Below are 57,671 nucleotides of genomic sequence, written 5' to 3'. Positions count from 1 at the left end.
TTTTCCTTTTTTGTTTTAAATATGATATCAGGAAGATCAACTCTAATAACAGGTTTGTTTGTTGGTATAACAATGACGTCAAGTTTATAAATCTCCCAGAATTCTTGAGCTTCTGTTATAGCTGTTCCAGTCATTCCGGCAAGTTTCTCATACATTCTGAAATAATTTTGAAGTGTAATTGTTGCAAGTGTTTGAGTTTCCCTTTGTATTTCAACCCCCTCTTTTGCTTCAACTGCCTCATGTAACCCATCTGACCATCTTCTTCCAGGCATCAATCTTCCTGTAAATTCGTCAACGATGATTACTTTTCCATCCATAACTACATAATCTACATCTTTTTCAAAAAGGGAGTAAGCTTTCAAAAGTTGCTTTATAGCATGAATTTTTTCAGATTTTTCTGAATATTCTCTTATTACTTTTTCCTTTTCATAAAATTTTTCTCTTGGTGAAAGAGTTTCATCCTTTTCAATTTTTGTTAATTCAATTGAAAGATCAGGTAAAACAAATAAATCTTTATCTATGGTCAAAAATTCTTTTCTTCCTTTTTCTGTTAAATCTACATTATGAGATTTTTCATCTATCACGTAAAAAAGTTCGCTTTCAAATTCTCTTATTTTCTTTTCTTTTAAAAGTTCAAGTTCAATTTTTTCTGTAAGTTTTAATATATCTGGTTCTTGTAAGAGTTTAAAAAGTTTTCTTGATTTGGGAGCACCTTTTTTAGCAAGAAGTATTTTTTCAGCTGCTTCTTCTTTTTTCCCCTGGCTTAAATCTTTTTCTGCTTCATTTAAAATTTGATTAACAAGTAGCATCTGTTTTTTAACAACTCTTTCTACATGGGGTTTAGCTTCTTTATATAAATAATTGCTTGTTCTTTCTATTGGTCCAGATATTATAAGCGGAGTTCTTGCTTCATCTATTAAAATGGAGTCAATTTCATCAACTATTGCGTATATATGACCTCTTTGGACTTTGTCTTCTTTTCTGTAAACCATATTGTCTCTTAAATAATCAAATCCGAATTCATTATTTGTTCCATAGGTTATATCTTTGTTATATTCGGGTTTTCTTTCCTCTGGTTCCATACCACTCTGAATTACCCCAACTTCAAGTCCAAGCATCTCATAAACAGGTCCCATCCATTCTCTATCTCTCCTTGCAAGATAATCATTTACTGTAACAAGGTGGTTTATTCCCCTTGGTGAGCCATTAACTAAAAATCTTTTATCACCTTTTAATCCTCTTGCTCTTCCAATAAGTGAATTAAGGTAAAGTGGCATTGTGGCAACGAGGGTTTTACCTTCACCTGTTGCCATTTCTGCTATTTTACCTTGATGCAAAACTATAGCACCAAGAATCTGAACATCAAAGGGAATCATATCCCATTCATAATCCTGGCCAGTTATTTTCCACTTTTTTCCAACAAGTCTTCTGCAAGCTTCTTTAACAAGGGCAAAAGCTTCAGGTAGAATTTCCATATCACTTTCACCATCTTTTAGTCTCTGGACAAATTCTTCAGTTTTTTTAATCAGGTCTTCATCAGTAAGATGATGGTAAGTTTCGTATATTTCGTTTACCTTTTTAACTATAGGCCATAATTTCCTTATAACTCTTTCATTTCTTGAGACGAATATTTTTTTTAAAATTTTTTTAATCATTTTCTATTTCACCTCCTAAAAATACAGATTTTTTTAATTTAGAATGATAGGGTGACCATCTTTCACCCTCTTGTGCCATTTTTATTGCTTCATCAAATTTATAAATCTCAGCATCAAGCATATCAGCCATATAAAGGATATAGGCTTCTTTTGTCATTGGGAGAGTTAAAGCTCCCTGACTTTTTGTTCCATGATGTGATGCTATAAGGTGCAAAAGATTGAGCCTCAAATCTTCTGGAAATTTTGATTTAAATATTCCCCCAGATTCTCTTTCTTTGTTGAATTTTTCAATTTCCTCATCAATTTTTTTCATTCCAAGATATATATGGTCAAGAAGCCTTCCTTCATCTGTCATACTTGATTTAAAATCTATTTTGTATGATAAAACTTTTCCTAAGTCATGTAAAAGAGCACCTGCTATAAGTAAATCCCTGTTTATAGAATTATAACATTCAGAAATGGCTTTTACTATTTTTACTACATTAAGTGTATGTTCAGCAAGCCCTCCTGAGTAAGCATGGTGGTATTTAACAGCAGCTGGTGCTTCAAGGAAATTTTCAAGAAATTCTCCTTTAAAAATTTTTGAAAGTAATTCCTTTAAAAAGATGTTATTAAGAGAATCTATTTCTTTTAAGATTTCCTTTTTAAGAATTTCCTTTGGAATCGGTGATGCAGGGATAAATTCCTCTTTTATTGATTCAACCTCTTCAACTTTTTCAGCTTCTTTTATTATTACTCTTTTTTCCTCCTTATATACTCCTATTTCTCCCTTTACTTTATATATTCCTTCCTCCAAATTAACATTTATATCAAAAAGATAAGCTTTTAATTCTCCTGTTTTATCAGAGATTAAGAGTTCAATATAGTCTCCCTTTTTACCTGACGAGTTTTTAAGAGAATGCAAATAAAATATATCTTCAAAACTTCCTTCTGATTTTATTAAATCTTTTACATAAATTTTTTTCATTATTTTAAGATAATAAAAAATAAAGATTTTTTTCTAAAAATTCAAGTTGACAAATTAAAATTTTTGCTATATAATAAAATACTTTAAAAATGGTTCAAACCCTTTTGAAAAAATGGAGGAAATTGTGAAGAGGATTTTAGTCCTCCTTATGACTATTATGTTTTTTTATTCATGTAAAGAAAGAGAAGGGATTTATCTTTTAAGGGTTTCGGTTTCCAGTTATAGTCTTGGAATTGATATTGTTTCTTTCAATGAACAGGATTCAACTTATTTTTTCCCTTATGATACTCTTTCAGCCACTTTTACCTTCGATGCTCATAATACAAGTGAAGAAGGTTATTCTCCGATTTTAAGTATTGATAGTTTTAATATTGAATTTTATGATATGTCCCAATCACCCCCAAAAAAGATTTCATTTAATGTTGCTCCTCCTTACCAAGGTAATGTTTCTATTCCGACTTATTCACATTTGAAATATGTCTTACCTGTAGAATTAAAAAAGAACTCTCCAGTTACCCTTACTTTACCTCTTCTTCCTTCCTATATAAAGGAAATGTATAACCCTTTTTATAATGTTTGGAAAAATAGGAATCCTGAGGTTTTATATTTAAAGGCAAGATATACTTTTTATTCTCATGAATATTATTCAGGTAAAATTCTTGATCCAGTTAGTATTGAAATAACCTTGGAAGTTTCTGATTTTGCTGATCAAGGATAAAAGGAGGTTTTAAATGTATAAATTTATTTTAAATTTAATTTTTGTATTTTCTTTATTTGCTCAAATAAGTGATATAAGAATACAGGGTGAGGGGACAAATACCATAGTTACTATACTTGTTCCAGAAGATGTTTCTTATACAGTATTTAAACCAACTTCAAATGTTATAGCTCTTGATGTTCATACTAATAAAACAATGATTGCACCTGGATCCTATGTAATAAATAGGGCAGGAATCGAAAAAATTACACTTGAAACCTTTCAACGTGTTGCTTTAACAAGAATTTTTTTATATACCACTTCTACCTTTGAAAGTTATGATGTAAGAACAGCTGAGGGAATTTCTTTTTATCTATTAAATACAGGTGGTTCTGAAGGTATTTATACTTTAAAAGAAGGAAAACCTGAATTCACGACTGAAATTGAAGAAAAACCCCCTGTTTCTACTGGACCTTCAACCGTTAAACCAGGTGAACCGAGAATTTCACTTAATCTTGAAAATGCAGATATAGTTACTGTTATTAATGGTATTGCTGAATATGTTGGTTTGAATGTGGTTTACACAACTGATGTAAAAGGGAAGGTTACTGTTATGGTTAACAATATACCATGGAGGACTGCTCTTGAACTTGTTTTGAAAACAGTTGGATTATCTTATATTGAAGAAAACGGTGTTTTGAGAATTGCTCCTCCTGATAAGCTAAAAAGGGAAGAGATAGAGAGAAGGAAGGCTGAACAGGAGGCACAGCTTTTAAAACCTCTTGTAACAAGAATTTATAAGCTTGAATTTACAAAACCTGATGAGGTTTCAACATCACTTCAAAAACTTTTAACAGAGAGAGGTAGAATAGAAAAAGATGAACATACAAATTCAGTTATTGTAACTGATATTGAGGATATACAGCAAAAAGTGGAGCAGATTATTAAATCCCTTGATGTAAAAACACCACAAGTAGCAATAGAAGCAAGGATTGTTGAAATCAACACAAGAAAGTTAAAAGAACTGGGAATAAAATGGGGAGGAAGATATACTGGAATAGTCCAGGGAATCCCTTCACAGCAGGTTTATATTGGTAGGAATCCAAGTGAATCTCCTTCTGAACCTGGACCAGAAGGAACCGGTTTTTCTGAAGCTGGAGCTGTAACTTTACCCGCAGCTCCTGGTTTAAGATTTACTGTTGGTTATCTATCACCTCAAACTGACCTTTTTACAATACTTGCTACTCTTGAGTCTGAAGAATTTGCAAGAGTTATATCTTCTCCTAAAATTACTGTTACTGATAACAAACAAGCAAAAATAATTGGTGGAGTTAAAATACCCTTTATAACTACTGATGTTGGTGGTAACCCAATAACAAGACTTGTAGATGTTGGTATAAAACTTGAAGTCACACCACATGTAAATTCCCAGAACCAGGTAACTCTTGACTTAAAGACTGAGGTATCTCAGGCAGGTGAGCCAACTCCTACAGGACAGCTTACAATTCTTACAAATGAGGCTGAGACAAGGGTTTTGCTTGGTAACGGTGAAACAGCCGTTATAGGTGGTCTTGTAAGTACTAAAAGATCAAGAGCCTCAAGTGGTATCCCTATATTGAAAAATATACCTCTGATTGGAGCTCTTTTTGGAGGAAGAACAGGTTCTGTTGAAGAAAGGGAAATTGTGATATTTATAACACCGAATATAATAACAGAGTAATAGAGAGCCTTTTTATTTTCAATCACGCCTCCTTACATAGGAGAAATAGGGAACAATTCTTTTACTTAAGAAAATATATAAAAAATATTAAAATTTTTGTTCCCTATACATGGAGGGGTGATCTTGGTGAAAAACCTTTATTGAGAAAAAAAATAGTTGAAGAAGGTGTTGAGATTATACCTTTAAATTGGTTTTTTTTAAAAAATATTCAATTTCAATTCTTTTTTTCCTTTTATTTAAAAGAGATAAAGTTAGAAAAACCTGATTTTGTTATTTTTCTTGAAGAAAGTTATTCAACTTCTACCTTTGAATTTTCTCTTTTTTTTAAAAAAGTGCCCTTTGTATTTTTCAGTGCTCAGAATATTTATAAAAATTTTCCAATTCCAATTAGAAAAATGCAAAATTATGTTTTTAAGAGATCAAAAGGGGCACTTGCAGTTTCAAAGGAGGCAGAAGTAGTTTTAAGAAAATGGGGTTACAATAAAAAAATTTTTAGATTTTACCTTGGAGTAGACCCTTTTAAATTTAATGAATCTAAAAAAATTGAAATTTTAGAAACCTTAGAAAAACCAATATTTGCCTATATTGGGAGACTCACAAAAATTAAAGGTGTTTATGTTCTGATAGATGCCTTTGAAAAATTCTATAAAAAATATAAAAAGGGTACACTTCTTTTAGTTGGTGAGGGTAAAGAGAGGGTAAATATTAAAAATCTATTAATATCAAAGAAAGTTAATTTTTACATGTTACCTTATATATCTCATGAAGAGGTCTATTCAGTTTATAAATCAATTGATTTTCTTATTCTTCCTTCTCTTACAGGAAAAGGGTGGAAGGAGCAGTTTGGTAGAGTTTTAGTAGAAGGAATGGCTGGAGGTGTTCCAGTTATTGGTTCTGATTCAGGTGCGATTCCTGAAGTGATAGGGGATGCAGGGCTTTTGTTTAAAGAAGGTAATTCAGAGGAACTTTTTAGATGTATGGAAAGGTTATATCTTGACAAAACCCTGAGAGATGAGCTCATAAGAAAGGGTTTTAAAAGGGTTAAGGAGAATTTTACCTATGAGGTAATTGCAGAAAAACTTTATAATTTTTTAAAATCTTTAATTTAAAAATGAGAATAAAATTTGAAGTAAAAAGATGTTTTCTTGATAACGGTTTAAAGATTTTACTTATACCCATGAGAAGAGAAATTGTGAGTTTCTATATTGTTTATAAAGTAGGTTCAAGGGATGAAATTGAAGGGAAAAGAGGTATATCCCATCTTTTAGAACATATGATGTTTAAAGGAACAAAGAAATTAAAACCAGAAGAATTTTCAAAAATAATTCAAAAGATGGGTGGAATTGATAATGCCTTTACAACAGAAGATTTTACCTTTTATTATGAAACTGTTCCAAAGGATGCTATTTTCAAAGTTATTGAAATGGAAGCAGATAGAATGGTAAATTTAAATCTTGAAGAGTTTGAGTCAGAAAAAAATGTTGTTATTGAGGAAAGAAAAGAAAGGATAGAAAATTCACCCTTTGGCAAGTTTTGGGAAAATTTTTCCCTTCTTTCTTATACAATTCACCCTTACAGATACCCGGTAATTGGTTTTGAACAGGATATCCTAAATATTACAAAGAGGGATTTAGAAAAATGGTATGATAAATTTTATTCACCTTCAAATGCTTTTATTGTTATTACAGGTGGATTTGAAGAAAAGGAAGTTTTAAAATCCTTAAAAAGAAATTTTGCAAAAATTGAGAAGAAGAATAAAATTGAAAGAAAGATATTTTATGAACCGGAACAGAATTTTGAAAGAAAGATGGTGATAAGGGAAAAGGATTTCTTAAAAATACTCGGTATAAGTTTCCATTCAGTTTCCTTCAGTCATCCAGATTTTATCAAATTAAGCTTATTTTCAGCTTTACTTGGTGGAATGGAGAGTTCAAGACTTGAAAAAATTTTAGTTCTTGAAAAAAATCTATGTAATGAAATTTCTACCTTCTGTGAAGAGAAACTTGATATAGGTCTTTTTATATTTTACGCAATACTAAACAAAGATGCTGACTTTGATAATGTTATAGAAATTTTCTGGAAGGAGATAGAGAAAATGCTGGAGGGAGATATTAAAGATGAAGAAGTCCAGAAAGTTAAAAATATGTTATCTTCAGAATTTTTGTATAGAATGCAGAGTACATCAGGTAGGGGTCAGATTGTATCCCATTTCGAGCTGAATGATATGTTTGACAGGATTTTTACCTATCTTGATGAAGTAGAACAAATTAACAAGGATGAAATAATTGAGACAGCAAGAAAATATATTAAAAAAGAAAAGGCGAATTATTTAATTTTATGTTAGAGAAAGTTTACAAAGGTGAAATTTCAAATAAAATAAAAGTTTATTATGTAAAAAATGATGAGTTACCTTTAATTTCTTTTGCGATAGGATTCTGTTCAGGAAGTTATTTAGATCCAAAAGGTAAAGAAGGTTTATTTTATCTTACTTCAAGTCTTATTGACAAGGGTCATGATACACTTTCTACTTTTAAGATAAGGGAATTTTTTGATAATATTGGGGCTAAGTTTAACATTACAAGTTCAAAAAATATGCTCTCTATAAAAATCCTTTCAGAAGATAAATTTTTTGAAAGAATAGTTGATTTTATAAGGGAATTAATTTTTTATCCTCCTTTTAAAGAAGAAGAAATTGAAAAAGAAAAAAATAGAATAATTTCAGAAATTTTACAAGATGAAGAAGATCCTGAAACTGTAATATCAAAAAAATTTTATGAAGTTTTATACGAAAATACACCCCTATCACATCCCCTTGAAGGTTACGTAGAGAGTATTAATTCAATAGAAAAAAAAGATATTGAAGAATTTTACAGAGAAAAAGTTTTGAGAAGAAAAATTTTCATAGCAGGAACAGGTTCTATTGATTTTGACATATTTTTAAAAAAGTTTGAAGATTTTTTTGAAAACTTAGATGAGTTTAATTTTAATTATCCAGAGTTTAAAAAGGATAAAGTTGATAAGAAAATTTTTTTAATAAAAAAGAAAGTTAATCAGGTATTTGTAAGACTTGGACAATTTTCTTTAAACAGAAAGGATAAGAATTATCATAAGTTAATTCTTTCTAACTATATACTCGGGGGAGGAGCAGTTGCTTCAAGACTTTATACAAAGATTAGGAATGAACTTGGATTTGTTTACACAATTTATTCAAAATTTAATAACCTTGATCCTTTTAAAGGTGCCTTTTATTATTACTTCCAGACAGGGACAGAAAATTTTGAAAGGGCAATGAAAATTTTAATTGATGAAATCAAAAAATTTAAATTAAAAGGGTTAAAGGAAAGGGAATTGAAAGAAGCAAAAGGTTTTTTCAAGGGTTCCATACCAAGAGAAATTGAAACCTATCCCCAGATCACAAATATTTTACTCTCTGCCTTATATTATGAACTTAAACCTTCTTACCTTTACGATACCTTAAATAAAATTTTAGAAACAAATAAGGAAGAATTGTTTGAATTTATAAAAAATTTTTATGATTATGAAAACATATGTGGGGCTATAGTAGTTCCTGAAAATTACGATTATTCTTTTTTAAGTGATATTTTCCCTGAACATAAAATAGAATTAATGTAACAAATTTTAAAATTTATTCGTTTTATTTAATATGGAATGTGAAAGATTAAATCAATGGATTTTAAAAGAAACTCTTGAAAAAGAGGATTGGAAGCATATCTATAGTTGTAGTCTCTGTAAATCCTTTTTTAATATTTCAGATTTTTTACACAGGAGTTTTGAAGATTTAAAAAGTTTAGAGCCGGATAAAGGTGTTTTTCTTGCTATTAAAAAAAGAATCAGATTTGAAAAAGTTTTTGTTAAAACACTCTCTCTTTATATGTTATCGTTTTCCTTATTAATTAATTTTTTCTTTTTTATAATCAAAAATATTTTTATCACCCTTTTTATAAATTTTTTGCTTTCAATAATTAACATAAAAGATTTATTGGAAAAATTACTTTTCTTCTTTATAAAGTTCAAGCCTTTGTTCCCTATACTTTTAAATGTATTTTTATATTTTTTAATACCTTTATTTTTAAGTTTCTTTCTTTTTTTAACTGTTTTATACCTTATATTTAAAAAAGGTTCAATCCCTATCAAAACTTTAATGGTGTAAAAATGTTTTTACTTTTTATTTATTTAATTTTTAATGCTCAAAAAAATTACACTGAACTTGAGGATAAAGTGATTGTTGAAAAAAATGATACTATTAAAAGTGATTTTTCTGTTATTGGCAAAGATCTTGAAGTTAAAGGAGGTATTTTAGGGGATCTTGCGGTTATTAATGGAAATGTAGAAATTGAAGGCTTAATAGAAGGTGATTTAGCAGTTGTAATGGGAGATGTTAAAGTTCTAAAGGGTGCATTAATTAAAGGGGATCTCGCGGTGGTTGGGGGTAAATTAGATATATCTAAAGAAGCAAGGGTTGAAGGAGAAAAAGTTAATTTAGGTCTTGGTCCTTTACTTTCTCCATTAAAGTTGATTAAGCTATTTGTAAAAGGAGTTTATGTAACAGAAGGAAAGAAAAAAGTAGAATTGAAAGAGGAAGTTGAAAAAGATACAATTAAAGAAAAAGAGGAAGAAAAAGTGGAAAAAATGGAAAAAGAAGAAAAGAAATTTTTTTCAGAGTTTCCAAAAAAAATTCTTATATTTTTCTCATTTGTGATAATTTTTGGTTTTTTAGTTTTTATTGTTAAATTAGCTTTTCCAGGCACTGTTGAGAATATGACTAAAGAACTGGAATTAAATTTATGGAAATCCCTGGGAATAGGTCTATTATTTCAGCTTTTTTATTTTCCTTTTTTAATTTTTCTTTTTGTTACAATTCTCGGTATACCCCTTGCACTTTTTATACTTATTTCAACTCCTCTTTTTCTATTATATGGTTCTTCATCTGTTATTATATCCTGGGGAAGAATTATACTTCAGAGGTTTAAAATAAATTATAAAAATGATTTTATTCCTATTATTGTAGCAGTGTTTTATTTTCTGATAATCTCACTTATTTCAGCTCTTGTTTTATCCTTAGAGGCAGAAGGTTTGTTATATACACTTTTAAAGATTTTTGTTTTTTCCTTTTTGTTTTTTAATTTCTATCTTGTTTTTACTATTGGTATTGGAATTCTTTTTGTTTCAAGACTTGGAATAAAAAGTTAAAAATAGTTTAAAGAATTTTGAATAAGGAAAAGGAACTTGAAATAATTTATAAAAAATTCAGTAAAGATGTTTATTCTTATCTTTTGTTTCTCTCCCTTTCAAGAGAAGAAGCAGAAGATATTTTGCAGGATGTTTTTATAAAATTCTGGAAATTATTTGATAGATTAAAAAATTTGGAAAATATAAAAGCTTATCTTTTGAAAATGGCAAGAAACAGATTAATAGATTTAAAAAGAAGAGAAAAAAATATAAAGTTTGTAGAATTAAATGAGGAAATTTTTGATATTAAAAGTGAAGACCCAGCTGATAAAATAAAAAAGATAGAGTTTGTTAAAAAAATATTAGAAAATTTAGAGGAAGAAGAAAGAGAAATAATTATTTTAAGATTTTATGAAAATTTAAAATTTAGAGAGATTTCTGAGATTCTTTCTATTAATGAAAATACTTTGAGGGTTAAATATTTAAGAATTCTTGAAAAAATAAGAAAATATGTTTATAATTATAACTATGAAAAATAAAAAAATTAAAATTGGGATAATAACTCTCTTATTTTTCCTTGGAACTATTTATTTAATTTTTACAGGCTTGAAAAAAACATGGGTTTATTACTATACAGTTGAAGAATTTTTCCAGAAAAATCCCTATGTTGACGGAAAGACAATAAGATTGCAGGGTAAGGTTGTTCCTGGAACTGTGAATAAAAAGGGTAATATTGTAGAATTTGAAATTGGTAATAATGAAAATAAGATCAAGGTTATATACAAAGGAACGGCACCTGATATGCTCTTTCAGCCTGAGGCACAGGTTGTTGTTGAAGGAGTTTATTATAAAGCCGATAACCTTTTTAAAGCACATTTCCTTTTAACCCAGTGTCCTTCAAAGTATCAGGCAAAAGAAGCAAAAGAAAAATAAAAGTTTGATATTTTTTTAAATTTTTTTTAAATTAATTAATGAAATTTTTAAGATTATTTTTTGTTTTTATTTTTTTCTCTCTGGTTTTGTTAATTCTTTCTTTATTGTTAAAGATTAAAGAAAATTCAGAAATAAAGAAGGAGGCTGAGGAACTTATAAATCTTTTTGAACCTTCTTTTGAATCAATTTTAAATGCCTCTTACTTTATTGATGAGCTTTACTATAAAAATCTTGATAATTTATCGGATTTTTTAGCTCCAGATTTAAAGGAAGATTCTCTTTTGAAAATAGCTCTTGTAAATAATTTTTATGAAATAACAATTTTAGATAAAAATTTAAAGGTGATTTCCTCAACAGGTAGAAAGAAAAATTCTGTAATAGAAAAAAAAGTTTTTGAGAAGGGAAGGATTGAGTCAATAGAGGGTGATTCCCTTTTTTATTTATTAGATAAAGGAAATTATTACATTCTAATGATAAAGGATATAAGGGATCTTAAAGAAAAAAAGACTGAATCAGGCTTAAAGAAAATGCTTGAAAAATTAAGTAAAGAAGAAAGAATAGAATATATTTCTCTTGAATCAAATGGTGAAACTGTTTTTTCTTCAAAAAATATTGAGCCTATTAATGAGAAGGATTTGATTGATAAAATAATAAATAAAAATAGGATTCTTATACAGAAAAGAAAAATTTATGAAGAGGAGATACTTGAGGTTTTAAAAGCCTTTTTTTTCAGAAATACTCCTATTGGTATTCTCCGTCTTGGTATTTCACTTGACAGGTTTAGAAACAGGATTTTTGTTATTAACCTTATACTTATATCAGGAGTTTTTTTATTTGTTTTTTCCCTTCTTTTATTTATTTTAAGTTTTTATGAGAGATTTAAATATTTTCCTTCTTTAATTTTGTCAGATTACTCCATTTATAAAATAGAAAATAATAAATTGAAAAAAGTTTGTGGTAAAGAAATTAACTTGTCAAATTTGGATTTTAAAGATAAAAGGCAGATTTTATGTAGATTAAATGAAGATTATTATTTTGTGGAAAGAAATAATAATTTTGTAATTTTTTTAAAGATCAATGAGTTTATGGAATTATTTAAAGAAAGGGAGAAAAAGAAAGAGGAGGAGGGTATTTTGAGGATTTTATCAAGTTTTGCTCATGAAATAAAGAATCCTTTGAATTCCCTGAAATTAATATCATACAGATTAAAGGATAAAATAAAGGAGGATTATCCTGAGTTTGAAAAAGCTTTAAATTCTTTAACAAATTCTATTGAAGAATTTATGAATTTATTAAGACCTTTTTATCTTAAAAAAGAGAAGGTAAAAGTAAAGGATTTTATAGAAAGTGTTATTAAAAAAATTGAAGGGGATTTAAAAGATAATAAAATTGAAATAGTTGTAAAAGGCTTAAATAAAGAAGTATTTTTTGATTTGAATCAGATGGAAAAAGTTTTTTTGAATCTGATAAGAAATGCTATAGAGGCTCAGCCTGAGGGTGGAAGGATAGATATAGAAATTTTTGAGGAAAAGGGGAGATTAATGATAAAGGTAAAAGATTACGGAATAGGTATAAAAAGAGAAAATTTAGATAGAATTTTCGAGCCTTATTTTACAACAAAAAAAAGTGGAACAGGACTTGGTCTTTTCACTGTAAAGAGAATTATAGAAAGTCATGGATTTGAAATTTCTGTGAGTTCAGAGGAAGGTAAAGGGACAGAGTTTATAATAAAAATTACCTGAGATTAAAGATGGTAATGTTGAATGCTGAGAAAAGGGACAGGGAATTACTTAAACTCTTTTAATAACTTCTGATAGAAGTATTTCAAGTCTTTTATTTCCTTCGTCAATCATTCTCTGAGTTTCCATTATAAATCTTTCAAGTCTTTTATTCCCTTCATTAATCATTTCTTGAGTTCTTTCAAGTATTCTTTCTGTATTTTTTTTACTTTCTTCAATTATTCTTTCTGTATCTTTTTTACTTTCTTCAATCATTCTTTGTGTATCTTTTTTGCTCTCTTCAATTATTTTTTCTGTATCTTTTTTACTTTCTTCAATCATTTTTTGTGTATCTTTTTTGCTTTCTTCAATCATTCTTTGAGTTGCTTCAATCATTTTTTGTGTTGCTTCAATCATTTTCTTTGCTCTTTCATCTTCCTTTTGTATGAGTTTATTTGTGAAATAAGATAAAATAAAGGGTTGAATTAAGGCAAGAACTCCTAAAATAAGTGCAAGTGTATTCACTGTTTCTGTTGTCATTTTTTAATTTTAAAATAAAGATTTATTTAAAATCAAAAAATAAAAAATTTTAATAATAACAAAATCCCAGATTTGTTAAAAAAACTAAGAGGATTGGGGGGAGTTTTATAATAGGAAGAGAGTGGTAAAGCCCGAGCTTTTTATAGTTTCTACTTACATAAGGGAAGAGGCAAAGGAAAAGTGTAAAGTTTTTGGAATGAAGTTTTATAATAAAGATTAAAATAAGGGGGAAAAATTTAGAAAATAAATTATCAAATTTGGAAATATAGGCCAGAAAAAAGCAAAGAACCCTTTTAAATTTAAGAAGTAAATTTTTATGTTTAGAGGTTTAAAGAGGACCATAAAGGAACATTTTGTGGTAGGCACTCCTTGTAATCTTATTGAGCCAGAAAAATTTAATATACTAAAATGTTATGGTATTTCACATTTACCTTGACAATTTTTTTTATACTATAATAAATTAATGTATGGTTCTAATCCTTACATATTTTAAGTTAACAGGTTATTATGTATAATTTAATTATTTTATTTCTTTATTTAGATTATAATATCTATACAGGTTTTACATCTTCCTATTATTTTCTTCCATATGGTTATTACCTTCCATTTGTAGAAATAAATGTTACAGTTCCCAAAGGATTTAATATTGGTGTTTCTTTGAAAAAGGAAAATATGCTTTTAAAAATAAATTATAGTCTCATTGATGGCTGGACTAAAAATTATTATTCTGATCCACCATATTCTTCGGAAAAGAGTTTACATTTCAAAGAGATATGTGTAGAGTTTTCTTTTTTGTTTTCTATATTCTTAAAAGAATTTGATTTTTATTTTGGTCCTGGTGTTTCATCTTCTTTAATAAATATTTTCTATTATGATAAGACATTTAGAAATTCAGTTTTAGACACTTTTATAGAGGTAAATTTTGATGGAGATATTTTAGGTTTCCCTTTAATATTTGGTGTTGAGAAAGAAATCTTTAAGAGGTTTGGAATTTTTTGGGAAACTTACTCTCTATTTTATGGACTTTTGAATTTGGAATGGGAACGAAAAGGGGAAAAAATAAAAGTTCAAAAAGATTTCTTAGTTTTAGGTGGACTTGCTTTTCCCTTAAACTATCAAGAAGGAAAACTTGGGAGAATGACAATAGGGATAAAATATAAGTGGTGATATGGTTTCACTTTTAATATTAATTATTTTTGCTTTTAATGCTGAGTTTATAGAGAATAAAGGAATTTTATTTACTTTTAAAAGCACAGAACCTTTAAAAGGGGTGGGAATTTTTTATTCACCTTCAGGTAAAAATTACTATGCGGTTGCAGTAAAAAGATATTCTTTTCCTGATAAAGATATAGAGGACACTTTATTATGGGTATTTAGACCCGTTGAAAACAAAATTTTTGATAAGGTTAAAGAAAAAGGGAGGATAAAGGTTGTTTATTTAAAATGGGATGGTCAAAAATATGAAGAGGTTATTGAATTAAAAAATTTAAAAGTCTCTAACAATTTTTTTATTAGAGAAAAAGAAGAGAGTATTTCTAATTTTTCACATTCTTATGATTATGGCAGATATCCAAGTTGGCGAATGTTTTAGGTGAATCCACAACATACAGGAGAATATCCTTATTCTGTATATCCACCTTTGAATTATAAATGGACTTATAAACTTGTTCATAACGATTTTTTAATGATTTCTGCATCAATATCTTCAAATGGTGTGATTTATGTAGGTGATGGTGGAAGATTTTTAAGAGCAATAGATATAGAAAGTGGAAAAATTTTATGGAAGAAAGGGTTAACTGCGAATGTATGGACAACTTCACTTATAAATGATACACTTCTCTTAGCAGGGACAAGCATTTCTTTTGATACAACAATGGCGACATTATTTTTACTTAATGCAAAAAGAGGTGACTCAATTTGGGGAATACCCTTATTCACTGTTGAATTTCAGCCTGTCCCGGTGGATACTTTTATTTATGTTTCAAATTTACAAGGGGTTATGTATGGTATAAAAAATAGAGGGAAGATTATCTGGAGAGATACTATATATGCGGAAGCTTGGCCATATGCAGGAGGTGGAGCAATAATTGATGATTACCTATTTGCAGGAGCCGATGAAAGCCCATTTTTATCTTTAAATAGATATACAGGTGAGGAAATATGCAAATTTGACCCTTCAGGATGGATTGACAATAGGTTTCCTTTAGTAAAATACCCTACAAACATATACTTCTTTGCGTCTGAAACTTTGTATTGTGTGAATAAAAACCTAACAGAAATTTTATGGAGGAAAAATGAGTTTGGAAAGTTTATTCTCCCGACTCCTTCACTTTATGATACTTGGCTTTTATGCACTAGATTTGGAACTATTTACAAATTACATGCAGACACAGGTGATGAGATCTGGAAAATTCATCCTGTAGATTCAGGTGGCACAACAAGTATTACTATCACAGAGAATAAGATTTTTTGGGCAGCAGGAGATAATTTGTATTCAATTGATTTACAAAATGGAGATACACTTTTTAGAACTAAATATACAGATAAATACATTCCCTGGTTAAATTCTTGGTTCTGGCCTATATTTTATGGTCCTTATGTTATTGCAGCTCATTATAAAAAGATGTATATTTACAAAGGAACTGAGTTTAATATGTCTCAGAATGATGAGTTTTTTATTTTTTATCCGTCTTTGATTAGAAGTGAGGGTTATTTATTTTTAAATCTTTTATCTTCATCTTATGTAAAATTGGAAGTTCTTGATGTCTCAGGAAGGTTAAGGGAGATAATAAATTTAGGGAGATTAGAAAAGGGTAAGCATTTTTATGTCTTTAAGCCAAAAAATCTTTCAAACGGAATTTATTTTATAAAATGGAAGGGGGAAAGGAAAAAGTTTATATTTTTAAAAATAGGAAGTTAATAAGCGAAAATATTGGAGAAAGAAATGGATTTTATAATTTCCCTTGACAAGTTTTTTTAATCTTATAATAAATTATGATAAAGTTCGAATACTTTGACCAAATAAAAATTTTGAAAAGAGGATAAAGGAATGAGAATAAAAAAATTGAAAGTTATAATCTATGTAATTTTATCAATTTTTATTGTATCCTGTGGAGAATCTCCTGGTATAGGTGCAGGTAAATGGGGTGAAACAGAAGCGGATATAATGAGTGGCTATAATATTAATACCTTTATTATAGAAAATCAAGTAAAAAACTGTGGAAATACCAACAAAAAATTAACTTTTATTTATAATGAAACTTTAAGTTATGATTCAGTAAAAGAAATTGGTCCGTATAGTTATATAAATTTGCATAAATCTTTGAACACTATGTTTTATTTAGCAGTAGTTTCAAAGTTTAAGCAAAATCCTTATCTTTGGGGAATTACATATCATAATTCTTTTAAAGGCTCAGTAATTTTTGTGGAACCAATAAAAAAATATTTTGGAAGCTTACACCGGGTTGCAAATGGAAGTGTTTTAGCTCACGAAATAGGACATCAGTTAGCCTTTAAAAATCATCCTGTACCTATTGGATGCATTATGGATTACACATTCACTTCGTCCAATCTTCCTGCTGAATTCTGTATTTCTCACAAAGTTTCACTAAGGAATCTCCCTACTTCCAACCAGATATTGGCTTTTTCCAGTAATTTGGAAAATTCATTTTCAAACTTTTTAAATTCTGTTAGAGAATCTTTAACTCTTTATAAAGATACTTTCTATGTAGGAGAACCTTTAACTTTCAAAGTCTGGATAATTAATGGAGGGAAAAAACCTATTATGGTCGGGGGATTCATCCATAATATACAGGATTTATTCTTAGATCTAGAAATTACGCTTCTTCTTAAAGATAAAAGAGGGGAAATTAAAAAAATTAAACCTAATATTATGTATACCTTGGCTTATACTTTTTCTTCTAAAGTATTACCAAATGATACAGTTTATTACAAGTTTACAAGATATATAACTCTTTCTCCCGGTAAGTACTGGGTTAAGTTAAAAAGAGGATTTAAAGAGGGTAGTCGAAAAAATGAATGGGTTCCTTTTTATATTAAAGAATATCCTAACAAAAAAGAAAAAGAACTTGCTATTTCTTATTTTGACCGTGTTATGTGGAGTCATATTGAACCTCCTGTTAAGAAAGTTAAAAAATATACAAAAAGAGATAAAAATAAAAAAAGGGTGGAAATCTATGAGATATTAAAGAAAGAAAATAAAAATTCCCCTTATTTGCCATATGTAGGCTTAACAATCCTTGATTCGATGGTAATATTTTCTGAGTCGATGAGTTATGAGGATTTCAGAAATTCGGAATATTATAAGGATATTCAGAAGATGAAAGATTTTCCTTATTATGAGGATCTTATACTGTTTGATATTTTATTTTTATATCAGAGGTCATATTCTCTTAGAGATATTTCTTTATTTGAATTGATTGCTCAAAGACTTGGAGAAACTGAAAAGAGTGAGGAGAAGAATGTGTATATAAAAATCTGGAAAGAAAATTTTAAAGAAATCAAAAATAAAATGATAGAAGAGATAAATAAAACAAAGAAGAATTAAGGGGGGCTGATGAATAAAATAATTTTATTTTTTATTTTTATTTCATTAGAGATTATAAATGCTCAAATGAGTAAGACCACTATTTTATTTCAGGATAAAGTTACAAAAAGTATGGCAGAAGAATATTTAGGGACCCCTCTTTTTATGTATCCTACTTCAAGTGCTTGTTGTTTTAGACAAAAGCCAAGTGGAGGTTGGTGGCTAATAGGGATTGCTGCAGATGGTCCTTGTGATAGAATTATTTATGGAGATTATAATGATAACTGGTTAAGGGCATTTGATGAGTTTGGAACAGGTAAAGGCAAATTCAGGACACCAATAAAACTTACAAGTTCACCTGCAAGTGAAGTTTATGTAGTAGATAAATTTAACGGAAGAATAGTAAAATTGATTTATGATTTCCAAAATAAAAAACTTTTTTATTCAACTTCTATTGGTGAGGGAATTTTTAGGTTACCAGAAGATGTAGATTTAGATATTAAAGGCACATTAAATGATCCATGTGATGATGAAATATGGGTATTAGATGTTTACGATTCAAAGATTTATCATTTCAATACAAATGGAGAGCTTATAGATAGTTATGGAGAAAGGGGTCAAGGAGTAGGTAAATTTAGTTTTCCCATAGGAATAGCAAAAAGTTTATGGGGGAATTTTTTATATGTATTAGATCAGGGGAACAAAAGAATAGTAAAAATAAAATACCTGGGTCAGAACAACTATCAATGGGCGAAAGAGTTTTCTTTAAACGAACCCTGTTATTCCTCAATAGAAGTGGACTACGAAGGAGGAGTATGGGTAACTAACATGGTGAACTGTTTTTTAGAGAAATTTACACCTGATTTAGAGCCTTTATGTAAAATTGGAAAAAAGGGGGTTGGAGAAAATGAATTTATTTTACCACTGGAGATTTCCATTCCAAAAGGTTATGGCAATATTTTTATAGTTGAGCAATGGAGTGATTCGAGCGGTGGACAGCACTATATCCCAGGGATGGACATATTGAACCTAAATACCTCTCAAAATGAATTACTTGTAAAGATAAATTTCACAATTACATGGAACGGGAAAGTTACGATTGTAATATATAATCAAAATTGGAGTTATGTGAGAACACTTTATAGTAATTATTATTTCCCAATGAGTCATCATACTGTATACTGGGATATGAAGGATTATAGCGGGAATTTTGTTCCTTCTGGTAAATATTTTATAAAAATTTCAGCACAAAACTTATGGTCAAATCAATATATGAAAATGGATACAACTGTTATTATGTTGTCCCATTATTTAAACCGCCCTACAAACCTTTCAGCAAATTCTTCTTATCCTTATAATTCTATCACTTTAACCTGGAATGACAATTCAAACTATGAATCAGGTTATGAAATATGGAGGAAAGGGATAAATGAAAATTGGCATTCAATTTATATATATCCAACACAAGGGCAGGGAACAGGAGAAATTACATGGACCGATAACTATGTCTCAAAATTTAAGGACTACTTTTATAGAGTAAGAGCATATAGGGATGGAATTTATTCAGAATTTTCTAATGAAAAATGGGCTACAACATCTCCAATTATTGCATCATGAGATGTAAATAGTATAAACCTATGCTCATCAAGTAATAAGAATATTATAAGAATTGGAAACATTATACATACTGTTTATTCACACAATATGGGTATTTATCACGCCTATTCAATTGATAATGGTCTTACATGGAATCAGAAGAAAATAAGTTTCGGAAAATCTCCGACTTTAACATCTCATTATGATACTTTATGGGTTGCATATGAGAGGGTGGTAGATGGAAACCCTAAATATATAAAATTTGGGAAAAAATTAGAGGGAAATTACTGGGAATTTACATCTATAAAGAAAGAAGGCCTAAACATCAAAAAATTTTTAAAGATGACTTTTTCACAGAAAACTATATAAATAATCATCCTCTTGGTTTATGGCATATAAAGAAGAATAATTATGAGATTTATGAAAAGCAGGTTGTTTCGCCGATTCTTGATTCTATTTTAAAAATAAAAATTGAGAAAAAGCAGGGTAATAAAAATAGCACTTTCAATTTATGATGTTTCAGGAAGAAAGGTTTTAAATATTATAAATAAAGAGTTTGAGCCAGGGATTTACAGGATAAAATTTGAGAATAAATTAAATGAGGGAATATATTTTGCAGTTTTAAAAGGGAGGGAGAAAAAAGTTAAAAAGTTTACTGTTTTAAGATAAAAAACTTGAAATTTTAAAAAATTTTTATTAAAATTAATAATCAATTTTTTAAAAAAGGAGAAACCATGTGGGCAATAATTGAATTTAAAGGAGAACAATTCTTTGTGAAAGAAGGAAAAAGAATTTTAGTTCCCCTTCTTCCTGATGTAAAAGAAGGGGATGAAATTGTTATTGATAAGGTCCTTTTACTTAAAGAGAATGGAAAATATAAAATAGGTTCACCTTATCTTGAGAATGTGAAAGTGAAAGCAAGGGTTTTGAATCCTTTGAAAAAGTTAAAAAAAGTAATTGTTTTTAAAATGAAACCCAAGAAAAATTATAGGAGAAAAAAAGGACACAGGCAGAAGGTTACAGAGGTTAAAATAGAGAAAATTGAAATTTAAAAGGAGGTTAAAAAATGGCACACAAAAAAGGAATGGGTTCATCCAAAAATGGAAGGGATTCTCACTCTAAATACCTCGGAATAAAGAGATGGGACGGAATGTTTGTTAAAGCTGGAGAAGTGCTTGTCAGACAGAGAGGCACAAGATTCTGGCCTGGCTGGAATGTTAAAAGAGGGGGAGATGATACTTTATTTGCTTTAAAAGAAGGGTTTGTTAAATTTGAAAGGAAAAAGAATAGAGTTTATGTTTCTGTGTATACAGAAAGCGAACTTTCTAATTGAGAATTACAAAGGTTTTCACAGGTAAGGGGGACGAGGGTTTTTCTTCTTACTGGAAAAACAAATTAGAAAGAAAGGATTCTAAAATATTCCATGCTCTTGGAGATTTAGATGAATTGAATTCACTTTTAGGATTTTGTTACTTTTACTCTCGGGATCAAGATTTAAAAGAGGAAGTTGAAAAACTCCAAAAACTTATCTTTATTGCAGGAGCTCAGCTTATTATTCCTGAAGAAGAAAAAGGTCCAGAATTGAATGAAAATATTTTTAAGGAACTTGAAGAAAAAATTTCTAAATTAAGTGAAAGTTTGGGTCCCCTTAAAGAGTTCATCCTACCATCAGGGACTTTGGCATCTTTATATTTTCATTTAGCAAGAGCTGTTTCAAGAAGAGCTGAGAGGAGTGTAGCTGCTCTTCTTGATGAATTTAAATCCGCTAAAGTTGTCCTAAAGTTTCTTAATAGATTATCTGATTATTTATTTTTGCTTGGAAGAGAAATTACAAGGAGGGAGGGTGGGTATGAAAGAACTCTCGGTTCTTTTAAACCCTAAAAGTGTTCTTTTAATAGGAGCTTCACGAAAAGAAGGAAGTGTAGGATATGTGACTTTAAAAAATATGATACTTTCAGGTTATAAGGGGACTATTTATATTGTCAATCCAAATGCTGAGAGTATTTTAGGAAATAGGTGTTACAAAAAAATAGAGGATGTTCCAGATGTTCCAGAGCTTGCAGTTATTCTTGTCCCTTCTTTATATGTTCCTGAGGTGTTAAAGGGGTGTTCCGATAAGGGAATAAAAGCTTCTATTATAATAAGTGCAGGTTTTAAAGAAGCAGGCCCTGAGGGAGAAAAACTTGAAAAGGAAATAGAAAAAATTTCAAAAGAAAGGGGAATAAGAATTTTAGGTCCCAACTGTATAGGTGTGATTAATACTGATCCAGAAGTAAGGTTTACAACAAATTTTGCAAGTGATATGCCAAAGGAAGGTGAAATTTCTTTTATATCACAGAGTGGAGCAATCTGTGTGGCGGTTCTTGATTTTGCAAAATCAAGGGGAATAGGTTTTTCAAAGGTTATAAGTATGGGTAATAAAGTTGATATAGATGAAGTTGAACTTCTTGAATATCTTGGAAATGATGATAAAACTAAAGTAATTCTTATGTATATTGAAGAATTAAAAAACGGAAGGAAGTTTATTGAAGTTGCAAAAAGGGTGTCTAAGAAAAAGCCAATTTTAGCATTAAAAGCTGGAATGAGTCCTGAGGGTGCAAGAGCTGTTTCCTCTCATACTGGCTCTCTTGCAGGAGAACCACTTGTTTATAGAACAGTTTTTAAACAGGCAGGAGTTATTGAAGTCAGTTCTCCTTTAGAGCTTTTTGAATATGCTTCCCTTTTTGCTTCTCAACCCTATCCAAAGGGAAACAGGGTCGGAATAGTTACAAATGCAGGAGGACCTGGAATTGTTGCAACTGATGCTTTAATTGAAAAAGGTTTAAAAGTAAATGAACTTTCAGAGGAGACAAAAAATAAAATTAAACCCTTTGTATCTCCACATGCTTCTTTAAAAAATCCCGTAGATTTACTTGCTGAAGCAGATGCTGAAAAATTTGAAGTTGCAATAAAGGCGCTTTATGAGGATAAAAATATTGATGCTGTTTATTTTTTAATGGCACCACAGAGAATGATTGACATAGAAAAAGTTGCAAGAGTAATTGTAAATTATGCAAAAAGAAAGGAAAAAACTTTTGTGACTGTTTTAATGGGTGTTGTGGATGTAGAAAAGGGTGTAAATATTTTGAGAGAAGAAGGTATTCCCTTTTATAGATTTCCTGATGTAGCAGCAAGGGCTCTTGCACATTCCCTTAAATATTCTAATTTTATAAAGGAAAAAAAAGAAACATATAAAAATTTTAAATTTGATGGAAATATAAAAGAACTTTTAAAGAAAGAAAAAAGTGAAACTTTCATAGACCTTGATTTATGTTTTGAAATTCTTGAAAGAGCAGGTTTTGAGGTTTTGCCATGGGAAAGGGCTTCTAATGAAGAAGATTTAATAAAAAAAATTAAAAAAATCGGTTTTCCCTGTGTTTTAAAAATTGCTTCAGGAGAAGTTGTTCATAAAATGGATGAAGGTGGAGTGATTCTTGATATAAAAGATGAAAAGGAACTTTTAAATGCTTATAGAAAAATGAAAGAAAGTTTCAAGAGAAAAATTAAAAATTATGAAAAAGCTATCATTCAGAAAATGGTTAAAGGTGATTTTAAGGAAATAATTCTTGGTTTAAAAAAGGATGAAAGGTTCGGTCATATTTTATTATTCGGGCTCGGAGGAATTTTTGTTGAGGTTTTTAAAGATGTAACCTTCAGACTAAGTCCTGTTTCAGTGGAAGAAGCTGATGATATGATAAGAGAAATAAAGTTTTATCCATTTTTAAAAGGTGTAAGAGGTGAAAAGGAGCGGGATATAGAAAAAGTTAAGGATTTTATTTTGAGATTATCATCTTTTTCTCAATTTGCTAATGAAATAAAAGAAATGGATTTAAATCCAGTTTTTGTATTTGAAAAGGGTAAAGGAGCCTTTATTGCAGATGCGAGGATAAGAGTTTAATTTAAATTTTCTTTTCTTCCTTAGTATTTTTTTCAGTATCTTCTTTTATTTCTTTAATAGAATCTTCAGTTTCTCTTAAGGCTTTTCTAAACTCCTTTAAAGCGGTTCCAAGACCTCTTGCAAGTTCAGGTAATTTTTTAGCCCCGAAGAGAAGTAAAATAATTAAAAAAATTAATAATATTTCTTGGAAACCTATATTCATTTTTTTCTCCCTTTTAAAAGGATTTGAACCTTTTTAAAAATAAAGATATTATATTTTATAATTAAATAAATAGAAAATCAAATGGTGGGCGTAGCTCAACTGGTTAGAGCGCTGGACTGTGGCTCCAGAGGCTGGGGGTTCGAGTCCCCTCGCCCACCTTATGCCCCCGTAGCTCAACAGGATAGAGAGCGCCTGGCTTCGGACCAGGAGGTTGCGGGTTCAAATCCCGCCGGGGGTTTATAAAAAGTCTTAAAAATAGTATAATTTGAAATTTTATTTTTATTTTTCCTAAAATTAACCTTCCCTTTAGGGTCCAAATCCCTTATTAATTAACTTTTTTAAATGGAAGTCCATTATTACGATTTGATTATTTTAGGTTCCGGTCTTGCTGGATTAAGAGCAGCTCTTGAGGCTTCAAGAAAATCAGATGGTAAAGTCAAGATAGCTTTAATTTCAAAAGTTCAGTTAATGCGTTCCCATAGTGTTTGTGCAGAGGGGGGGACCGGGGCTGCCATAAATCAGGCTGACGGAGATTCTCCCCTTTTACATGCATGGGACACAGTTAAAGGTTCTGATTTTCTTGCTGACCAGGATGTTGTTTTCAGATTTGTTGAAAAAATAATTGAAGAAATCTATTTACTTGAACATTGGGGAATCCCCTGGTCAAGAAGGGAAGATGGGAGAATAAATCAAAGACCATTTGGAGGGCACTCTTACCCAAGAGCTCTTTTTGCAGAAGATAAAACAGGATTTTTTGAAATGCACACCCTTTATAACAGATTGCAGAAATATGATAATTGGGACAGATTTGATGAGTATTTTGTTACAAAACTTTTAATTAAAGATGGTAAATTTCACGGATGTGTTGCCTATAATATGAGTGGAGGTGAAATGGCTTGTTTTTACGGTAAAGCCTGTATAATAGCAACAGGTGGAGCTGGTAGAATTTATGCCTTTACAACATTCTCTCACAGTGTAACAGGGGATGGTTATGCACTTGCTTTCAGGGAAGGTATACCCCTTAAGGATATGGAATTTATGCAATTTCATCCAACAGGTCTTGTTCCCTCGGGGATTCTTATTACTGAGGGTGCAAGGGGTGAGGGTGGGTATCTAAAAAATAATAAAGGTGAAAGATTCATGGAAAAATATGCACCTAAAATGATGGAACTCGCTCCAAGAGATATAGTTTCCCGGTCTATGATGACAGAAATAAGAGAGGGTAGAGGTTTTGAAGGTCCTGATGGATTGGATTATATTCATCTTGATTTAACTCATCTTGGAAGAGAAAGATTACTAGAAAGATTACCTCTTGTAAGAGAAGTGGGAATAAAATATGTGGGTATAGATATAATTGAAAAACCTCTTCCTGTGAGACCTGTTCAGCATTATACAATGGGGGGAATACATTGTAATATTGATGGAAAGGTCTATGGAACTTCTAATATCTGGGCAGCAGGTGAGGTTGCCTGCCTCTCATTACATGGTGCAAACAGATTGGGTACAAACTCTACAGCAGAATGTCTTGTTTGGGGAGCAATAACAGGTGAAAAGGCAGTTGAATATTTAAAAGAAGCTGAAGAGCCACAAAAAATGGAAGAAATTGTAAAGGATGAATATGACAGAGTTTTCAATAAGCTTTTAGGGAAAAAGGGTTCTGAAAATTTATACGAAATAAGGAGAGAATTAAGAAAAACAATGGATACCTATGTGGGAGTTTTTAGAGATAGAGAAGGACTTGAAAAAGCCTTACAAAAAATTAAGGAATTGAAAGAAAAATATAAGTATATAAGATTAGAAGATAAAAGTAAGGTTTATAATACTGAGCTTATAAATGCTTTAGAACTTGAGAATATGCTTGATGTGGCTGAGGTTGTTACAATTTCAGCTTTAAAAAGAGAGGAATCAAGGGGGGCACATGCAAGAATTGATTTTCCGAAAAGGGATGATGAGAAATTTTTGAAGCATACTTTGGCTTATAAAGATGAAAAAGACGGTGTGAGGATAGAATATATCCCTGTAAATATAACTTACTGGAAACCTGAAGAGAGAAAATATTAAAAGGAGGAAATTAAATGAAAAAGAATTTTAAAGGAATTAAAGCTTGGTTTTTGCCTGAAAAAAAGGCAAATTTTGAAAGGTGGCTTTTTGGTTTTCATAGATTTACAGGGATTATACTGATTCTATATTTATGCCTTCATATTATAGTTGTTGGTTCAAGAGCTTTTGGAAAGGATGCCTGGATTAGTGCAATGAAAATGGTAGGGTCAATTGGTGAAGGTTTTTATCATAACCTTATCCATTTTCTTGAATATCTACTTGTTCTTGTAGTTGGATTTCATGCAATAAATGGTTTAAGACTTGTTATTACAGAATTCGGATTTCTCTTAGGAAAACCTAAAAGACCTGAATATCCCTATGTTGCATCTTCTTTAAAAAGACCAAGAGTTTTTTTATATTTTTTAATGATAGTTTTCTTTATTTATATAGTTTTTGGATTCAAGGAGTTTTTTATTTTTAAATAGGAGGTAAAAATGAAAGCAAAATACTGGATTTTACATTACCTTGCAGGTTTAATTCTTTTTGTTTTACTTTTAGGACATATATTTATGATGCATTTTTATAAGTTAATGGAAAAAATTGGTTTTGGAAGAGATCCTCTTGAATGGGAGAGTGTTTTAGAAAGGGCAAGGAATGTTACTCTTAGCACCCTTTATATTTTATTTTTATTTTTTGCCTTATTTCATGGTTTTTACGGACTCAAGAATATACTGATTGAAACAGATTTTGGTAAAAGATATGAAAAAATAGTTGTTTATATTTTCTGGATTTTAGGAATATTTCTCTTTATTTTTGGAACATATACAACAATTAAAGCAGGAGGGGTATAATGAAAGTTAAATTTATTATCAAAAGATATATACCTGAACTCGCAAAGAATGGTTTTGATAAGTTTGAGATAGAAGTTAAAGAGGGAATGACTGTTCTTGATGCCTTACTTTATATAAAAGAAAACCTTGATCCAACCTTAAGTTTAAGGTTTTCCTGCAGAATGGGAATATGTGGTTCATGTGGAATGATTATAAATGGAAAACCAGAACTTGCCTGTCATACTCAGATTAAGAAAATTGTTGAAAATGGAAAAATTAAGGTTGAGCCAATTCCAAATTTAACTTTGATAAGAGACCTTGTTCCAGATTTACAAAGTGCTTTTATGAAGCATAAGAAAATTAAACCCTATTTAATAAGAAAAGATGAAAAAGAACAAGAAAGCCCCACAAGAGAATATAAACAAACCCCTTCTGAATTACTTGAGTATCTGCAGTTCAGTTATTGTATTCAGTGTGGCCTCTGTATTTCTTCCTGTCCCGTATCCTCAACTGATGAAGATTTTTTAGAACCTTATGTACTTGCTCAGGCTTATAGATACTGTGTTGATTCCAGAGATGAGGGATTATTTGAAAGGCTTGAAATTGTTTCCAAAAGTCATGGTGTTTTAAACTGTCATTTTGCTGGTGGGTGTTCAAAAGCCTGTCCCAAGGGTGTTGACCCAGCTCTTGCAATTCAACTTTTGAAAAGATTGATTTTAAAGAAAACCTTTGGTTTATTAAAAGAGAAAAAAGGTAATAATATTGTTCCTCCCTATCCTGAAGGACCTAATAAGGACAAAGTTCCAAAGGCCCCACCTAAATCTGTTTGATTATGATTAAGATAGAATGATTTTATTTTTTCTTTTAAATCTAGCCTTTTCAGAAGGAGAGGAACTTGTATTTCATGTTTATTATGGTGCTTTTGGGGCTGGTATTGCATATTTGAGAGTTTTAAAAAGTGATTCTATTTTTCATTTTCAGGCACAGGGACATACAAATAAATTTTTTTCAGTTATTTTTTATGTTAACGATAGGATTGATACTTATTCAGATTCTAATTTTTTACCTTTAAAACAAGAAAAAAACCTGCATGAAGGGACATGGAAAAAAAGCATGTGGTATAAATTTGATTATGATAGCTTAAAAGTGTATGATTCAGATGGTAAAGTGAGTAAAATGGAAAAAGGTGCTTATGATGTTTTGTCTATTTTTTATAAATTAAGGAACGAAAATTTTAAAATCGGGGATACTCTTAAACTCCTTTTATTTGCAGATAGAAAGATTTATAAAATTTATACACTTGTGGAAAAAAAACAAAAGCTTAAAACTCTTATTGGTGAAAAAGATGCAATAAAACTTATATTACTTATGGAAAAATCAGGTGAATATAAAGGTAAATCAGGCCTTGAAGCAATTTTTGGTGGAAAGGGTGGACTTGAAATCTGGCTTTCTGATGATGAGAAAAAGGTTCCCCTTTATATGTCAACAAGAGTATGGTTTGGTTCTGTAAGGGCAGTTTTAAAGGAGATAAGAAAAATTGAATATAAAAAATAAATATTATGTTGAATCTTTTTTAAATAAAATACTTTTCTATTATAAAATTGAGGATATTTTATATACTGGGCACACAAAATTTCAAAAAGTTGACATTGTGAGGGTTTCCCTACTTGGTAAAACAGTTTTTCTTGATGAAAAAATACAGAGTGCTGAATGTGATGAATTTATATATCATGAGTCACTTGTTCATCCTGCCCTTCTTTTACATTCAAATCCAGAGTATATATACATAGCTGGAGGAGGTGAAGGGGCTACTTTGAGGGAAGTTTTAAAACACTGGAGTGTAAAAAAAGTTAGAATGTGTGATATAGATGAAGAATTTGTAAACCTGTGTAAAGTTTATTTACCAGAATGGCATAGAAATTCATTTGATGATGAAAGGGCAGAAATTGTTTATAAAGATGCAAGGAAGGATATAGAGTCTTTGAGTGATGATTCCATTGATATTTATATATCAGATCTTACAGAACCAATAGAAGGTGGACCATCTGCTCTTTTATTTACAGAGGATTATTTTAAAATTCTTGATAAAAAATTAAAAAAGGGTGGTATAAGTGTTTTCCAAGCTGGCTCAACAGTTATTTATTATTATGATTTTATTCTTTCACTTTATAAAACTTTAAAAGAAATTTTTCCCTCTGTTTTTATATATGAGATATTTGTACCCTCTTTTCATATGTCCTGGGGCTTTGTAATTTCCTTTAAGGAAAATTTAAACTTAAAAGAACTTTTAAACAGATTAGAAAATAAAAGAGAAAATGAAATTTTTAAGTATTTGAATTTTTTAAATCCTGATTATGTAAAAAAAATATTCTTTTTACCTGAATATTTTAAATCATCATTAAATACTAAAGGAAGGATTTTGACTGATAAAAACCCTTTTATCTGGGAAGGAGATGTTTAAAAATTATTTTTTAACAAGTGGATTTGGTGTAGGAGAAACTAAACTTCTTTCCTTTGATAGAGCCTTAAGGAGTGCCAAAATAGAAAACTATAATCTTGTAAAAATTTCAAGTATTCTTCCTCCCGGTGTTGAGAAAAAAGAAAAAATTGATTTAGCTCCATCTTCAATTCTTTATATCGCTTATGGATATCTAATTTCTGATAAAAAGGGTGAAATAATTTCAGCTGTTTGTGGAGTTGCAATACCTGAAAAAGAAAAAGATATTGGAATAATAATGGAGTGGAGTTCTTACGAGAAAAAAGAAAAAGGTATAGAGGAGGTTAAAAGGATGCTTGAGACTGCAATGAATGACAGAGGAATAAGGATAAAAAAGATAGAGATTGTTTCTATTGAAAGAAAAGTTAAAGACTTTACCTGTGTTTTTGCAGGTTGCGCAATTTTTTAATTATTTATTTGAACTTTTTATTTTAAATTAATTATTATTAAATTCAAAAAAAGGGTTCTAATCCCATTTCTTAAATTGGAGATAAAAAGTTGAGGAAACTTAAAGGTATTTCATATTTTACCTCAGAATCAGTAACAGAAGGACATCCGGATAAACTCTGTGATCAGGTTTCAGATGCTATTCTTGATGCTATAATTGAAAAAGACCCTGATGCAAGGGTTGCATGTGAGTCTTTAACTTCAAGGGGAATGTTTGTTATTGCTGGTGAAATTACAACAGATTGTTATGTTGAAATACCTGATATTGTAAGAGAAACAATAAAATTAGCTGGTTATACTAACCCAGCTTATGGATTAGATTATGAAACTGTAGCTGTTCTTACTGCTATTCAATCACAAGCTCCTGATATTGCTATGGGAGTTGATGCAGGTGGCGCAGGTGATCAGGGTATGATGTTTGGTTTTGCAATTAACGAGACTGAAGAACTTATGCCCCTTCCTATAATGCTTGCCCATAAACTTTGTAAAAGGCTTGCTGATGTGAGAAAAAATGGAACTTTACCCTATCTGAGGCCTGATGGTAAATCCCAGGTGACAGTTAGATACATAGATGGAAAACCTGATAAGGTAACAGCAATTGTTCTTTCTGCTCAGCATGATCCTGATGTTTCGATAAAGGAGTTAAGGGAGGATTTGATTGAAGTTGTTATTGAGAAGATTATACCAAGGGAGATGATGGACGATAATGTGAAAATTTATATAAATCCAACTGGTAGATTTGTAATTGGTGGACCACAAGCAGATACAGGTTTAACAGGAAGAAAGATTATGGTTGATACATATGGTGGATATGCAAGACATGGTGGTGGTTGTTTTTCAGGGAAAGATCCAACAAAGGTAGATAGATCTGCTTCTTATATGGCAAGGTATCTTGCTAAAAATATAGTTGCTTCAGGAATTGCAGAGACCTGTGAAATTCAGATTGCTTATGCCATAGGTGTAGCTGAACCTGTTGCTCTATATGTAAATACTTATGATACTGGAAAAGTATCTGAAGAAAAAATTGTTAAGTTTATAAGAGAAAGGTTTGATCTTACTCCAAGAGGTATAATAGATTTTCTTGAATTAAGGAGACCCATTTACAAGAGAACTGCTTGTTATGGGCATTTTGGGAGAGAAGAGGAGGGATTTACCTGGGAAAGAACCGATAGCAAGGAAGAATTTAGAGAACTGTTATAATTAAACTATATTGGCAATATAAAGAAAATAAAAATAGATAGATAATAAAAGGGAATCAATACGATCAAGAAAACCTCCGTGTCCTGGTAAAATATTGGAGGAATCTTTTACACCCATTTCCCTTTTTAGCATAGATTCCCATAGGTCCCCAAAAAAAGCAAAAATAGAAATAAAAATTCCAGGGATTATATTTTTTAGAATATTTTCTCTGAAAAAAAATGAAAAAATTATTGAAAAAATTAAAACTGACAAAAAACCACCAAAAAATCCTTCAATAGTTTTATTCTGGGAAATTCTCTCCCAGATTTTTCTCTTACCAAACAAATTCCCAACAAAATATGAAAAAGAATCAAAAAATATTACACATCCTAATAAAAAAATTATATGTTTTAACCCAAAAAGTGTTCGTATTTGATAAAATAAAGTTGAAGGAATAACTAAATAAAATATTGACACAATACCAGATGCCAAAAAATTAAATCCTTTTCTTTTTTCTGCTGAAAGAAAGGATAAAAAAAAGAACATAACAATCATTAACATTAACAGTGAAAGTCTTATATGAGGGAAGAAAATAATAAATGGAAAAAAAATTAAATCAACAATAAAAATTAAATGGGGATTAATTATAAAACCAGTATTATATAAGATTCTTAAATATTCCCATAGGGCAAAGAATAAGAATATAAAAATTAAAAAAAAGAAAGGTAAAGCACCAAGTAGTGTTAATAATAAAAATATAAAAAATAAAACTACTCCAGTTATTATTCTAAGAAAAAAGCCTCCCAAATTTTCTTTTCCTTCTCGTATATTCATCAATTGCCTTTAAAAAATCTTCTCTCCTGAAATCAGGCCAGTATTTTTCTGTAAAATATAGTTCTGTATATGCAATTTGAAATAAGAAAAAATTGGAAATTCTCATTTCACCACTTGTTCTTATTAAAAGGTCAGGGTCAGGAACTTCAGGCATATATAAATATTTTTTAAATTCTTCTTCATTTATCTCTTTTTTTCCATTTTTTAAAATTTTATTTATTGCATCAATTATTTCTCTCCTTCCTCCATAATTAATAGCAAGTATAAGGATCATATCTTTATTATCCTTTGTTTTTTCCTCTGTTTCCTCTATTATTTTTTTTGTTTTTAAAGGCAATTCCTCCCTGCTCCCCACAACTTTTAATCTTATTCCATTTTTAATCAAAAATTTAAGTTCTTTTTTTGCGACTGATTCAAGGAGATTAAAAAGTCCTTTAACTTCCTCTTTGGGCCTCTGCCAATTCTCTGTGGAAAAAGTAAAAAGTGAAAGGTACTTTATTCCAATTTCTCTTGCAGTTCTAACGATTTCCCTTACAGATTCAATTCCCTCTTTATGTCCAAGTATTCTTGGTAAATTTCTTTCCTTTGCCCATCTACCATTTCCGTCCATTACTATAGCTATATGCTGAGGTATTTTCATTCTTCCATTATTTCCTTTTCCTTTATTTTTATTATTTCATCAACCTCCTTTGTTTTTTCCTCTGTTAAATCCTGAACCTTTTTCTTTAATCTTTCAGCATCATCCTCTGAAATTTCTCCCTTATCTTTTTTCTCTTTTATTTTATCCATTAAATCTCTTCTTATGTTTCTTAAGGCAATTTTTGAGTCTTCCCCAAATTTTTTAACAAGTTTTACAAGTTCTCTTCTCCTTTCTTCAGAAAGAGGTGGTATAGGAATCTTTATAACACCACCTTCAACCTTTGGATTAAGTCCTATTCCGCTTTTTAAAATTGCTTTTTCAATTTCACCGGTTACATTTTTGTCATAGGGTTTTATAACAATCAATCTTGGTTCAGGTACACCAATCCCTGCAATTTGGATTATTGGAATCTCCTGCCCGTAGTAATTAACTTTTATACTTTCAAGAATGTGGGGAGAGGCTCTTCCTGTTCTTAATTTTTTAAGTTCATCCTTTAAAGTATTAATGGTTTTAAGCATTCTCTCACTACCATCTTTAATTATTTCCTCCATTTTTAATAATAAATAATTTAACGGGATTTGAACCTTAAACTATCATTTTATCAAAAATAATATTTAAATTCAAAGATTTAACTCAAAAACAGGATCACAGGATTTTGAATTTTTTAAATCCGGTAAACCTTCCCTGCATAATCCAATTTTTTCACAATAATTTTTTGCTTCTTTTACAAGTTTTTCAAGAATTTCCCTTCTAAAATCATAACTTAAGTACCTATAACCTCTTATTTTCTTTTTTTCCCATGGTAAATTTTCTAAATAGGGAAATATTTCTTTCATTCTTAAAAAATTATCCGGTTTTGCTTTATATGTTGAAAAAACAACCATAAAAACTCCATTAAGATTTTTTAAAATTTTATAAGCTATATCCTCTTTATCATTATATCCGGGAATAACAGGATCGATTCTTATACAAACTTTTATTCCTTCCCTTATTAATTTTTCTGCTACTTTTATTCTCTCACTTGCAGGTGGCGCAAATGGTTCAACTTTCCTTGAAATTTCATCTGAATAATGGGTAATTGTAAAAGATACAAAAGAGTTCATTTCTCTAAGTATATCAATATCCCTTAAAACAAGTGGTGACTTTGTTATTATTGAAACCTTAAAATTTTTTTCCTTTAATAGAAGAAGAGTTTTTCTTGTTAAAAGTAATTTTTTTTCAATTTCTGGATAAGGGTCAGAGGAAGAAGAAAGGTTGAAAGGATAAACATTTTTTATTTTTTTAATTTCCCTTTTTATAATCTCAATATAATTTTTCTTTAACCTTAATTTGAATCCATCTTTTATATAACTTGTTATATAACAGTATCTGCATCTGTGATTACAACCCGTATAGGGATTGACAGTATATTTTTTTTCACAGGTACAGAGACCATCTTTAAAAGGGTCAAATAAACTTATATATCCCATTATTCTGATTTTAAAATTTTGTAATATTTTTTAAGCTTTGAGAGAACCTTTTCATGAACAGTTTGAGGGTTTCTATTAAAAACTATTCTTATTGCTTCATCAATATTTTTAATTGCTATAATCTCTATTTTACCTTTTTTTATAAACTCAAGAACTTCATCCTGAAGACAGAGATTCGCTATATTTGATTCAGGAATTATTACTTTGAATTTTCCTTTAAATTCTTTATATTTTAGAGCTCTATAAATTCCTTCAATTTTTTCATTTAAGCCACCAACTGCCTGTACTTCTCCAAATTGATTTATAGAGCCAGTTACTGCACAGTTTTGGTAAACAGGATATTCTGAAAGGGATGAAATTATTGCAAGAAGTTCTGCCAGGGATGCACTATCTCCTTCTACACCTTCATAAGTTTGTTCAAAAACAATCCTTGCTGTCATATAAATGGGAAAGTTTTGTCCGTATTTGTATCCAAGATAACCTCTTAATATCTGTGTTCCTTTTGTGTGTATAGGACCGGATAATTCAGCTTCCCTTTCAATATCTATTACTCCCTCTTTACCAGCTGAGCATGTTGCAGTTATCCTGACTGGTCTTCCAAAGACTATTTGTCCATAAGTAAGAACAGTAAGTCCGTTTATTGTTCCAACCTTTTTACCTTCAAAATCGATTTGAATTATTCCCTTTTTAATCCATTCAAAATATGTTTCTTCAATTTCAGTTTCTTTAAATCTATTTTTAATAATTTCTTTCACATGATTTTCTTTTATTTCCTTTTTGTTCTCACTTTTAGCAAGAAAATTTGCTTCCCTTAAAAGGTCACATATTGCTCCAAAATTTGTTGAAAGTTTGTTTTGGTTTTCTGCGAGTCTTGATGAATACCATAAAATTTTTTTTATTGACTTTGTATCTGGATATAAAAGGTTTTCTTTATCACAGAATGTTTTTATAAATCTTAAATAATCAGTTAAATTTTCTTGACTTTTTTCCATAACAGTCTTAAATTCTATATGGACTTTAAATAATTCATTAAAATCAGGGTCATTTTCCTTTAAGTAGAAAAATGTGTAAGGAGTGCCTATAAGAATCACTTTTCCATTAAAAGGGACAGGTTCTGGTTTGATGGTTTTGGTTGTTTGAATATTTTCTTCTTCCGATAAATTTTCAATTAAAATTTTACCAGATTTTAAAGTCCATTTCATAAAGGTGTAAGCCGGTTCAATTTTTAAAAGTTCTTCAGCAGGAATAATTAAGAAACCTCCATTTGCTCTGTGAAAAGCACCTGGCATTATTCCTGAAAAATCAAGTGTTGGATTTTCAAGAACCCTTTCAATTCTTCCTATTATTCTTGAAAGGGTTGGGTGAGTTTCAAGAACAATTGGAGCACCTTTCTGATTTGAATTATCCACAAAAAGGTGAACTTTATATTTTTCTTTAAAAAAGGAATAGGCTTCATCGGGTTTTGAAGTTATATAGTCTAAATTTTCTAAAATATCCTGTACTGAATTTTTTACATATTTTATAATGTCTTCATTATTTAGATATTTTCCAATTAAAGGTGGAAAAATGGTTAATAAAGTTTTTGCTCCGAACTCTGATAGTAAATTTCTTATTTTTTCTTTAAAATCTTCGTTTATTTTTTCTATTTCAGAAACCCTTGAAGTAATTTCCCTTCTTATTTCTTCAAATTTCTTTTCAAATTCTTCTTTCTCCGGTTGAGTGAGCTCAGAATACTCTTCTGGTGTTAAGACTTTACCTTTTAATAGAGGGAATAAGTCAAAACCGTCTTCCTTTGGTTTTATAAGAATATTCAGTTCCTTAGCTTTTCCATAGATTTTATTAAGGATATTTTCTCTTTGCATTAATAAATTTTTAAAAATTTTTTCCTTTGCTTCATTAAATTCCCTTTTTTTAGTGATTTCTCTTATTTCTTCAAGACTCTCAATTATAGCATCCTCAAAATCCTTTTTAAATTTTTTACCTTGCCCATTTTCCAATAATATTGCTTTGGGGGAGAAGGGATTTTCATGTGAAAACACATATATAACATCAGGTGGAGGAGGCATTTTTTCAGCTATTTTTGATACATATTCCAGAACCATACTTGTCCTTCCACTTCCCGGTTTTCCTGATACAAAAATATGATGACTTTTTGAACTTATTTTTAAACCGAATTCCATTTTTTTAACAGCTTCTTTCTGACCTATAAATCCTTCAAGGGGTTTTAAACCCTTAATATTTTTAACTTTTATTTTTAAGTTTCTAATATAGTCAAGGTCTTTTAGATTGAGAGTTTTCATATAGATTTATTTTATAATAATTCAATATGGGATTAAAAGGACATCCTTTTGAAAAAATAACCCTTTTTGTTCTTGATGCCATTTCACTTTTTTTCGGGTTTAAAACAGCATATTGGCTTCGTTTTCAGAGTGGATTTATTCCCCTATGGAGGAAACCTGTACCCTATGAGGTTTATTTGAAATCATTTCTTGTTGTTTTTATTATAGGACTTTTAATTTATTTGTCAAAAGGAATTTATGAGAAAGAAAAAAACCTAAGTCTTTTTGATTCTTTTTTTGAAATTTTAAAGGTTAATTTTTTGTATATTCTTTTTATTACATTTATCTCTTTCTATTACAGGCAGATTTTATATTCAAGGCTTGTAGTATCTTTTTATTTTATTTTTATTTCCTTCTATGAGTTTATTTTCAGATTTATATTCAGAAGTGTTGTTAAAATTTTATTTAAAAAGGGAATTATAAAAAAGGATGCAATAATAGTGGGGGAAGGAGATATATTGAGGGCTATAAGGTCAAGGATTGAGGAAAAGCCTGAACTGGGTTTAAAAATTAATAAAATTTTAACTGCTGAGGAATTTATTAGTGGAGAAGAAAATCCAGCAGAAGGAACCACACTTATTCTTGCCATACCTTTTGGGAAACAGTTTTTAATACCTGAAATCATGAAAAAAATTGAAAAGAAAAAAATGGAAATTTACCTTGCTCCTGATATATATGAACTTATGTTAATGGGAACTGATACACTTTCTTTTGACGGTATTCCCCTTTTAAAGTTGAAAGAGAAGGGATTAAATCTATACCAGAGGTTTGTAAAAAGAACTTTTGATATTGTATTTTCTTTTACTCTTTTAATCCTTCTTTTTCCACTTTTTGTTCTTATTGCAATAATAATAAAATTAACTTCAAAGGGTCCTGTTTTTTATAAACAGGAAAGGGTGGGAAAGGATGGTAAAATATTTATGTTATATAAATTCAGAACAATGTATGTTGGAGCAGACAAAGAACCAGAACCGAAGTTTACAAGTCCCTCTGATCCAAGAGTTACGAAAATAGGAAGAATTTTAAGAAAATTTAGTATTGATGAATTCCCCCAGTTCATAAATGTTCTGAAAGGTGATATGAGTATAGTGGGTCCAAGACCTGAAAGACCATTTTTTGTGGAAAAGTTTAAAAAGGAGATACCAAGATATGATGAAAGACACAGAGTAAAAGGAGGTATAACTGGGTGGGCACAGGTTCACGGTTGGCGTGGTGACACATCAATAGAAGAAAGGTTAAGATATGATCTTTATTACATTGACAACTGGTCTTTTCTATTAGATTTAAAGATTATTTTAAAAACAATTTTTATCTTTTTATCTCAGAAAAACGCTTATTAAAAAATTAATTCAAATATTAAAAAATGTAAAAAGGAAATTAAAACAACAAAAGTAAGTGTTCTTAAAATTTTAAATTTAATAAACCTGTATGTTAAAAAAATTGTTATTAATGTAAATAAAAACTGCGAAATAAGATAGGATAAGCAAGCACCTTTTAGTTCAAATTTTGGAATAAAAATTGAATTCACAATAACTGTGAAAGGAATTAAAATAAGGTGATAGGGAATGATATAGAAATGTTTGTTTTCTGCAATAAGAAAGGAATAAAAGAAATAATTAAGTGTTGGGAAGGGAATAAATAAGAGTAAAAATTTAAGAAGTGGTAGAGCTGTGTAATACTTGTGTAAAAATCTTTTTATGACAAAAAAAGCCATTGGATAAAAAATAATTACAAGAAGTGATACTAAGATTAAATAAATATATATTATGTAATCTCTTTTTATAATAAATTCACTTAAAGAACCCTCTTTTGCTTTTTTTCTTGTAAGAAAAGGTAAAAATATAGTTGCAACAGCTATGGGTACCTGAAATATAAGATTTAAAAAATTCATTGCCATTGCATATATTCCAAATTCTCTTCTACCGTAAATTCCAAGAATGAAAACTCTATCAATTGAAAATAAAAAAATATTTAATACACCGATAAAAAAAATAGGGAACCCCACTGTAAAAAGAGATTTTAAATCTTCAAATTTAATTTTAAAATTAAAAAAAATAATTCTTGTAAAAAAATAGGCGAAAAAGAAAAGAATAAAATGGGATATACCAAAACCTAATACTGCTCCTTCTGCCTTAAAATAAATAGAGAAAAATATTACGAAAACAATAAGATTTATTGAATCAAAGATATTTAAAAAGGATAGTTCCTTAAACTTTTCAAGTCCCTTCATTGCAAATCTGTAAAATTCTTTTAAAAAATAAAAGGGTATAAGTGGAAGAGTTATAAAAAAGGATTTTCTGAAAAATTCTGAGGAAGTAATTGAGGATAAAAGAAGAATAATAATACTTAAAAGAGAAATTAAAAAAGTAAAAGAAAAGGCTGTATTTAAAAGAGATTTCAATTTGTCCTCTTTTTGAACTGCTCTATAAAAAGGAATCTCTCTCTGAAGCCCCTGAAAAATTCCCATATGCAAATTTATGAGATAGGAAATAAAAAGTTTATAAGCAGAAAATCCTCCATAACCTTCTGGTTCAAGAATTTTTGCTACTAAAAATCCACCCAGGGCACTTATTACAAAAGAAATTGTATTTGCACCAGCAAAAATTACTGTATCCTTGATAATTTTTTTCATTTTTGTTATATTTAATTGTGAGAAAATTACCATTATTATACGGTATATTTGGTTCAAAAGATGATAATTTGCTTTACAAAATAGAAAGATCCATTTTGGGAGGAGTTAAAATTTTTCAATTAAGAATGAAAGGAGTTGAAAAAGAAGAAATTATAAAAATAGGTAAGAGTGTAAAAAAATTATGTGATTTTTATGGTGTTACCTTTATTGTAAATGATGATCCTGAAATTGCCCTTTTACTTAAGGCAGATGGTGTTCATATAGGTAAGGATGATGCTGATATAGCTTATGTTAGAAAAAAAATTGGTAATAAAATTCTTGGAGTTTCCTGTTATGATAGTATAGAAAGAGCAAAGGAAGCAGAGAATATCGGGGCTGACTATGTTTCAATGTCCTCTCCCTTTCCGTCACCCACGAAAAAAGATAAAAAGATAGTTCCTTTTGATACCATAAAAAAAGCAAAAGATGTTTTAAAAATTCCCCTATATGTAATTGGTGGAATAAATAAAGATAATATTTCAATTTTATTAAACAGAGTAAAATGTGGTATTTGTGCTATCTCTGGTATTTACGAGGGAGAAGACCCCTTTATCAATGCTTTTGAAATGAGAGAGAAAATCCTTTTATACAATGAGGGTTCTCTCACCTTCTAAAATAAATTTTGGTTTGTGGATTTTATTTAAAAGAGAAGATGGTTTTCATGAGATAAGGTCTATTTTTATTCCAATTGATTTATGTGATGAGATTGAAATAAATTATTCCGAACTAACAAGGATAACAGCAACTGAAGGTCCAATTGGTGATGAGAATATAGTTTTTAAAACCCTAAAAATTATGAGCGAAGAAACCGGAAAATTTTTAAGTGCAGATATTTTTATAAATAAGAAAATTCCCATAGGGGGTGGACTCGGAGGTGGTAGTTCAAATGCAGCAAGTATTATAAAAGCTGTAAATGAGATGTATGAATTGAAACTTGGTGTTGAGGAAATGTTAATTATAGCAGAAAAAATTGGTTCTGATGTTCCTTTTTTTATCTTTCAGGAACCGGCAATTGTAAAAGGTAAAGGAAATGAGATTAAAAAAATTGATATAAAATTTCCCTTTTATTTTCTCATCCATTATCCTGGTTTTAAAATAGATACAAGGTGGGCATATGGTGCTATATCGAAAAACCTATCAGGGAATATAAGTAAAAAAGAGGAAAATTTTGATAAGGTAGTTAATTTGTTAAAAGAGAATAAATATCAAGAGGCACTTTATAGTATTGAAAACGATTTTGAAAAAATAATTTTTAAAGAATTTCCTGAATATAAAACTTTAATTGATTTTTATAAAGAAAAAGGGGCTTTAAAAAGTTTTTTAACAGGTAGTGGTTCTTGCCTTGTATCAGTTTTTGAGGATAAAATTAATATTGAAGCTCAAAAAGGAAAGATTTTCTGGTGCAGACAATGGGGCGTCGTCTAATCGGCAGGACATGGGATTTTGGATCCCAGAATGGTGGTTCGAATCCACCCGCCCCAGTTTATAATTTAAAATGAAAACTTTTTTAATTCTTTTTCTTATTAAAGCAGCAGATTCACCCTTTAAGGATTTGCCTCATCCAGACTCCTTTGATTTTGTGATTGCACTTAATTCTGATGTTGGTAACAATTTTGAACCCTGTGGATGTGGAAATCCACCCTTTAGAGGAGGAGAACTTTCAAAGAGAGTTTTTGTTATAAAAAGATTGAAGGAAAAATACGGTAAGAAACTCCTTACCTTTGACACGGGAAATTATGTGAGTCCATCTTCTAACAGAAATCTTTTAAAGATTTTTAAAGATATATTGAAGATGATGGATATTAAAGCAATGGCTCTTCTTAACAGAGAAGCTTCATCAAGAAAAGAAGATATTGAGTATCTTGTAAGAAATTTGAAATATCCCTATTTCAATATGAATTCAGAGTACAGTGAGCTTTTAACTCCTTATGAAGATTTTATATTAAGTGGAATAAAAATTTATTTTACCTCTTATATTCCAAAAGGCTCATTATCACAGCTTCCAGAATATGAAAAAAATATATTTGATAAATTAAAAGAAAAACTGAAGAAAGAAAGTTCAATTCTTTTTATAGTTACTCCCTATAATACTGAATTACCCTTTGATTCAAATTGTAATGTTTTCAATATTATAGGTAATTCAACAAAATTTGATGTTAGTTTTAAAAAGGAAAAGGGAATTTATTCTTTAACTATTTCAAGATACGGCTTATACATGCCACTCGTTTTCTTTGCAAAAAAAGGTAATAAAATTGAGGTTAAGAAAGTTCTCAATATTCCTCTTGATAACAAAATTGAAAAGGATTTAGAGGTAGAGAAATTAAAGGAAAAATGGGAGAACATGAGGAAAAAAGAAATAGAGGATATTAGAAAAAAATTTATGGAAAGGTCACAAAGGGAAAATAGTTTTCCTTTATCTTCAGCCTGTAAAAATTGTCATATTCAGGAATATTTAAAATGGAAAAACACAAAACATTCAAAAGCAATTGATGTTCTTATTTCTTTAAAAAAAGAAAGGGACTTTAAATGTTTATCCTGTCATACAACAGGTTATGGTAAATTGGGTGGTTTTCAATCAATGGAAAGTTCAAAGGAACTTGCAAATATCCATTGTTCTGAGTGTCATTATGTTGATTTAAGAAATCATTTAAGTGATAAAAGGGCTATTACATATAAAGAGGAAAACTGCAAAAAGTGTCACAATCAGGATCAGAGTCCTGATTTTGAATATGCTAAGTACTGGGAAAAAATAAAGCATTAATTTTTTTATTTTTTCTTTTTCTTTAAAGTATCAACCTTTACTGTATCTATAAAGGGACCAAAAATTTCAAAAGTTTTTGAACTTCCAATATTTTCCCATTTGTCCATTGCTTGAAACAGAATATTTATTTTTTTTTGGGGTGGTGATAATTTAAATTCAAAAGGGGGTATTGTATCAATTATAAATTCTTTACCATCCACAATCATTTTTACCCATTTAATTTTTGAATTATCCTCAACTTCTAAGGATATTTTAATAGTGTCTCTTATAGTATCTTTGTCTTTTAAATTAATTACCTTAATTTTTGGATTTTCAAAATCCGGTTTTCCAGGTGGTGGTGCTTTATAGCCGCAGGAGGAAAATATGAAAAGGAGAAATATCTTTTTAGAAAATTTCATTATTTTTAATATATAATAATAGCATGGAAAATATCACTCCCACAAGGATGAATATGTTGATTAAAAAAAGGCAGATAAAAGTAGCAGAAAGTGGTGCTTCTTTGCTCAAAAATAAAAGAGATGCTCTGCTTTCTGAATTTTTGAATCTTATAAAACCGCTTCTAAAGGAATATAAGGAACTTGATGAAATACTTACAAAGGCTGTTAATACTTTAATTTTTGCTCTCGGAAAGGATGGTTCAGAAGAATTGAGATCCGCTGCCCTTGCTTCAGCTAAGGAACTTATACTTAAAATGAAGGAAAAAAAAGTATGGGGTGTTTCAATACCTGAGATTGAAAAGAAAGATGGAAAGAAAAATATACTTTTAAGAGGTTATAGTCCCTTTTCAGTTACAACAAGAATTGACGAAACAGCTGATTCCTTTGAAATTTTGATAGATAAGATTCTTTCAATTGTTCCTCTTGAAATTAGGTTTAAACGAATAGGTGAAGAGATAAAAAAAACAACAAGGAGAGTTAATGCTCTTGAGCAGAAAATAATACCACAACTTAAGGAAGAAGTTAATTATATAAGAAGAGTGCTTGAGGACAGAGAAAGAGAGGATAAATTCAGAATGAAGCTTTTAAAGAAAAAGAGGGCTTAAAAATGGCTTTAATGCAATCCATTAGAAAAAACGCAAGATTAGTGCTTTTATTTATGGCCTTTGCCTTTATTTTATGGATTTTTCTTGAATTGGGAATGAATATTGCAGGTATTCAGATTGTAAAGCCTTACCAGAGGGGAATAATAGCTGAAATAGATAAGGTGCAGGTTAGTTATGATGCTTACCAGAATTTATTGAATGATTTAATAGAAAAAGAAAGAGAAGCAAAAGGTGATTTGAGTGATAGGGATATGATGATTCTTGAGTCAAGAGCCTTTAATGAACTTTTATTTAAAATAAGATTTTCGGAAATTCAGAAAAAAAGAAAGTTAATTATTGATGATCAGCTTTTAAATACAATAATAATGAACCTTCCTCCTCCTCAGATACTTAGGGATAGTTCCTTCTGGAAAAAGGATTCCTTTGATATTAAAAAATATCAGGAATTTTTACAAAATCCTGAAAATAGGGAACTTGTTTTAGCTTATGCTAAAAATATTACAGAATCCTATCCAGTTGAACTTATGAATCTTGACATTACATCTATGATTCACATTTCAAGAGATGAAGTAGAAAAGGAACTTTTTAATAGACTTACAGGTTTCACTTTTAAGTATTATCAAATACCATATTTTCAAATACCTGATACTTTATTTAAATTCAATGATGATACATTAAAGAAATATTATGAAAAAAATAAAAAAGAGTTTAAGAAAAAAGGTTTTTATAAAATAGGTTATGTAAAAATTGAGTTTAAGCCTTCAAAACTTGATACTGAAAGTGTTTTGAAAGAGCTGGAAGAAATAAAGAATCTCTTAACAAATAAAGAGATTGACATCGGTGAAGCAAAAACTTATACAAGAATTTTAAAATATAGAAAAGACACAACTTTCATAGCAAATGAAAAATCAAGAAAATATGGAATTTTAAATAAGTATAAGGAAAAAGAAATTACAAATCCTGAAATATTAGGTGACACAGCCTTTTTATTCAGTATTGAGGAAAAGAAAGAAAAGGAAATAAAGTATAAGGTTTTAGTGAGCTTTTTTATTAATACATCTTATGAAACAAGATCAAGCTTAAGAGAAAAGGCTAAAAATGTTTTTGAGATAGCAAAAAGTGAAGGTCTTAAAAAAGGTGCAGAATCGTATAAACTTGAATATAAAGAAACTACTGAAGTTCCCTTTGATATTCCTTTTATTCCTGGTATTGGAGATTATGAAAATATAAAAAAGTGGATAGAAAAATCAAAAATTGGTTCTCTTCAAAAATTCTGGACACCTGAAGGATTTTATATCATAGAAATTCTTAAAAAAGTTCCTGAAAAATATGAAGAATTTGAAGAGGCAAAAAGCAGGGTGAAATTTATGTTCTTAAGGAATAAGAAAGAGAAGATGGGTTTAAATATTGCTGAGAAAATTATAAAGGGTGAGGATTATGATAAAAATTTAGTTATTGTCAGGGATTTTAATAATGTAAATTTCTTTGATAGGGTTTTTGGTATAGCTGATCCTGATAGAATTTTGGGGACCCTTTTAAAAATGGAAAAAGGTGAAAAGAAAAAAGTAAATGTTCCTGGTTCTGTTATAGTTATAGAATTGATTGATAAAAAGGAGCCTTCTCCTGATGAAGTATCAGCAAAAATTAATGATTACTATCAGAATTATCTCTCAGGTTTACAGAGAAAAATTTTTAATTCATTTCAGCAGGAATTGATAAGTAAGGAAGGTGTAAAAGATTATAGGTCAAATCTTCTGGAATAATTTATTAGTATATTTTATTTTTAATCAGCTTGTTTCTACTTACAAACTTAAAGATATATATTTTCTTGAACCAAGGGCTTTTAGCAATAAAAAACTGATAAAAGTTTCAGGAATACCCCTTAATAAAGAAATTAAAAGTTTTTTAATTTTAACAGGTTTAAACAAGGTGGAGAATTTTTATAAGACTAATGGATATCTTGATTTTAGAATAATTGACTATAAAATAACAAAAAGAGATGAAAAGGATATCCTTTATGTTTACATTTATGAAGGGGAGAGAAAAATAATCAAAGAAATTTCGCTCTTACCCGATTCCTTTAATTACCTTCTGAAATTTTTAAAGAAAAAAATGCCTTTTTATTATTCAGAGGATATTTTATCTCAGTTTGAAGAAAAACTTTACACTTACTTCACTAACAATGGGTTTATTTTCTTTAATTACGAAAGAATAGAGGAAAAAAAAGCTGATACTCTAAAAATTTTATATAATTTAAAACCTGGTAAAAAAATTAAAATAAAAGAGATAAAGGTTTTAGGTTTATCACAGAAAACAAGAAAAAAAATTGCTCTTGATGCCATAGAGTTAAAGGAAGGTGAATACATCTCTTTTGATAAAATTTATATTTCAATAAAAAATCTGTATTCACTGGGTATCATAAAAAGTGTAAGTTATGAGATATTACCCAACTCCGATTCAACAGAGGCAGTTATTTCTTTTAATTTGAGAGAAGAGAAAATGAGGGCTTTAAGAACAGGTTACGGTTATTCAAGTGATGGATTTTCCCAAGCTAAGTTTGAACTTGAACACCTCAATATTTTCAATAATGCACAAAAGCTTGCTCTTTTAACAAGATTTCAATTTAATTCAAAAATTTTTTTACATGAAGAAATGTCAATAAGATACCAAGATCCGAATTTTGTAATAAGAAAAAATATACTTGAACTTTTACCTTTTTATTACATTGATAGAATTGAGGATGTTAGAAGGTTTGGTTTTCAATCAAGATATATTATAAAAAGGAACTTTTGGGTATTTGAAAATAGCTTTATTTGGCAAAACATAAAAAGTATAGAAAAAGGAGAAGATCTATTCTATTTGAATGGTATGGGTTTTTCTTACTCACAGGATTTAAGGGATAATATCCTAAATACAAAAAGTGGTTATTACTTTCACAGTTACATAAATACATACGGTTCAATTTTTGGTGGAACAGAAAATATAATTAAAATAGGTTATAGTTATTCTTTTTTTGAAACAGTTAAAACTTATACATTTGCTTTTAAAATTTCAGGAGGACATGTTATTCCTTATCTCCCAACTGAAATAGTTCCTTATTCTGAGAGGTTTTTACTGGGTGGTGAAGGAAGTTTAAGAGGTGTAAAGAGATATTCAGTTGGGGATTTTGATATAAGAGGTATAAGAAGTGGAACTAACTTTTATTTATTTAATTTTGAAGCAAGAAAATTTTTAACAGATTATTTACAATTTGTTTTGTTTTTTGACACAGGAACAAATTCTAATATTTTTTCCTATAAATCTTTTAGAAATAACGCATTTGGTTTTGGTATAGGTATTAGATATTATTTCGGTATACTTCCTTTCAGAATAGATTTCGCAACGAATAATCATTTTCTAAAAACAAAGGAAGTTTTCCTTTATCTTGGGCTTGGTCAAAGTTTTTAAATATTTTCTATATAATCCTTAAGAGCTTCTTTCCAAGAACGTATTTTTATTTTTAACTTATTCTCAATTAAAAAAGTGTCAAGAACTGAATAAAAGGGTCTTTTAGCCTTTAAATTGAGTTCTTCTTGTAAAACGGGTTTAATATCTTTTTTTATACCAAGTAAATTGAAAATTTCCTTTGCAAATTCGAACCAAGATACTTCACCTTTGTTTGAAAAGTGAAATATACCCGACTCATTCTTTTCCCACAACATCTTTAGTGCGATAGCAAGGTCCTCAGTATAAGTGGGACTGCCACATTGATCAATTACAACTTTTATCTCCTTTTCCTTTTCTGCTTTTTCTATAATTTTTGTAACAAAATTTTTCCCCCTTTCACCAAAGAGCCATGATGTTCTTATAACAAGACCTTCTTTATTCCTCAAAACTTCTTTTTCTCCAAAGAGTTTACTTTTTCCATAGACATTTAAAGGATTTGTTTTGTCCCACTCCTTATAGGGGCTATTTTTAAAACCGTCAAATACATAATCTGTGCTTATATATAAAATTCTTATGTTTTTTTTAATTGAAAATTCAGTAAGAATTTTTGTTGATATCCAGTTAACAAGATAAGAGTTTTCTTCGTCAATTTCAGCTTTTTCCACATCAGTATATGCTGCAATATGCCAGATTCCATCAATTTCAGGTAATTTTTTTAAAAAATTTGTAAGTTCTTCAGGTTTTGATAAATCGAGGGATTTCCTGTCAGGTTTTATAAAATCATAATCTATCTTTTCAAGAATTTTATTGCCAAGCATTCCAGTTGCGCCTGTTAAAAGTATTTTCAAGATTTCAAGAGTTTTGAAAGCTCTTCAAGGGAAACAAGAACTTTTCTTGGTTTTGATCCTTCAGAAGGTCCCACTATACCGAGTTCTTCTAATTGATCAATGATTTTTGCAGCTCTTGGAAAACCTATGTTTAATTTTCTCTGAAGAAGGGTTGCTGATGCTTTTTTACTTGAAACAACTATATAAGCAGCTTCCTTAATGAGAGAATCAACTTTTTTACCTTCAATATCAATGAGTTCTATTCCCTCTTCTTCACTTTCAAAAGTTATTTCACTTAATTTTTCATAGTAATTTTCTCTTACAAGATTTAAACTTTCTTCGAATTCTTCAATATTTGAGAAGTATTCCTTCATTAAATTGAATATGTGTTCCTTTGTTTCATCAATGGCTTCAATTCTCTGACCTGTTATAAAGGGAATTAGCCCCTTTTCATATAAAATTTCGATTTTCTCAGAACTTATTTTTTTACCTGTTATTTCCTTAAATCTTTTTGTGAAATAAGGAATTGTAATTCTTTTTACAAGTTCCTCAACTTCTTCATCAGACACAAAGGGTCCGTGAAGTCTTATAGGTTCACCTTTTCCTGGAGGAACAAAAAGCATATCACCGCTTCCAAGAAGTTTTTCGGCTCCTGAAACATCAAGGATTGTTCTTGAATCTGTTATTGTTGGTAACCTAAAGGAAGCCCTTACAGGAAAATTAGCTTTAACTATACCAGTTATAACATCAACAGATGGTCTCTGTGTAGCAATAATTAAATGTATTCCAACAGCTCTTGCCATCTGGGCAAGTCTTGTTATGGAGTATTCAATTTTATTTTTTTCTGTTAACATGAGATCTGCAAATTCATCAACAATTATAACTATATAAGCCATTTTATCCTTTTTCTTTTTATTATAACTTTCTATATCTCTTACACCTTCTTTTGCGAATATTTTGTATCTTTCTTCCATCCAGTTTGTTGCAAGTTTCAGGATATCAATAGCCTTTTTTCTATCGTTTATAACATTTGTTAAAAGGTAAGGTATTCCTTCAAATCTTGAAAGTTCAACCCTTTTTGGATCAATAAGAAGGAGTTTTACTTCGTTAGGGTTTGCCTTTATTATTATTGAGACAATTATTGAGGTTATAAAAACAGATTTTCCGCTTCCTGTTGCACCTGCAATAAGAAGGTGAGGCATTTTTGTAAGATCAGCAAAATAGGGGTTTCCATCTGTTGTAACCCCAAAGGGTATTGTTAATAAACTTGTTTTAAAAAAGTTTTTTGAATTTAAAAGGTTTCCAATTCGTAGTGTTATATTTTTTCTATTTGGAACTTCTATACCAACTGTTCCTTTATCGGGCAATGGAGTTACAACTCTAACTCTTGAAGATTTCATTCTTAAAGCAAGGTCTTCTGAAAGGTTTTTAATTCTTTTAATTTGAATTCCCTTTTCAGGTTCAAATTCATAAAGGGTAATAAAAGGTCCAGGGTGAATTTCCTTAATTTCTCCCTTTATTCCAAATTCTTCAAGTTTTTCTTTTATTTTTTTTGCTTCTTCTTCCAGTTCCTGTTTTTTTAATTCAGTTTTTATTTCCTCTATTTTAAAAATCTGTAATAATTTTTCTTTATCAATTTTTATTTCTTTTATTGATCCTTCTTTATTTTCTTCTTTTTCCTTAATTTCAATTTTTTTTTCTTTCTTTTGTTCTTTAATCTTTGGTTCTAATTTTATCTTTTTTTTAAATTTTAAATTTTTTAGATACATATAAAAAGGTGAAATAAGGAGGAATAAAATGATAAATAGGGGATATACGTTAAAAAGTTCCCTTATTTTTTTGTAAAAAAAGAATATTTTTGTATTTTTTTCAATAAGCCCCTCAAAGATAAAAAATAATCCAAAAGGTAAAAGTAAAAAATAGAGGGTTAAGGTAAAGAATAATTTTTTAAATTTTTCATTAATTAAAAAAAGGGAAAGTCCCAATAAAAAGAACGTTATTGAAAAGGAATAAATAATTCCGAATTCTTTTAAAAAAAATTTTTTAATAATTTCACCAAAATTCCCTCCTAAATTTGGTTTTATAGGTAAAAGAGAAATCAAGATATAAACTGAAACAACAAGAAGAAAAATTCCAAAGTTTTTTTTCATATATTTTTTATTTTATCATAAAACTTCTTTAAATTATCTTCCCAGTTTGCTTTCATTTCTATAATATTTTTGTTTATTTCGCCAGCTTTAATTCTTAAGTTTTTATTATCAATAGCTTCTTTTATTTTTTTACTGAGTTCTTCTGAGTTTAAAGGATCAAAGAGAAAACCGTTCACACCATCAAGAATCCATTCCCTGTTTCCAAGAATATCAGAAACTACAGGAAAAAGACCGAAACACATTGCTTCAAGTAATGAAACACTTGTCCCGTCATAGAGGGATGAGGATAAATATATATCAGACTCTTCAAGCAATTTATATAGATTTTCTCTTTCCTGAAATTCAAGAAATTCAACCTTATCGAAGATTCCCTTTCTATATACCATTTCCTTTACCTTTTTTTCAAGAGAACCCCTTGCTATCCATATAATTTTAAAATTCTTGTTTTGAATTTTTGAAAGGGCATCTATAATTACAAAGGGATTATAAATTCTTTCCAGCTTTCTATTTGTAAAAAGGATAGTTCTTTTATCATCTTTTTTAATATTTTTCCCTCTTTCTCTTAATTCTCTATTTACACCAAAAGGTATTATTATAATTTTTTCTGAATTTATTTTGAATTTAGTTACAATTATTTCTTTCATAAATTTAGCATCAACTACTATTAGTTTTGCTTTATTAAAAATTCTTTTTGAAATTAATTTATGTATAAATGATTTAAAAGCAACTTTTATAAGATCACTACCCCAACAAAAAAGAACAAAAGGTTTTTCTCCCTGAAGGTATGATAGAAATCCGTAATTTGGTATAAAATGAGCAAAGATTATATCAGGGTTTATTTTATGTATAAAATTTTTTACCACATTTGCTCCTGAAAGGTATCTTGGGAAAGAGGGTTTAAATCTTGAATTAATTTTAATAAAATCCTCCAAACTATCTGTATTTAAAAGGGGTTCTTCAAAGGATAAAAGGTAAACTTTATAGCCAAGAGATTTATAACCTTCTATCCAGTTCCAAGTATGGGTAGATGAAGCATCAGATAGAACAAGAGCCCTTTTATTCATGGCAAAAAAGGAGATTTCGAATATTCTTTATAAAGTTCTTCTACCTTTAATTCAATTTCACCTTTTCTTGTTATTATTTTAATTATTCCGCTTTCATTTATTTTTCCAAGTTTAAAGATAGGTAAATTTTTAAAAGTAAGTAAAAATTCTTTTTCTCTTTCTTTTTTAATCTCTGCTATTATTCTACCTGCTGATTCTGAAAATAAAAACAGATCTGGTCTTTTAATATTTCTAAGATCAATATCAATTCCTCTTTTAAGAGCAAAACACATTTCACTTAAAGCAGTAAATATGCCACCTTCACTTACATCATGAGTTGATTCAAAGATTTCCTTTTTTAAAGATAGGTAAATTTTATTATAGAGTTTAAGAAATTTTTGAGGATAAACTTTCGGAACAATACCTTTTTTAAAGATTTTTTTGATTTTTAAAAATTCACTTCCACCAATTTCTTCTAAATTAGTTTTTCCAATGACATATACAGGGTTATTTATACTTTTAAAATAAGAGGAGGGAACTATTTTTTCATCATCAACTATTCCAATTCCTGTTATTAGTGTTGTTGGTAAGATTTTATATTTCTTATTTTTTGCCTTAAATTCATTATATAGAGAATCTTTACCTGAAATAAAAGGAACTTTATAAAATTTTGCTCCTTCTATTGCTCCAAGAACAGATTCTACAATCTCTTGAAGTGTTCTTTTATCCTCTGGACTTGCAAAGCAAAAGTTGTCAAGTAAGACAATTTTATCAGGGCTAGCCCCTTTACTTATAAGACTTCTTATTACTTCATCAACAGCATTCAAAGCTGAATTGAAAGGGGAAATTCTTGAATAAGAGGGTTTAATTCCAATAGAGATTGCAAGTGCTTTTTTTGAATCTCTGATAGGTTTAATTATGCTGCCATCAAAAGGAGATTTAAATATTTTTCCCTCTAATGGTTTTTTAAAAGTTTTTCCTTGAACTTCATGGTCATATCTTTTTATTATTTCTTCTTTTGACCTAATATTAGGTAAAGATAAAATTTTTAAGCAAATTTCCTTAAGTTCATTTAGATTTAATTCTCTTGGAATAAATTTTCTTTCCTTTATTTTTAATTTTTCTACTTTTCTTTTTATTATAGGTCTTTTTTCATGTATAAACTTGATATCTATTTCACCAAAAATTTTATTATTGTATAAGAGTTTTAATTTACCGTCTTTTTTAACTTCTCCTAAAATAGTTACTTCAACATTGTGTTTTTCAAAAATTTCTTTTAATTTTAGAGTATTTTTTTTATCAGCAAAAAGAATCATTCTTTCCTGTGATTCAGAAATCCATATCTCTCTTGGGGAAAGTCCCTTATATTTTAAAGGAACTCTTTCAAGATGAATTTCTGCACCAAAAGGATAAACATTTTCTGTTATTGCAGAGGATAGTCCACCGCCTCCTACATCAGTTATGAAATTAAAGAGTTTCTTTTCTCTTGCTTCAAGGATAGCATCAAGAAGTTTTTTTTCTGTTATTGGGTCACCGATCTGAACTGCTGAAATATGAACTTCTTCAGAAGTTTCTGTAAGTTCTGCTGAAGAGAAAGTTGCTCCATGTATACCATCTTTCCCAGTTTTTCCACCTGCAAGGATTATTAAGTTACCGGGTTTAACTTTTTTTCTTACAAATTTAGAAGGCAATATACCTATTGTGCCACAGAAGACAAGGGGATTTGTTAGGTATTCCTTTTCATAGATAACAGCACCACAAACTGTTGGTATTCCCATCCTGTTTCCGTAATCTTCAACACCTTTTACAACACCTTTTAAGATTCTTTTAGGATGGAGTATTCCTTCTGGAAGTTCTTCATGTTTGGTATCAAGGTTGCCAACGCAAAAGACATCAATATTTGCTATTGGTTTTGCTGAAAGTCCTGCTCCAAGTATATCTCTTATAACTCCACCAATACCTGTTGATGCTCCACCGTAAGGTTCAAGAGCAGAGGGGTGGTTATGGGTTTCAACTTTTGCGCATATTGAAATATTTTTATCGAATTTAAAAATTCCGGCATTATCTTTAAAAAGAACCTGGCAAAATTTTTTTCTATTTTTTTCTGATATTTTTTTGATTTCATTTAATAAAGAAATTTTTCTATTTCCATAGATTATTTCTCCTTTAAAGGTTTTATGGACACAGTGTTCAGACCACATCTGGGCAAAAGTTTCAAGTTCAATTAAGGTTGGTTCCCTTTTAATTTTTCTGTAATAATCTCTTATTAATTTCATTTCATCTTTAAGTAAATAGAAGTGTTTTTCCTTTGAAAGTTTTATTAAGTTTTTAGTGTTAAGATTTCTTATTTCAACAATTTCATTTTCAGGTGTTATTTCAGAGGGTTCAAAAAATGGGTTAATTATTTCTTTTTCAAAAATTTCAATTATTGGATTGTAAAGTGCTTTTTTGGCGAAATATTCAATTTCTTTTTCATTTAAATTACCTTTAATTATGATTTTTTTACCTCTTTTAACATTAATAGGAACACCTTTTTCACTAAATATTCTTTCTATTTCTTCTGCTTCAGGATCTTTAACTCCAAAGTGATAAGTGATTTCATAGGAGTTATCTGTTTTATTTAGAACAAGAATTTTTTCTTCATTTTCATCAATTATACATTCTAAGAGTATTTTTTCAATTATTTCTTTTTTTTCAGAGCTTTTTATCCACAGAATTCTGTATTCTTCTACATTTTCCAGATTTTTTAATCCAAGTTCTTTTGCTATTTCAAGATAATCTTTTAAAGTTTCAGAGAAAAGGTCTTTTATGAAAAATTTATAAACATTCATTTATTTTTTTAAAAGTATCTTATTTCAAAATCAGGAAAATTTTCAAGGTTATCTGACCATTCTTCATTTATTTCTTTAACAATTGCAAGCTCAGGTCCTTTCCATAGGTCCTTTATCCATTCTTTTAACAATTCTTCCTCACCTTCACCAACTGCTTCTACCCTTCCATCTCTTAGATTTCTGACCCATCCTTTAATGCCGTAGAGATCAGCTTTTTCTTTTGTGAATGCTCGGTAAAAGACACCCTGAACTCTGCCATAGATCAGGAGGTGAACTCTTTTTTTCATATATAAAGAATAAATTAAAAGTTTTTTAACTTACAAGTTAATGTAGAATACCATACCAATATTGAATTTTTCTGGCTCAATAAGATTACAAGGATTTTATACTACAAAATGTTCCTGTATGGTCTTCTTTTATCATAAAATCTTTTGTATTTTACCTCAATTTTTCTCTTCTAATAGAAAAAATAAAAGCTTTTTAAATAAAATAATAAAATGAAATTTAAAGACGATGGAAACTTTATTGTTTTAATAATGGATGATGGGGAAGATTTCATTCAAAATATAGATAGATTTATTCAGGAATTTAAAAAAGAAAAAATAATGCCTGTTGTATCTGCCCTTGGTATGGTAAAAGAAATTAAAATGGGATTCTGGAATGGTAAGGAGTATGAAATTCATGAAGAAAAGGAACCATTAGAACTCTTAGGAATTTCAGGTGTTATAACACCTTCCACACAACCCCCGTATCATTTTCATATTACAGTTTCTACAAGGGATGGAAAAGTAAAAGGGGGACATTTAATCTCTTCAAAAGTATGTAATACAATTGAAATGTTTCTTATAAAAGGAAACATTGATGTAAAAAGAAAAGAAGAAAAGGGGTTAAAAAAACTCTTTTTTGATTAAAAACATATTTTTAAGAATTTAAAACTTCAAGAATTCTTCTTAAATAATCTTTTACTGATACTGCACCTTCAATGAATGTCCTATTGTTTATGACAGTTTTGGGAACACCCATAACCTCATAAAGTTCTGCAAGTTCAGGAAATTCCGATACTTCAATCATATCCCCTCTTATTTTTTCATTTTCAAAGGCAAATTTATGGGATAGAACTACCATTTGAGGACAATAGGGACAGGAAGGTGTAACAAAAACCTGCAAATGCATATCTTTATCTATCTCTCTTATTTTTTCTTTAATTTCTTCACTTAAACCAGAATCACCTCTTGAGACCATACTTATTGCTTCTAAAAGAGAAGCAAACTCATAACCTGCTGGTATTCCAAAAAATCTTATTCTCTTATCATTTCCGTCTTTATCAAGAATAATTATGGCAGGAACTTTATCAATTCCATATTTAAAAGCATCCTCTTTATCAATCGCATAATTTTTAATCTCAAGAATAATCTTACCATTTGATAATTCTGCTATTTCTTTTAAAAGTTCCTCTGTTTCATTACAGAACCTGCAATTTATTTTCTGAGTAAAGAGCAAAAGTTTCACTTCATCTTTTAATCTTTCATTAAAATATTTTTTTATTTCCCTTCTATCTTCATCCCTTAAAAGTGCCATAGATTTTTTCCTTTTTTTAAAAGGGAATTGAACCCTTTATTTTAAATAAAAATTTTTTTAAATTTTCCTTACAAGCTTTAAGTTTTTTTTCCCCTTTTTCAGTAAGGTAATAAACTTTTCTGGGTCTTCCATTTACTATTCTCCATTCTGAACTTATAAGACCCATATTTTCAAGTTTTTTTAATTTTTTATAAAAATTAACCATGGATATATCAAATCCTGCATCTTTAAATTCTCTATAAAGATAATAACCATGAATTTTTTTAGAGGCAAGCATAATTATTATACACCTGTCAATAAATTTTATTTTCATTTTGATAATATTTTCATTCTAATAATAATTTATAAAAAATATTTTTTCAAGTCTTTACATTTTACTCAATTTTACATTAAAAAATACTCAATAAATTTAGGGCTCAAAGGGAGGAACTAAAGGCTCAAAGAAAAGAAAAATGTAAAGTTTTAGAGAAGCCATTTGAAATGGAGAAAGTGAGAAAAAGGTCTGAAAGGACTTTGAAAATAAAAAGGAATTATATCTTATAAATCGAAGTTTTTGATATAAGACTTTTATTTTTCTTATATTATTTACTATGAATTCAAGACAACGATGGGCAACAAGGATCGGTCTTATTTTAGCGATGGCTGGTAATGCTGTTGGGTTAGGTAATTTTCTAAGATTTCCAGTTCAGGCTGCTAAAAATGGGGGTGGGGCTTTTATGATACCCTACTTTATTTCTCTTCTGCTCTTAGGCATACCTCTTATGTGGGTTGAATGGGCTATCGGAAGGTATGGAGGAAAATTTGGGCATGGAACATCTCCTGGTATGTTTGATAAGTTATGGAGAAACCCTTTGGCAAAGTATCTTGGTGTTATTGGACTTGCAGGACCTATTGCAATAGTTATTTATTATATCTACATTGAGTCATGGACACTTGGTTATGCCTTTTGTTCTCTTTTTGGAAAATTGCCAAAAGTTCCTGAAGGTGCAAATTTTGAAGAGATAAATAAAATTTTTGGGACATTTTTATCAAATTATGCCGGGTTTAATAGTGATTCTCCTATATTTTTAAAACCTTCTCTTTATGCTTATTTAATTTTTCTTTTAACATTTTTTTTAAATATTTTTATTCTTGCAAAGGGAATATCAGGTGGTATTGAAGCTTTTGCTAAACTTGCTATGCCAACTTTATTTTTATTTGCTGTAATCCTTGCTATAAGGGTATTAACACTTGGTTCCCCTGTTGACCCGAGTGTATCAGTCCTTGACGGTCTCGGTTTTTTATGGAACCCTGATTTTTCTTCTCTTTTGAATCCAAATGTGTGGCTTTCAGCAGCAGGACAGATTTTTTTTACTTTAAGTGTTGGAATGGGAGCAATATTAACCTATGCCAGTTATTTAAAGGAAAAAGATGATATTGCCCTTTCAGGTCTTTCAACAGCTTCTTTAAATGAATTTGCTGAAGTTGTTCTTGGAGGATCAATAGCAATTCCAGCAGCCTGTGCCTTCTTTGGACTTGCAAGTGCAAAGGAAATTGCTCAATCCGGGGCTTTCAGTCTCGGTTTTGTATCTGTTCCAGCAGTTTTTTCTTATTTACCTTTTGGTTTTCTTTTTGGATTTTTATGGTTTTCACTTTTATTCTTTGCTGGTATAACTTCTTCTCTTGCTTTAACTCAACCTGCAATTGCTTTTCTTGAAGATGAATTTAAAATCAGGAGATTGCCTTCAGTTTTAATGGTGGGTTTATTTATTTTCATTTTTGCAAACTTTTCCATTTTTTTAAAAGGTTTTCTTGATGAACTTGATTTCTGGGTTGGAACATTTTTTATAACTTTTTTTGCCTTACTTGAAACAATAATATTTATTTGGCTATTTGGTCCTGATAAAGCATGGGAGGAGATAAATAAAGGTGCTGATATAAAAGTGCCAAAAATATTTTATTTTATTCTAAAATATATAACACCCTTAATCCTTATCATAATTTTTACATTCTGGATTTTCCAGAATTTTGGTTCTATTTTTAAAGAAACTTCTCCAGGAAAATGGATAGCAAGAATTTTTATTGTTCTATTTTTTGTTTTTACCTCTATACTTGTTCATTTTGCTTTTAAAAAGGAGAAGAAGGAATGAATTTAGGTGGATGGATTTTTTTAATAATTGGCTGGTCAACTGTCATTTCTCTTGTTATCTACTGTATGAAAAAAGTTTTTGAAAAGGGAAGTGAATTTTAATAATTTTATTATGTTTTTTTAAAATTTTTAAAAGATAAAAGTCCTTTTATATAATTTATAACTCCCTTTATTAAAAAATCACACTCTACATTTACATAATCGCCTACCTTTTTAAATTTAAAATTGGTATTATTATAAGTATAGGGGATAATCATTACCTTAAAAAAATTTTCCACTACATCCTGAACTGTTAAAGAGACTCCATCAATTGCTATTGAAGATTTTTTAAAAATGTAATCTTTAAATTCTTTTTTTAATTCAAAGGAAAATTCAAATTCCTCCTTTATTTTTTTTATATTTTTTATTTTTGTAAAAAAATCAACATGCCCCTCAATTAAATGCCCACCTATCTTTTTTGAAAACGTTAGTGATTCCTCAATATTAACAATCATTCCCCTTTCAAGTTTTTTCCCGAATTTTGTATCTTTTAAAGTTTTTTTAGAAAGATAAAATAGATATTCATTACCTTTTATTTCTTCAACCGTCAAACAAACACCATCAATACTTACACTATCTCCCTTTTTTAAATTAAAACCTTCAATCTTAACCTTTATTTCCTTGCCTTCTCCTCTCGTTTTTATATCAATTATTTTACCAGTTTTTTCTATTATTCCTGTAAACACTATCTCCAGAGATTCATCTTTTCCCTTACCTCTTCCATGGTTTTTTCTGCAACTTTTTTTGCTTTTTCAGTTCCTTCTCTTAAAATATCCTTTATTTCATCTTCCTTTAATTTGAATCTTCTTTCCCTAATTGGTTCAAGAAATTCATTCATTTTTAAAGCGCAGTTTTTTTTACATTCTACACATCCGAGTTTTCCCGATTCACAACCTTTTCTTATCTCAGGAACTTCTTCCCTATTTACGAGATTGTGATAAGCAAAAACAACACAACCATCAGGATGTCCCTTATCACCCAGTTTAATCTTTTGTGGATCAGTAAATGCCTTTTTTATTTTGTTTTCTACCTCTTCTTTTGAATCTGAAAGATATATAGCATTATTCAGGGATTTAGACATTTTCCTCTTATCTATCCCAGGTACCCTTGGAGAAGGTGAAAGAATAGGTTCAGGAATTGGAAAAGTTTCACCAAAAAGATAATTAAATCTTCTTGCAAGTTCCCTTGAAAGTTCAAGA

58 protein-coding genes and 3 tRNA genes (1 of these 61 running past the window's edge) are annotated in these 57,671 nt (G+C 29.4%); 41 read left to right on the top strand and 20 right to left on the bottom strand.

The genetic code is table 11. The features are described 5' to 3' along the window. A protein-coding gene (gene secA / locus ABIN73_06720) for a preprotein translocase subunit SecA (protein ID MEO0269414.1) crosses the window boundary here: on the bottom strand, positions 1-1,655 show its 5' portion. It extends 1,312 nt beyond the left edge of the window; only the first 1,655 of its 2,967 coding nucleotides appear in the window; the start codon lies at positions 1,653-1,655; its stop codon lies beyond the left edge, outside the window. After that, a complete protein-coding gene (locus ABIN73_06715) occupies positions 1,648-2,622 on the bottom strand; it encodes an HD domain-containing protein (GenBank protein ID MEO0269413.1) in 975 nt (324 codons plus the stop codon). Before ABIN73_06715 ends, secA begins: the two co-directional genes overlap by 8 nt. A 124-nt stretch (positions 2,623-2,746) precedes the next feature. On the opposite strand from ABIN73_06715, the gene ABIN73_06710 reads away from it, so the two are divergent. The 10 genes from ABIN73_06710 (at position 2,747) to ABIN73_06665 (ending at position 12,904) form a co-directional block, all read left to right on the top strand. Beyond that, positions 2,747-3,340, top strand: a complete 594-nt coding sequence (locus ABIN73_06710; protein MEO0269412.1) for a hypothetical protein — start codon at positions 2,747-2,749, stop codon at positions 3,338-3,340. A gap of 13 nt (positions 3,341-3,353) precedes the next feature. After that, on the top strand, positions 3,354-5,039 hold the full coding sequence (gene pilQ, locus ABIN73_06705) for a type IV pilus secretin PilQ (GenBank protein ID MEO0269411.1): 1,686 nt from the start codon (positions 3,354-3,356) through the stop codon (positions 5,037-5,039). A 140-nt stretch (positions 5,040-5,179) separates the two neighbouring features. After that, on the top strand, positions 5,180-6,148 hold the full coding sequence (locus ABIN73_06700; GenBank protein MEO0269410.1) for a glycosyltransferase family 4 protein: 969 nt from the start codon (positions 5,180-5,182) through the stop codon (positions 6,146-6,148). Between the two features lie 2 nt (positions 6,149-6,150). Then, a complete protein-coding gene (locus ABIN73_06695) occupies positions 6,151-7,383 on the top strand; it encodes a pitrilysin family protein (GenBank protein MEO0269409.1) in 1,233 nt (410 codons plus the stop codon). After that, positions 7,377-8,672 (top strand): pitrilysin family protein, encoded by a 1,296-nt coding sequence (locus ABIN73_06690; GenBank protein MEO0269408.1) that lies wholly within the window; start codon positions 7,377-7,379, stop codon positions 8,670-8,672. Before ABIN73_06695 ends, ABIN73_06690 begins: the two co-directional genes overlap by 7 nt. A 31-nt stretch (positions 8,673-8,703) precedes the next feature. Beyond that, the gene (locus ABIN73_06685) at positions 8,704-9,210 is read left to right on the top strand and encodes a hypothetical protein (protein MEO0269407.1); all 507 of its coding nucleotides are present in this window, start codon (positions 8,704-8,706) and stop codon (positions 9,208-9,210) included. A gap of 2 nt (positions 9,211-9,212) precedes the next feature. Then, entirely contained in the window at positions 9,213-10,250 is a 1,038-nt protein-coding gene (locus ABIN73_06680; protein ID MEO0269406.1) for a hypothetical protein, read from the top strand. Positions 10,251-10,267: 17 nt separating this feature from the next. Next, positions 10,268-10,768 (top strand): sigma-70 family RNA polymerase sigma factor, encoded by a 501-nt coding sequence (locus tag ABIN73_06675; GenBank protein MEO0269405.1) that lies wholly within the window; start codon positions 10,268-10,270, stop codon positions 10,766-10,768. After that, entirely contained in the window at positions 10,758-11,162 is a 405-nt protein-coding gene (locus tag ABIN73_06670; GenBank protein ID MEO0269404.1) for a cytochrome c maturation protein CcmE, read from the top strand. The genes ABIN73_06675 and ABIN73_06670 overlap by 11 nt, the downstream gene beginning before the upstream one ends. Before the next feature lie 38 nt (positions 11,163-11,200). Continuing rightward, on the top strand, positions 11,201-12,904 hold the full coding sequence (locus ABIN73_06665) for an ATP-binding protein (protein MEO0269403.1): 1,704 nt from the start codon (positions 11,201-11,203) through the stop codon (positions 12,902-12,904). A 48-nt stretch (positions 12,905-12,952) separates the two neighbouring features. On the opposite strand, the gene ABIN73_06660 is transcribed toward ABIN73_06665, so the two are convergent. Further along, positions 12,953-13,420, bottom strand: a complete 468-nt coding sequence (locus ABIN73_06660; GenBank protein ID MEO0269402.1) for a hypothetical protein — start codon at positions 13,418-13,420, stop codon at positions 12,953-12,955. Positions 13,421-13,927: 507 nt separating this feature from the next. Here ABIN73_06660 and ABIN73_06655 point away from each other — a divergent pair. From ABIN73_06655 to ABIN73_06605, 11 genes are all read left to right on the top strand, one after another. Continuing rightward, positions 13,928-14,587, top strand: a complete 660-nt coding sequence (locus tag ABIN73_06655; GenBank protein MEO0269401.1) for a hypothetical protein — start codon at positions 13,928-13,930, stop codon at positions 14,585-14,587. Between the two features lies 1 nt (position 14,588). Beyond that, entirely contained in the window at positions 14,589-15,011 is a 423-nt protein-coding gene (locus ABIN73_06650) for a hypothetical protein (GenBank protein ID MEO0269400.1), read from the top strand. Further along, complete coding sequence (locus ABIN73_06645; GenBank protein MEO0269399.1) at positions 15,012-16,340, top strand: PQQ-binding-like beta-propeller repeat protein; 1,329 nt, start codon at positions 15,012-15,014, stop codon at positions 16,338-16,340. It begins immediately after the preceding gene. 129 nt (positions 16,341-16,469) lie between these two features. Beyond that, entirely contained in the window at positions 16,470-17,987 is a 1,518-nt protein-coding gene (locus ABIN73_06640) for a hypothetical protein (GenBank protein ID MEO0269398.1), read from the top strand. Between the two features lie 9 nt (positions 17,988-17,996). Beyond that, positions 17,997-19,583, top strand: a complete 1,587-nt coding sequence (locus ABIN73_06635; GenBank protein ID MEO0269397.1) for a hypothetical protein — start codon at positions 17,997-17,999, stop codon at positions 19,581-19,583. 87 nt (positions 19,584-19,670) lie between these two features. Beyond that, positions 19,671-19,931 carry a hypothetical protein gene (locus tag ABIN73_06630; protein ID MEO0269396.1) on the top strand — a complete coding sequence of 87 codons (261 nt, stop codon included), beginning with the start codon at positions 19,671-19,673 and terminating at the stop codon, positions 19,929-19,931. A gap of 102 nt (positions 19,932-20,033) precedes the next feature. After that, positions 20,034-20,231, top strand: coding sequence for a T9SS type A sorting domain-containing protein (locus ABIN73_06625; protein MEO0269395.1), 198 nt, complete (start codon positions 20,034-20,036; stop codon positions 20,229-20,231). 65 nt (positions 20,232-20,296) lie between these two features. Further along, complete coding sequence (gene rplU, locus ABIN73_06620) at positions 20,297-20,614, top strand: 50S ribosomal protein L21 (protein MEO0269394.1); 318 nt, start codon at positions 20,297-20,299, stop codon at positions 20,612-20,614. 14 nt (positions 20,615-20,628) lie between these two features. After that, positions 20,629-20,895, top strand: a complete 267-nt coding sequence (gene rpmA / locus ABIN73_06615) for a 50S ribosomal protein L27 (protein MEO0269393.1) — start codon at positions 20,629-20,631, stop codon at positions 20,893-20,895. Then, positions 20,892-21,443: a cob(I)yrinic acid a,c-diamide adenosyltransferase gene (locus tag ABIN73_06610; GenBank protein ID MEO0269392.1), complete on the top strand. Its 552-nt coding sequence runs from the start codon at positions 20,892-20,894 to the stop codon at positions 21,441-21,443. The genes rpmA and ABIN73_06610 overlap by 4 nt, the downstream gene beginning before the upstream one ends. Further along, complete coding sequence (locus ABIN73_06605; protein ID MEO0269391.1) at positions 21,412-23,499, top strand: acetate--CoA ligase family protein; 2,088 nt, start codon at positions 21,412-21,414, stop codon at positions 23,497-23,499. The genes ABIN73_06610 and ABIN73_06605 overlap by 32 nt, the downstream gene beginning before the upstream one ends. A gap of 1 nt (position 23,500) precedes the next feature. On the opposite strand, the gene tatA is transcribed toward ABIN73_06605, so the two are convergent. After that, on the bottom strand, positions 23,501-23,701 hold the full coding sequence (gene tatA / locus ABIN73_06600) for a twin-arginine translocase TatA/TatE family subunit (GenBank protein ID MEO0269390.1): 201 nt from the start codon (positions 23,699-23,701) through the stop codon (positions 23,501-23,503). 84 nt (positions 23,702-23,785) lie between these two features. Here tatA and ABIN73_06595 point away from each other — a divergent pair. The 10 genes from ABIN73_06595 (at position 23,786) to metK (ending at position 30,715) form a co-directional block, all read left to right on the top strand. Beyond that, a tRNA-His gene (locus tag ABIN73_06595) sits at positions 23,786-23,859 on the top strand. 4 nt (positions 23,860-23,863) lie between these two features. Next, positions 23,864-23,939: transfer RNA gene (locus tag ABIN73_06590), tRNA-Arg, on the top strand. A 104-nt stretch (positions 23,940-24,043) separates the two neighbouring features. Further along, entirely contained in the window at positions 24,044-25,762 is a 1,719-nt protein-coding gene (locus ABIN73_06585) for a succinate dehydrogenase/fumarate reductase flavoprotein subunit (protein ID MEO0269389.1), read from the top strand. 14 nt (positions 25,763-25,776) lie between these two features. After that, on the top strand, positions 25,777-26,226 hold the full coding sequence (locus tag ABIN73_06580; GenBank protein ID MEO0269388.1) for a hypothetical protein: 450 nt from the start codon (positions 25,777-25,779) through the stop codon (positions 26,224-26,226). Positions 26,227-26,235: 9 nt separating this feature from the next. Further along, positions 26,236-26,592 carry a hypothetical protein gene (locus ABIN73_06575; GenBank protein ID MEO0269387.1) on the top strand — a complete coding sequence of 119 codons (357 nt, stop codon included), beginning with the start codon at positions 26,236-26,238 and terminating at the stop codon, positions 26,590-26,592. Next, complete coding sequence (locus ABIN73_06570; GenBank protein ID MEO0269386.1) at positions 26,592-27,401, top strand: succinate dehydrogenase iron-sulfur subunit; 810 nt, start codon at positions 26,592-26,594, stop codon at positions 27,399-27,401. Before ABIN73_06575 ends, ABIN73_06570 begins: the two co-directional genes overlap by 1 nt. A gap of 16 nt (positions 27,402-27,417) precedes the next feature. Beyond that, entirely contained in the window at positions 27,418-28,125 is a 708-nt protein-coding gene (locus ABIN73_06565) for a DUF3108 domain-containing protein (protein MEO0269385.1), read from the top strand. Next, positions 28,109-29,032, top strand: coding sequence for a spermidine synthase (locus tag ABIN73_06560; GenBank protein MEO0269384.1), 924 nt, complete (start codon positions 28,109-28,111; stop codon positions 29,030-29,032). The genes ABIN73_06565 and ABIN73_06560 overlap by 17 nt, the downstream gene beginning before the upstream one ends. Further along, positions 29,025-29,477 (top strand): arginine decarboxylase, pyruvoyl-dependent, encoded by a 453-nt coding sequence (locus ABIN73_06555; protein ID MEO0269383.1) that lies wholly within the window; start codon positions 29,025-29,027, stop codon positions 29,475-29,477. Before ABIN73_06560 ends, ABIN73_06555 begins: the two co-directional genes overlap by 8 nt. A gap of 89 nt (positions 29,478-29,566) precedes the next feature. Then, positions 29,567-30,715: a methionine adenosyltransferase gene (metK, locus tag ABIN73_06550; GenBank protein ID MEO0269382.1), complete on the top strand. Its 1,149-nt coding sequence runs from the start codon at positions 29,567-29,569 to the stop codon at positions 30,713-30,715. On the opposite strand, the gene ABIN73_06545 is transcribed toward metK, so the two are convergent. The 5 genes from ABIN73_06545 to ABIN73_06525 form a co-directional block, all read right to left on the bottom strand. Next, positions 30,716-31,528, bottom strand: coding sequence for a phosphatidate cytidylyltransferase (locus ABIN73_06545; GenBank protein MEO0269381.1), 813 nt, complete (start codon positions 31,526-31,528; stop codon positions 30,716-30,718). It abuts the gene before it with no gap. After that, positions 31,482-32,168, bottom strand: coding sequence for an isoprenyl transferase (locus tag ABIN73_06540; protein MEO0269380.1), 687 nt, complete (start codon positions 32,166-32,168; stop codon positions 31,482-31,484). Before ABIN73_06540 ends, ABIN73_06545 begins: the two co-directional genes overlap by 47 nt. Next, on the bottom strand, positions 32,165-32,719 hold the full coding sequence (gene frr / locus ABIN73_06535; GenBank protein ID MEO0269379.1) for a ribosome recycling factor: 555 nt from the start codon (positions 32,717-32,719) through the stop codon (positions 32,165-32,167). Before frr ends, ABIN73_06540 begins: the two co-directional genes overlap by 4 nt. A gap of 69 nt (positions 32,720-32,788) precedes the next feature. After that, positions 32,789-33,637 (bottom strand): spore photoproduct lyase family protein, encoded by an 849-nt coding sequence (locus ABIN73_06530; protein ID MEO0269378.1) that lies wholly within the window; start codon positions 33,635-33,637, stop codon positions 32,789-32,791. Further along, positions 33,637-35,937, bottom strand: coding sequence for an AAA family ATPase (locus ABIN73_06525; GenBank protein ID MEO0269377.1), 2,301 nt, complete (start codon positions 35,935-35,937; stop codon positions 33,637-33,639). Before ABIN73_06525 ends, ABIN73_06530 begins: the two co-directional genes overlap by 1 nt. A gap of 26 nt (positions 35,938-35,963) precedes the next feature. Between ABIN73_06525 and ABIN73_06520 the strand changes: the two genes are divergently transcribed. Next, complete coding sequence (locus tag ABIN73_06520) at positions 35,964-37,316, top strand: undecaprenyl-phosphate glucose phosphotransferase (protein ID MEO0269376.1); 1,353 nt, start codon at positions 35,964-35,966, stop codon at positions 37,314-37,316. Here the strand turns inward: ABIN73_06520 and ABIN73_06515 are convergent. Beyond that, entirely contained in the window at positions 37,313-38,608 is a 1,296-nt protein-coding gene (locus tag ABIN73_06515; protein ID MEO0269375.1) for an oligosaccharide flippase family protein, read from the bottom strand. The genes ABIN73_06520 and ABIN73_06515 overlap by 4 nt on opposite strands. 17 nt (positions 38,609-38,625) lie before the next feature. Between ABIN73_06515 and thiE the strand changes: the two genes are divergently transcribed. The 4 genes from thiE (at position 38,626) to ABIN73_06495 (ending at position 41,408) form a co-directional block, all read left to right on the top strand. Further along, positions 38,626-39,261, top strand: coding sequence for a thiamine phosphate synthase (thiE, locus tag ABIN73_06510; protein MEO0269374.1), 636 nt, complete (start codon positions 38,626-38,628; stop codon positions 39,259-39,261). Then, positions 39,239-40,072, top strand: a complete 834-nt coding sequence (ispE, locus tag ABIN73_06505) for a 4-(cytidine 5'-diphospho)-2-C-methyl-D-erythritol kinase (protein MEO0269373.1) — start codon at positions 39,239-39,241, stop codon at positions 40,070-40,072. Before thiE ends, ispE begins: the two co-directional genes overlap by 23 nt. After that, positions 40,058-40,129, top strand: a tRNA-Gln gene (locus ABIN73_06500). The genes ispE and ABIN73_06500 overlap by 15 nt, the downstream gene beginning before the upstream one ends. 13 nt (positions 40,130-40,142) lie before the next feature. Next, positions 40,143-41,408: a cytochrome c family protein gene (locus ABIN73_06495; GenBank protein ID MEO0269372.1), complete on the top strand. Its 1,266-nt coding sequence runs from the start codon at positions 40,143-40,145 to the stop codon at positions 41,406-41,408. Between the two features lie 5 nt (positions 41,409-41,413). Here ABIN73_06495 and ABIN73_06490 read toward each other — a convergent pair whose 3' ends face one another. Next, a complete protein-coding gene (locus ABIN73_06490) occupies positions 41,414-41,806 on the bottom strand; it encodes an Ig-like domain-containing protein (protein MEO0269371.1) in 393 nt (130 codons plus the stop codon). 23 nt (positions 41,807-41,829) lie between these two features. Between ABIN73_06490 and ABIN73_06485 the strand changes: the two genes are divergently transcribed. The 3 genes from ABIN73_06485 to ABIN73_06475 all read left to right on the top strand — a co-directional run bounded on the left by ABIN73_06485 (position 41,830) and on the right by ABIN73_06475 (position 45,897). Further along, a complete protein-coding gene (locus tag ABIN73_06485; protein MEO0269370.1) occupies positions 41,830-42,450 on the top strand; it encodes a V-type ATP synthase subunit D in 621 nt (206 codons plus the stop codon). A 2-nt stretch (positions 42,451-42,452) separates the two neighbouring features. After that, positions 42,453-44,213, top strand: coding sequence for a SurA N-terminal domain-containing protein (locus ABIN73_06480; protein MEO0269369.1), 1,761 nt, complete (start codon positions 42,453-42,455; stop codon positions 44,211-44,213). Between the two features lie 166 nt (positions 44,214-44,379). After that, the gene (locus tag ABIN73_06475) at positions 44,380-45,897 is read left to right on the top strand and encodes a BamA/TamA family outer membrane protein (GenBank protein ID MEO0269368.1); all 1,518 of its coding nucleotides are present in this window, start codon (positions 44,380-44,382) and stop codon (positions 45,895-45,897) included. On the opposite strand, the gene rfbD is transcribed toward ABIN73_06475, so the two are convergent. The 5 genes from rfbD to ABIN73_06450 are packed head-to-tail and all read right to left on the bottom strand — an operon-like array spanning position 45,894 to position 53,014. Next, a complete protein-coding gene (gene rfbD, locus ABIN73_06470; protein ID MEO0269367.1) occupies positions 45,894-46,724 on the bottom strand; it encodes a dTDP-4-dehydrorhamnose reductase in 831 nt (276 codons plus the stop codon). The two genes, ABIN73_06475 and rfbD, sit on opposite strands and share 4 nt — an antisense overlap. Then, positions 46,721-48,853: a DNA translocase FtsK gene (locus ABIN73_06465; GenBank protein ID MEO0269366.1), complete on the bottom strand. Its 2,133-nt coding sequence runs from the start codon at positions 48,851-48,853 to the stop codon at positions 46,721-46,723. The genes rfbD and ABIN73_06465 overlap by 4 nt, the downstream gene beginning before the upstream one ends. Then, positions 48,850-49,917, bottom strand: a complete 1,068-nt coding sequence (locus tag ABIN73_06460; GenBank protein MEO0269365.1) for a glycosyltransferase family 4 protein — start codon at positions 49,915-49,917, stop codon at positions 48,850-48,852. Before ABIN73_06460 ends, ABIN73_06465 begins: the two co-directional genes overlap by 4 nt. Then, entirely contained in the window at positions 49,914-52,727 is a 2,814-nt protein-coding gene (gene purL / locus ABIN73_06455) for a phosphoribosylformylglycinamidine synthase subunit PurL (GenBank protein MEO0269364.1), read from the bottom strand. Before purL ends, ABIN73_06460 begins: the two co-directional genes overlap by 4 nt. An 8-nt stretch (positions 52,728-52,735) precedes the next feature. Beyond that, complete coding sequence (locus tag ABIN73_06450; protein ID MEO0269363.1) at positions 52,736-53,014, bottom strand: acylphosphatase; 279 nt, start codon at positions 53,012-53,014, stop codon at positions 52,736-52,738. A gap of 210 nt (positions 53,015-53,224) precedes the next feature. Here ABIN73_06450 and ABIN73_06445 point away from each other — a divergent pair, with 210 nt between their 5' ends. Beyond that, entirely contained in the window at positions 53,225-53,638 is a 414-nt protein-coding gene (locus ABIN73_06445; protein ID MEO0269362.1) for a PPC domain-containing DNA-binding protein, read from the top strand. 10 nt (positions 53,639-53,648) lie between these two features. Here ABIN73_06445 and ABIN73_06440 read toward each other — a convergent pair whose 3' ends face one another. Together ABIN73_06440 and ABIN73_06435 are read right to left on the bottom strand one after the other, a co-directional pair. Next, positions 53,649-54,305, bottom strand: a complete 657-nt coding sequence (locus ABIN73_06440) for a thioredoxin family protein (protein ID MEO0269361.1) — start codon at positions 54,303-54,305, stop codon at positions 53,649-53,651. Positions 54,306-54,321: 16 nt separating this feature from the next. Then, positions 54,322-54,618, bottom strand: a complete 297-nt coding sequence (locus ABIN73_06435) for a PadR family transcriptional regulator (GenBank protein MEO0269360.1) — start codon at positions 54,616-54,618, stop codon at positions 54,322-54,324. A 277-nt stretch (positions 54,619-54,895) separates the two neighbouring features. Between ABIN73_06435 and ABIN73_06430 the strand changes: the two genes are divergently transcribed. Beyond that, positions 54,896-56,434 (top strand): sodium-dependent transporter, encoded by a 1,539-nt coding sequence (locus ABIN73_06430; protein ID MEO0269359.1) that lies wholly within the window; start codon positions 54,896-54,898, stop codon positions 56,432-56,434. 109 nt (positions 56,435-56,543) lie between these two features. Here the strand turns inward: ABIN73_06430 and ABIN73_06425 are convergent, their stop codons facing one another. Both ABIN73_06425 and ABIN73_06420 read right to left on the bottom strand, forming a co-directional pair. After that, the gene (locus tag ABIN73_06425; GenBank protein MEO0269358.1) at positions 56,544-57,158 is read right to left on the bottom strand and encodes a riboflavin synthase; all 615 of its coding nucleotides are present in this window, start codon (positions 57,156-57,158) and stop codon (positions 56,544-56,546) included. Further along, the coding region (locus ABIN73_06420) for a tryptophan--tRNA ligase (GenBank protein MEO0269357.1) at positions 57,158-57,671 on the bottom strand (514 nt) is incomplete at its 5' end. The genes ABIN73_06425 and ABIN73_06420, both read right to left, overlap by 1 nt.

The organism is candidate division WOR-3 bacterium (genome assembly GCA_039804025.1).
Taxonomy (GTDB): domain Bacteria; phylum Hydrothermota; class Hydrothermia; order Hydrothermales; family JAJRUZ01; genus JBCNVI01.
The sequence above is the reverse complement of the archived record's forward strand: the minus strand, read 5'-3'. Positions and strand labels throughout refer to the sequence as shown.

Excerpts from the sequence above, each read along its gene's own strand:
- ABIN73_06715 (MEO0269413.1), bottom strand. The coding sequence starts at position 2,622 with ATGAAAAAAATTTATGTAAAAGATTTAATAAAATCAGAAGGAAGTTTT.
- pilQ (MEO0269411.1), top strand. The coding sequence starts at position 3,354 with ATGTATAAATTTATTTTAAATTTAATTTTTGTATTTTCTTTATTTGCT.
- ABIN73_06695 (MEO0269409.1), top strand. The coding sequence starts at position 6,151 with ATGAGAATAAAATTTGAAGTAAAAAGATGTTTTCTTGATAACGGTTTA.
- ABIN73_06690 (MEO0269408.1), top strand. The coding sequence starts at position 7,377 with ATGTTAGAGAAAGTTTACAAAGGTGAAATTTCAAATAAAATAAAAGTT.
- ABIN73_06685 (MEO0269407.1), top strand. The coding sequence starts at position 8,704 with ATGGAATGTGAAAGATTAAATCAATGGATTTTAAAAGAAACTCTTGAA.
- ABIN73_06680 (MEO0269406.1), top strand. The coding sequence starts at position 9,213 with ATGTTTTTACTTTTTATTTATTTAATTTTTAATGCTCAAAAAAATTAC.
- ABIN73_06670 (MEO0269404.1), top strand. The coding sequence starts at position 10,758 with ATGAAAAATAAAAAAATTAAAATTGGGATAATAACTCTCTTATTTTTC.
- ABIN73_06665 (MEO0269403.1), top strand. The coding sequence starts at position 11,201 with ATGAAATTTTTAAGATTATTTTTTGTTTTTATTTTTTTCTCTCTGGTT.
- ABIN73_06660 (MEO0269402.1), bottom strand. The coding sequence starts at position 13,420 with ATGACAACAGAAACAGTGAATACACTTGCACTTATTTTAGGAGTTCTT.
- ABIN73_06655 (MEO0269401.1), top strand. The coding sequence starts at position 13,928 with ATGTATAATTTAATTATTTTATTTCTTTATTTAGATTATAATATCTAT.
- ABIN73_06650 (MEO0269400.1), top strand. The coding sequence starts at position 14,589 with ATGGTTTCACTTTTAATATTAATTATTTTTGCTTTTAATGCTGAGTTT.
- ABIN73_06640 (MEO0269398.1), top strand. The coding sequence starts at position 16,470 with ATGAGAATAAAAAAATTGAAAGTTATAATCTATGTAATTTTATCAATT.
- ABIN73_06635 (MEO0269397.1), top strand. The coding sequence starts at position 17,997 with ATGAATAAAATAATTTTATTTTTTATTTTTATTTCATTAGAGATTATA.
- ABIN73_06630 (MEO0269396.1), top strand. The coding sequence starts at position 19,671 with ATGGGTATTTATCACGCCTATTCAATTGATAATGGTCTTACATGGAAT.
- rplU (MEO0269394.1), top strand. The coding sequence starts at position 20,297 with ATGTGGGCAATAATTGAATTTAAAGGAGAACAATTCTTTGTGAAAGAA.
- rpmA (MEO0269393.1), top strand. The coding sequence starts at position 20,629 with ATGGCACACAAAAAAGGAATGGGTTCATCCAAAAATGGAAGGGATTCT.
- ABIN73_06605 (MEO0269391.1), top strand. The coding sequence starts at position 21,412 with ATGAAAGAACTCTCGGTTCTTTTAAACCCTAAAAGTGTTCTTTTAATA.
- tatA (MEO0269390.1), bottom strand. The coding sequence starts at position 23,701 with ATGAATATAGGTTTCCAAGAAATATTATTAATTTTTTTAATTATTTTA.
- ABIN73_06585 (MEO0269389.1), top strand. The coding sequence starts at position 24,044 with ATGGAAGTCCATTATTACGATTTGATTATTTTAGGTTCCGGTCTTGCT.
- ABIN73_06580 (MEO0269388.1), top strand. The coding sequence starts at position 25,777 with ATGAAAAAGAATTTTAAAGGAATTAAAGCTTGGTTTTTGCCTGAAAAA.
- ABIN73_06575 (MEO0269387.1), top strand. The coding sequence starts at position 26,236 with ATGAAAGCAAAATACTGGATTTTACATTACCTTGCAGGTTTAATTCTT.
- ABIN73_06570 (MEO0269386.1), top strand. The coding sequence starts at position 26,592 with ATGAAAGTTAAATTTATTATCAAAAGATATATACCTGAACTCGCAAAG.
- ABIN73_06565 (MEO0269385.1), top strand. The coding sequence starts at position 27,418 with ATGATTTTATTTTTTCTTTTAAATCTAGCCTTTTCAGAAGGAGAGGAA.
- ABIN73_06555 (MEO0269383.1), top strand. The coding sequence starts at position 29,025 with ATGTTTAAAAATTATTTTTTAACAAGTGGATTTGGTGTAGGAGAAACT.
- ABIN73_06545 (MEO0269381.1), bottom strand. The coding sequence starts at position 31,528 with ATGAATATACGAGAAGGAAAAGAAAATTTGGGAGGCTTTTTTCTTAGA.
- ABIN73_06540 (MEO0269380.1), bottom strand. The coding sequence starts at position 32,168 with ATGAAAATACCTCAGCATATAGCTATAGTAATGGACGGAAATGGTAGA.
- frr (MEO0269379.1), bottom strand. The coding sequence starts at position 32,719 with ATGGAGGAAATAATTAAAGATGGTAGTGAGAGAATGCTTAAAACCATT.
- ABIN73_06530 (MEO0269378.1), bottom strand. The coding sequence starts at position 33,637 with ATGGGATATATAAGTTTATTTGACCCTTTTAAAGATGGTCTCTGTACC.
- ABIN73_06525 (MEO0269377.1), bottom strand. The coding sequence starts at position 35,937 with ATGAAAACTCTCAATCTAAAAGACCTTGACTATATTAGAAACTTAAAA.
- ABIN73_06520 (MEO0269376.1), top strand. The coding sequence starts at position 35,964 with ATGGGATTAAAAGGACATCCTTTTGAAAAAATAACCCTTTTTGTTCTT.
- ABIN73_06515 (MEO0269375.1), bottom strand. The coding sequence starts at position 38,608 with ATGAAAAAAATTATCAAGGATACAGTAATTTTTGCTGGTGCAAATACA.
- ispE (MEO0269373.1), top strand. The coding sequence starts at position 39,239 with ATGAGGGTTCTCTCACCTTCTAAAATAAATTTTGGTTTGTGGATTTTA.
- ABIN73_06495 (MEO0269372.1), top strand. The coding sequence starts at position 40,143 with ATGAAAACTTTTTTAATTCTTTTTCTTATTAAAGCAGCAGATTCACCC.
- ABIN73_06490 (MEO0269371.1), bottom strand. The coding sequence starts at position 41,806 with ATGAAATTTTCTAAAAAGATATTTCTCCTTTTCATATTTTCCTCCTGC.
- ABIN73_06485 (MEO0269370.1), top strand. The coding sequence starts at position 41,830 with ATGGAAAATATCACTCCCACAAGGATGAATATGTTGATTAAAAAAAGG.
- ABIN73_06480 (MEO0269369.1), top strand. The coding sequence starts at position 42,453 with ATGGCTTTAATGCAATCCATTAGAAAAAACGCAAGATTAGTGCTTTTA.
- ABIN73_06465 (MEO0269366.1), bottom strand. The coding sequence starts at position 48,853 with ATGAAAAAAAACTTTGGAATTTTTCTTCTTGTTGTTTCAGTTTATATC.
- ABIN73_06460 (MEO0269365.1), bottom strand. The coding sequence starts at position 49,917 with ATGAATAAAAGGGCTCTTGTTCTATCTGATGCTTCATCTACCCATACT.
- purL (MEO0269364.1), bottom strand. The coding sequence starts at position 52,727 with ATGAATGTTTATAAATTTTTCATAAAAGACCTTTTCTCTGAAACTTTA.
- ABIN73_06450 (MEO0269363.1), bottom strand. The coding sequence starts at position 53,014 with ATGAAAAAAAGAGTTCACCTCCTGATCTATGGCAGAGTTCAGGGTGTC.
- ABIN73_06445 (MEO0269362.1), top strand. The coding sequence starts at position 53,225 with ATGAAATTTAAAGACGATGGAAACTTTATTGTTTTAATAATGGATGAT.
- ABIN73_06440 (MEO0269361.1), bottom strand. The coding sequence starts at position 54,305 with ATGGCACTTTTAAGGGATGAAGATAGAAGGGAAATAAAAAAATATTTT.
- ABIN73_06435 (MEO0269360.1), bottom strand. The coding sequence starts at position 54,618 with ATGAAAATAAAATTTATTGACAGGTGTATAATAATTATGCTTGCCTCT.
- ABIN73_06430 (MEO0269359.1), top strand. The coding sequence starts at position 54,896 with ATGAATTCAAGACAACGATGGGCAACAAGGATCGGTCTTATTTTAGCG.